The following is a 43,105-nucleotide window of genomic DNA, read 5'->3' as shown; positions in this document are numbered from 1 at the left end:
AGCGCCCACGGGGGCTCCGTCTCGCTCGCCAACAGCCCCTCGGGCGGCGCGGTGGCCACCATCGCGGTCCCCCTGTGAGGGCCTGACGACTCAGGCCCTTGATTCGCGATTTCGGGAATGACTCAATTGATTCGCAAAACCTCAGGCCGCTCCTTTAATCACTCCCTGGTTTCCGCCGGGGTTCGTAGCGGGTGGCGTGAAAAGGGGTGATTCAAAGGGTCGGAGAGATGCGTCTTAGCCGAGAATAAGGTTAGCCTTATCTTACTGCATGATTCGTGTGTTATAGTTAGATGTCTCTAACTATTTGGGGGCGATAGCAATGCGCGAATGCAAGGGCTTCTGGGACAAGAATGCCGGTCGGTACGACCGTTTCATGCGAAAGGACCGGGCGGCGTATGAGAAGATGTATGAGCTGATCAGGCCGGTGGTAAAAACAAAAACCGTACTGGAGGTTGCCACCGGCACGGGGCTTATCGCAAAGAGCATCGTAAATGCGGCGGCGCACATCGAGGCTACGGACGCTTCTGCAAAGATGATCCTTGAAGCAAAGCGGGACAATCAATCCGCAAAGCTGCACTTTTCCGTACAAGATATGTTCCGCCTGCCCTATGCACAGAAGTCCTTTGATGTGGTGATCGCGTCCAACGCGCTTCACATAGTGCCGCATCCGGAAAAGGCCCCGCAAGAAATCAGGCGGGTGCTGAAGGACGACGGCGTGCTCATCGCGCCAACCTTCACCCACGCGGGGAGCTCAGTTTCCGGCAAGGCAAAAGCCTATTTCATGAGTATGGCAGGATTCCCCCTCCACAGCAGGTGGACAAGCGAGGAATACCTACGTTTCCTGCGTCAAAACGGCTGGGCAGTGCAGAAAAGCGCGGTGCTGAAGGCCTCGTTCCCGTTGACCTATGCGGAATGCACGAAATCGGAGGGGCCAGATGTCGTTCTTTGAAAACACCCGCAAGCCCGTGGGCCTCGGCGGAAAACTTATGGTTGCCATGATGAATCTGGGGCACAGCCCTGTGGCGCGGTGGGGACTTCGATTTCTACGACTTGCGCCAAATGCCAAGGTGCTGGATTGCGGCTGCGGCGGCGGGGCGAACATAAAACGGCTGCTGAAAAAATGCCCGCATGGCGTCGTCAAGGGCATCGACTATTCGCCCGTCAGCGTGGAGAAGACTAGAAAGCTCAACCGAACCGCAATTCGGGAGGGGCGTTGCGCCGTTCTGCAAGGCAGTGTGGCGGATATGGCATTTGAGGATAGCTGCTTCGATGCAGTCACGGCCTTTGAGACCGTCTACTTTTGGCCTGATTTGCCCCGATGCTTCCGTGAGGTCTGGCGGACGCTGAAGCCAGGCGGGACAATTCTTATCTGCAACGAGAGCAATGGCGATACGGACAAGGACGAGAGGTGGACGCAGATCATCGGCGGCATGACCATCTACAAGGACATTGAATTAAAAGCTTGTCTGGAGCAGGCGGGTTTTCACGAGGTGCAGATACACAAAAAGAAAAAGTGGCTCTGCGTCACAGCGCGGAAGTAAGGGCATCAAGCACGGGTGTTTTTGCATCCATCCTGCACATGGCGATAGGCATGACGGTCATAGCGGCTGTGCTGGCGGCAATTATGACAGTTCTTATTCACTGAGGAAGAAACCTATGAAATGTAAAATTGAGAAAAACACCGTGCAGGAGACGCTGATCCTCCCGCTGTATTCCCGAAAGCTGTGTACGGAGCTGTACCCGAACCTTTACAGGGATGAAACAGCGGTTCGTCTGCTCGACCAGATCGACTACGACTTTTCAGAGGCAGAGAAAAACTCCCGCAGCCTGATGCAGCGTTTTGGTGCGCTGGAGGTGGCCATGCGGCAGGGTGATCTTGCTTTCGAGGTGCGGGATTACCTGAAAGGCCACCCCAATGCGGCGGTGGTCAATCTGGGCTGCGGGCTGGACAACACCGGCAGAACCTGCGACAACGGTAGATGCAAGATCTACAATCTGGACTTCCCGGATGTGATTGCCTTGCGGCAGCAGCTACTGCCCGCCGGGAATCGAGAACAAAATATCCCCTGTGACCTGAAAGACACCGCATGGTTTAGCAAAATCGATGCCTCCGGCGGGGTGGTGTTCTTTGCCTCCGGGGTGTTCTATTACTTTCTGACCCAGCAGGTCCGGGAACTGGTGCGGGAGATGGCGGACGCTTTCCCCGGCGGTGTGCTGGTCTTTGATGCTGCCAATCGGACGGCAGTAAAGATGATCGCAAAAACATGGCTTAAGACTGCAAAAATCAAGGATGTTGGGGCATATTTTGCGGTTTCGGATGCCGCCAAGGAAATCGGCGCGTGGGACAGCCGTCTGCAGGTCACAAGTCGCGGCTATATGCTGGGTTATAACGATTTGAGAGACCCTTCTGTCAGCGGCTTTTTCCGGTTTCTCGCAAGGGTCGGTGACAACGGGATGAAAATGCAAATCGTGAAAATAAGATTTTGAGAGGCAAAAATGCAAAAGACGAGCACTTCTTGCCGCTCAATTGGCAAGAAGCGCTCGTCTTTTCTTAACGCGTCGTATGGCGGAGAGAGCGCAAGTTACGCGAGCGCCCTTCTTGCCAGCTCGGCCGCGCCAAGGATTCCTTGGTCGCCGCCGCAGCCCGGAGCGCAGATGTAGCTCTCTATGTCCTTAAGCTCGGCGGTCTGGATGTAGCCACCCAGATATTCGAGGGTCTTCTTGCGGACGATGCCGTAGAGCTGCTCCTGGTGCATCACGCCGCCGCCGAGGACGATACGGCGAGGCGAGTACATGAGCACGAGGTTCGCGCACATCTGCCCCAGATAATCCCCCTCGAGCGCCCACACCTCAGCGTTGTCCGCGAGCTCGGCCGCGGGCTTTCCCCAGCGCGCGGCGATGGCGGGGCCGGAGGCGAGGCCCTCGAGACAGCTCGCGTGGCTCGGGCAGACGCAGCGTCCCTCCTCGGTGGGACGGGTCCTTACCAGCATGTGGCCGGCCTCGGGGTGCAGCATGCCGTGAAGGAGCCTGCCCGCGCACATGACGCCCGCGCCCACGCCGGTGCCGATGGTCACGTAGACGGCGTCCTCGAGCCCCTTGCAGCAGCCGAAGACCACTTCGCCGAGGCAGGCAACGTTCACGTCCGTGTCGTAGGTCACCGGAATCCCGAGGGCGTCGGCGAACGCGGCGCGAAGACCATAGCCTCGCCACGCGAGCTTGGGCGTCTGGAGGATGGAACCGTAGCGCTCATCGTTGGGGTCGACGCAGGTCGGGCCGAAGGCGCCGATGCCCAACGCGTTCACATCGCGGGCGGTGAACCACTCGACCATTTGTGGGACGGTCTCGGCGGGCGTAAGCGTCGGGGTCTCCATACGGTCGAGAACCTCGCCGTCGCCGGACACCACGGCACAGACCATCTTGGTCCCGCCGGCCTCGAGGGCGCCGAGCCTCATTTGCTTTTCGCTCATGTGATCCTCCTTACAAAGGGACGCCCGCAGTCATGGTCAACCGCGGGCGCCCATAACGTTGGCTTGTTTCGAGGCGACCCTACCTGGGCACGCGGTCCTGCCTTGCGGCAAACGGGGCGAGCACGGCGTGCGGCTCGCTTTGGTACCAGTAGGCGACGGTGGAGATGTCGTCCTCGCGCTCGTAGAGCTTGATGTCGTCGTTGCCGAGGTCCTGGAACGTCACGCGCAGGTCCTCCTTGAACGAGATCGGGTCGGGAAGGTGCCACCTGTAGAGGCCGTGCCTGGGCAGCGCGTCGTCGTTGGTCGCGAGCATCGGGTTCGGGTTCGGCTTGCCCGCGCTGAAGCGGTCGCGCGTGGCGTCGCGCGTCGAGCGGTACGGGTAGCCGGCGAACAGCGTGTTGAAGCACTGCGCCTCGGGCAGCGCGTGGGGCGGCCTGTCGAGGAAGGCCCAGGCACCGCCGAAGTAGTCCTCGGCTCCCGTCGAGGTGACCGTGGGGAACTCCTCGTCGCCGTCGAGGAAGAACTTCATCTCGCCCTCGCCCCACCAATAGCGCTCCAGGGCGCACAGGGCCATGTAGGTGCCGACGTAGTAGCCCTTACCGCGCACGCCGTCGAGCACGGTGTAGTCGACGCCCCTGCGGGTGCTGCGCTCGCGGTTAAAACGGGCGTGGAAGTACATGGCGTCGTCCGGCACGTCGGTGAGCGCGTAGTTGAACGTGTAGAAGATGTACTTAATGAACCCGGGGTGCTCGCTCGTAAGCGTGACCTTGGCGTGCTTCCTGAAAGGCATCTCGAAGTAGCAGTTCATGCCGCCCGTCGGGTTCACGCAGATGGGCATCGAGTTGACGATGGCGCGCTCACCGAAGCCGTTGCAGAAGAAGTCGCCGACAGGGCACTCGACCGAGGGGGTCTCCTCGTCGTCCCAGTAGAAGCGCAGCACGAGGTCGCGCATGACGAAGCTGCCGGCGGCGGTCTTGTCGGGGACGGTCATCCAGATGTGGCGGATGATGCCGGGGCCCTCGATGTCCGCGAGCGTGATGGTCTCGCCGGACTCAAGGGGCACGCAGCACGAGCCCTTGCGGCCGACGCCGAGGTGGCTGGCCGACATGGCGGCACGGCCCTTCTCGCCCGTGATGTTCTCGGGGGTGATGGCGCGGCTTTCCTCACCGCCGTGCATCCACACGTCCTTAAGGAACTCTCTCATCGTCGACCTCCTCTATTCGTCGTCTTCGCACTCGGCGGAACTGGCACCGTTCACGTAGACGATCTGCTGGCGCGCCTCGTCGACGAGGGCGTCGAAGTCGAGTTTCTCGTCGGGGCGCGCGAGCGCGACCGTCATGGCGAGCGGGAGGTTGACACCCGCGATCACGTGGATCCGGTCGGAGGCGAAGCGGGAGAAGCGCTGGTTCACGCTGCCGCCGAGCGCGTCGGTAAGGACGACGACCTCGTCAGTGCCCGAAAGCGCAGCCTCGACCGCCGCGTCGAGCCCCTCGCCGTTGTCGTTCACGTAGGCGCACACGGCGTTGACGGCGTCGCTCTTACCCGTAAGGAACTCGAGGGTGTCCTTGAAGCCCTGGGCGAGAAGGGAATGGCTCGCCACAACTATCTTTCTCATTGATTCACCAATCTCTTGGGTCGAAGCTAGGCGAGGATGCCGGCGGCGGAGGCGACCATCGCGAGGACGATCACCACGAGGATGAGGGCCGTCATGCTCGCGTTCTTCTTGGTAAGAAGGTAATACGCGCTTCCCGTGATGGCGGCGGGGATCATGGCAGGCAGGATCTTGTCGAGCAGCGGCTGAATCTCCATCGAAACGTCGCCGAAGCTGAAGCTAATCGGGCAGGTGACGCCGATGACCGAGGCGATGAGGCAGCCGACCACGGTGAGGCCGAGCACGGAGGCGGCGGCAGTGAGGTTGGGAAGCTTCTCGCTGAAGTCGGTGACGAGCTTCACGCCCTGCTTGTAGCCGAACTCGAGGGCGTGCATGCGGACCCAGAAGATGGCCAGGATGAGCGCGAACCAGATGCCGGCTCCCACGGGGTTGCCCTCGATGGCCATGTAGGCGGCGATGGAGCCCATGATGGTCGGGATCATGGTCATGAGCAGGGAGTCGCCGACGCCGGCGAGCGGTCCCATGGTGCCGATCTTCAGGTCTTGGACGGCGTCCGCCGCCGCTAGGCCGTCGCGTTCCTCCATGGCCACGCAGGCGCCAAGGATGATGGCGGCGAGCCAAGGCTGGGTATTGTAGTAGCGGAAGTGGTTGTTGAGCGCTTGCTTATAGTCCTCGTCGTTCGTGTAGATCTTCCTCAGGACCGGCGAGAGGGCGTAGGCGACTGAGGCGCCCTGCTGGGTCTGGTAGTTGAAGGTGCACACGCTCATGAGCCAGCGCCAGTTCGCGTTGCGCAGATCCTTCTTGGTGACCTTGTAGCCGGAGGGCTTGCCCTCGGCGACGGCGGTGATGTTCTCGTTTTCCATGGTTACTCATCCTCTCCGATGAAGGCGTCTGCGGAAGCGTGGGCGGCGAGCTCGGTGTCCCTCTCGGCACGCTGGTAGAACGCGATCGCGAGGGCAACGCCGACGATGGCGGCGCCGATGATGGGCACGTTCAGGAAGGCCGAGAGGAAGAAGCCGACGAGCAGGTACTGGAAGTACTTGCCGGTGGGCATGTAGCGGAGCAGCATGGCGATACCGATGGCCGGGAGCATCTTGCCGGCGAGGGTGAGGCCGGAGAGGAACCACTGAGGCATGACCTCGAGGAGCCAGTTGACGGCGGGCTGGCCGAGCGTCACGGAGACAAAGACGGGCAGGGCGGCGCACAGGCCGAAGAGCGCGGGGCAGACCCACAGGATGGCGTTCATCTGATTGAACTTACCCTCGTTGCAGAACTTCTGGGACTTCTCGACGACGAAGCCGTTGAGGATCTTGACGATGACGTCGAGCTGGATGCCGAGCATGCCGACCGGCAGGCCGATGGCGAGGCCCGTGTCCGCGCCCAGGGTCACGCCGTAGGCGGTGGCGATGATGGCCATCGTGCCGTAGTCGGGAATCGACGAGCCGCCGAAGCCCGCGACGCCGAGCTGCATGAGCTGGATGGTGCCGCCGATGACGAGGCCGGTCTGCCAGTCGCCCATGACGACGCCGGTGATAAGGCCCCAGAAGACGGCATAGTTGACGAAGATCATCGGGATGCCGTAGTAGTCCACGTGCTTGATGAAGGCCAGCAGGGTCAAAAGGACGACCTGCAGGATAGTGAAGTTGACCATGATCCCTCCTTAGATGAGGTCGGCGACGGAGACGGGCTTGTCGGCGGGCACGAACTGTGCCGTCACCTTGACGCCGCGGGCGATGAGCGCCTTGTAGCTCTGGACGTTCTCGGCGGAGGCATAGGCGCGCTGGGTGAGCTGGACGCCGCCCTCCTTGACGAGCGAGCCGCCGACGATCAGCGACGGGAGCTCGATGCCCGACTCGACCAGGTGAAGGATCGTCTCGGGCTCCTTGGCGATGACAAAGACCTTCTCGCGGTCGTACTTGCCCGCCGCGAAGTTCTTGAGCGCAGTCTGCTCGGAGATGATCGAGACGGCCATGCCCGCGGGGCGCGCCATCCTCATAGTGGACTTCAGGACCTCGTCGCCGGCGACCTTGTCGTCGATGACCATGACTCGGGTCGCGCCCGACACCGGGGCCCACTGCGTCACGATGATGCCGTGAAGCAGGCGATTGTCGATTCGTGCCATAACAACACTCATGTTTGCTCCTATCAAATGAAGTTTTACGTTCGGTACTGCCTCGGCGCTATCCGGATTCGCGCCGGGCAAGGGGTTATCGGATTATTGAGGACGCGCAGTCAGCTTGCGGCGGCGCGGGGAAGGTCACTCGTCGAGCAGGAGGTCCGAGGAGCCGAGGCGCTCTTCTCGCGCCGGGGCGGCGCTCACGCTTATGTAGTCGAAGACATATGCGATCTCGCTTACGGGAACCTCTACGCGATAGCGCGTCGAGATGCTCGAGAAGCTCTGCCTGAAGGACTCGATGAAATCGGCACGCTCCTCCTCGAAGCGGTCCTGGCCAACGTAGGTCTCAATGGGGTTTCTGGTAACAAGGCGCTCGACGAGACAGCAGAGGTGGACGTAGAGCCCAATGATGGCGTTGCTGCCGATCTTCTCGCCTGTCCTGCGCTGAAGCTCGTGCACGGCGCTCTCGATCTCGTGGAATAGCCGCTCCGGGTCGAGGATGGTGATGGAGCGGATGACGTTCTGCAGCGTCATGTTCGAGAGCAGCTTCTCGTGGAAAGAAGAGAGCTCGGAAGCGTCAAGCCACCTGCCGAACACGGCATCAACCTTAGAGGCGGACGCCGTCGACATGATGTCCTCGAGGGCGACGAAGGGGACGGAGGCGACCCCGGGGTCTCCCGTGCCGATGACGGCGCAGACGCGGTGCTCGGAGAAAACGGCGTCATTCGACCCGTTCGCGACGAGCTGCTTGAAGGGCCTCGTGAGCAGGCGCGCGCCTATGGTGCGCGGGAGGCTCTGCGAGACGAGCTGGCGTATCCTCTCCGCGGCGTCGACCCCGGACTCGGAGCAGAAGACGATGGCGTCCTCACGGTTGACGCGCTCGATCACCTTGCAGTGCGTCACGCACGCGGCGGTCGCATCGCCAAGAACCTCGGCGATGGACTTGCCGCCGAGCAGCCCGACCCCGATCTCGAGCGCAAGACCGGTAGAGACGTTGTTCACCACGCCGATAGTGGAGTCGGTAACGTTCTCGAGGGCCTTATAGGCCTCCTCCAAGGAGCCCATGTCGACGAGGAACACGACCCCGGTGCAGTAGGAATGGCGGTCGACGAGGCGCTGGAGCGGACCGACGATGTCCTTCAGCTGCTGGTCGTAGGGCATGTCGACAGCCTCGTACACATGCATGCCGAGCATACGGTTCGCCGCGTCGGCGATGCTCGTCGCCGTTGAGTAGCCGTGGGACAAGATGACGCAGAGCGTCCGAAGGGCCTTCGCATCGCGAGACTCCGATGCGACGCACAGCGTCAGAAGCGTCTTCGTGAAGTGATCGAGCGAGATTCCCAGCGCCCCTTCCACGTCTGCGGCGACCTGATCGGAGACGCTCGAGGCAAACGGTAATTCGGAGGTCACGGCACCGAGGAGATGGGAGATTTGCTCCGCACAGGCAGACTTTCGCTTAGCCAGGCCGATGCCCGGCCACAACTGCAGGCAAATCTCCTGGGCCAGTAGAAAAGCGACCTTCCTCGAAAGCTCGATGCCATAAGAAGAGCCTGCGTCGGCAAGGACCGCGCCCACGATGCGCTCGAAGGCGCGCGACCTCGAGGAGGTAACGCCGCGGCCGAAGATCAAGTGATCCTCAACGCCGCGCACAGCGGAGACAGCTTGCGAGACGAGCTCGGAGACAGAGAGCTCCCCGGCGCAGAATCGCTCATCGAGAGAGCACAGGGCATCGAGCGCCTGCTCGACCGGCCCTGTGCTCTCGGCGGCATCCAGGGACGCGTCGATCAGAACGCCATCATCGGGCTGTTGATCGATCTGCGCGGAGGAGAGGAGCCCGCTGGGAAGAAGATACGGGCGAACGACGACGTAGTCGCCCTCGCGATTGAGGAACGCTTTGGCGCAGCAGTTCGTCACGCAGGCGCGCAAGCCGGCGATGTTATCGGAAAAGTCCGCGTTCACGAGGCAACGGTATGCGCCGCGGCTAATCTTCACATCAGAACCGATTCGGCACCCCTCGCTGCGCAGGAAGCTCAAGATGAGATCCTCGCGCTCCTCGGGGGTCCGCTCCTTGAGTGAGGGGACGCGGGCACAGATGGGCATTTTGCTGTAGGCCGAGGAAACCTTCAGGTCATCGGCGGAAAGCGTCGTCGAAAGAACGAGGCGAGCGCGCGGCGCATCCTGGGAGGCATCGAGCCCGAGGGCCGTCGCAAGGCAGTGCTCCATCGCAGAGGGAGAGAGTGCCTCGATGCCGTTGACAAAAACCACACCCCCGCGCGATTTCGCGATCGACTCGTCAAGAAGCCCGTTGAACGAGGCGGCGTCCGGGACCCCGGCGCAGTCGATGCGCACATAGGAGGAGTCGCGGGGCAGCAAGCCCTGGTTCTTACCGTACTCGTACACAAGACGAGAAAGGAAAGACTTGCCGACACCCACGCCGCCGCTCAAGAGGATGGGCAGGCCGAACGGAGGGTACTGAACCGCAGCCTTGCACTGCTCGACAACGGAGCTGAGGCTCAGGTCAAAGCCCACGGCACGCGCGAAGTCACGGTGATCGGCGATTCCCGTCGCCTGGATGAGGTCGGCGAGCGAGGCGTACTCGCTTGCAGAGAGCTTTACCTGAAAACGCTTCTGGAACGCGCGGCGATGAAAATAACGGACAGGCCTGCCCGCCACCTTAACCACAAGGCCGGCGCGAACAAGGTCGTTGAGGTACTGGCTCGCCAGACTCCTGGAGATGATGAGCGTCTCGGCGATGTCGGAGGTGGACAGACGGGCAAGGTCGTCGAGCGAGACGGCAGAGGTGAGGGCCTCGAGATGCTCGAGAATCCTGTCCCTCATGTCGACGGGCTTCTTTGCCAAGCTGTCCTGTGCGGTCTTGTCCATGACTTCTTACCTCCTTGTACAAGGAGTATAAGGGGAACACAGAGAACGGAAGGAGGCGCGTGGGGGAATCAACAGCCCCGAGGAGAAGTTCACCACTTGGGGGGCAGAAAACAACGGCCATTGAACATTCAGGGCCGACGCTCAACACTTCGGCTCGACACTTCGCTTTGGAAAGGGCCCTGCACGATGGTGCAGCCCTCCATCTCGCAGCACAGGTCGCCGAAGGTCGCGAGGATGCGCTCCTTCTGTTCCGCGGGCGAGACGACTCGGTGGGCAAGGTCCTCTCAAAAGGGGTCGTCCGACGCCGCAAGACCTCGATGACCGACTACCGCCTCGAGCAAGTGGCGGATTACCTCTGTACTATCGAACTTGCCTTGGTCAAGTACGAGGCCAAGGAGGACGGTGAGACGTACAACAAGTTCTTCGGAGGTATAGGCTCTTTCAAAAGGAACTGGTTCAAGCAAGCCCGCAGCAAGCGGATATAGGTGGCCTCGCGGTTTCGCAAGGAACGGCCAGCTCTCCTCTGGCGAGGAACACCGGGCGACGTGCCTCGAGCAGCGGAAGCTGAAGCGCAAGCAGAAGCAGCGCGGGCAATGATCGGTGCGGATATGGGCCCAGACGTGAACAGTGCTACGTCCCCTGTTCACGGGGCGCGAAACCGCAAAGGTTGCACAGAGGTTGCAAAATAAGAAGCCCCCGACCTGTTTTCGCAGGTCAGAGGCTTGAAATCAACGAATATCGTTTACTCCCACTCGATAACGGGTGCCGCAGGTAAATGAGGCGCTCGTTTTGCCTCAGTCCGTTCTATCAGGCATTCTCCCATCGCCGTTTGATACTCATTTGGTCCTCACGCCGGCTAATCTGACCACAATTAGGGCAGGGCATACCCCTTCTTAAATCGCTCGTCAAAGGGACAGAAATCGCTATAGACATAGCCGTCAATAAGCGATGAACCGTTCGGTTGGCGTATCTCATGCCGCCGGAACTTCTCGACATAGCCATCGGACTTATCGTGCTCGAAATAGTCGAACTGATCAAGCCATTCGTCGTATTCATCGGCCCGCTTCACGCGCGTTTCATACCTCTTCGCCCATTCAAAAAGAAAAGAGTCGGGAACAGGCGCTCTCGCTAGAAGCGCCGGCCCCTCTTCCAGCTGAACCGGAATCAATCCATATGAAGCCGAGAGCTGAAATAGCGCATGAGCAGCTTGAACAGGACTACCGAAATCGGTAAATACAAGCGCTCCCCTCTTCACCTCAAGAGCGCTGGACAGTTTTTGAAGCGCCGCATATTTCGGCACCCTAGCCCCCTGCTCATACGAACGTAGCGTTGCGAGGGAGAGATCGGCCTCTCGGGCCAAATCCAGCTGGGTCTTTGCAGGGGTACACCGCGCCCTTAGCTCTGGCAGCTTCTTGGACTGCATCCTATTTTGCCAGGGCGTAATCGGCACCCAGGACTCTCGCGGATCATATTCATATCGAAGGGGAAACTGGGACGGATCAAAGTCTGCAGCGTAGTTGTCCTTCCATCTTTCATAGTCGTCTCGGTCGGAGTCGCTCTCGATCTGAGCATACTGAGCGGCCCACTTTTTTAGAAACGCCTTCATGAAGGGCGAGGTCGGCTTGAGCGCAGAATAGCGCTCGTTTGCAACAGGCTCGAATCCGTATGTCGCGGCGAATTGGAAAAAAGCCTGAGCAATCAGATCCGTATCACTGAAGTCGTAATAGTGCAGCGACTCGGCCCGTATTCCGAAAGCGTTCGCAAGTCTATCCAAATGCTCCTCCTTCGGGGCGGACTTCATCAGCTCGTAATTTCTTAAGGCCGATTCCGGGATTCCCGCTGCCTGCGCGGCCACCTTTCGAGTCCATTTTCGCGTCGAACGAAGACGAAGCAGCTTCTGAGACAGCTGCTGCCTTCCCCAGCGTTTACTCGTCTGTTCCCATTCCCTATCGACCACATATGACGACAAAGCTTCCGAAATTGCACCGACGCAGTCGACGGCAGTCATCCAAATACACCTCCAACAAATAGTTGCCTCAAGTGTACACGTGAAACCTTATGTGTGCAGAAAATGTATTAGATGCGACTTTCGCAGCAAGATTGAAGCCAATTTCTAATTTTTGTCGCACTTAATGCTTTTTTTGGACATAATCAGGACAAGGGGGCAACCGGTGCCCCACCCCGGAAAGGAGACTACATATGACACGTCAGCTTATCGGCGCGGAGGAGGTTGCCGAGATCACGGGCATGAGCAAGTCCTATTCGTTCAAGCTGATCAAGACTTTGAATGCAGAGCTTGCAGCTCAGGGGATCATGACCATCCCCGGGAAGGTCCAGCGCTCGTATTTCGAGGCACGCCTTCTCTCCGCCCCTTCTAAGCAGAAGGTGGCGATGACTAATGTCAGTTAGCCGCGACAAGAAGCGCGGGACCTGGACAGTCGAGGCTTGGTATCGCAACTCTATGGGCGAGCGTCATAAGAAGACGAAGCGCGGGTTCGCCTCCAAGAAGGAGGCTGTGGCTTGGGAGCGCGACTTCCTTGCCTCCTGCGACGAGCGTGTCGAGGTCACCGTCGAGGCCTTCGTCAAAACCATGTACGCACGTGACATCTACCCTCGACTGCGAGTCGGCACCAGGCTCACCAAGGATGCCATTATCGACAAGTACATCCTGCCCGTTTTTGGCCCCATGCGCCTTTGTGACGTCAAGGCTGCGGACGTGGTGCGTTGGGAGAATTGGCTCCTTGAGCAGAACCTGTCGCAGAGCTATCTCCACACCATCTGCAACCAGTTCTCAGCCATCTTCAACCACGCCGTCCGATTCTACCGCCTGCCCCAGAATCCCATGTTGGCGGCGGGAAAGGTCGGCTCCAAGCGCCCCGAGAAGGAGATGCTCTACTGGACCCCTGCCGAGTTCAAGCGCTTCTCCCAGGCCATCGAGGACAAGCCGCTCATCTACCTTGCATTCCTCACGCTCTACCTCTCGGGCTGTCGCGAGGGCGAGCTCCTCGCCCTCCGTCCGGAAGACATCGACTTCAATCTCAACGTTATCCGTATCCGTCATTCCTACGCCCGCATCAAGGGCGAGGACGTTATCGGTCCACCCAAGACGCGCGCCTCGAAGCGGGACATCGTCATGCCGAGCCTCCTTCGTGAGGAGCTGCGTGATTATCTGTCGACACATCCCGAGATCGCCCCTACCGACCGGCTCTTCCCCGTCACGAAGCACGCGTTGTCGCATGAGATGAAGAGGGGTTGCGAGCTCTCGGGCGTGAAGCGCATCCGCATCCACGACATCCGCCACTCGCACGTCAGTGCGCTCATCAACAGCGGCTACTCGCCCACGGCAATCGCCGACCGCATGGGTCACGAGACCGCCGAGGTCACGGAGATGTATTCGCATCTCTTCCCCTCGACCCAGCACGACCTCGTGGAGGCGCTGGACGAGGTGATGTCGGATGTCTAGGCCGATTGTGGACGCCAAGGGACGCCGTCGCTGCAAGACCATCGCCTTCCGCATGTCGCCCGCAGAGGCGGACCAGCTCGACCTCCGCGTCGCTTTGAGCGGTCTGTCGAAGCAGGACTTCATCGCGAGAAGCCTGCTGGAAGGCACTTTTACTGTGGTCGCAACCACCCGCATGCGCAAGGCGGTTAAGGAGCGCATGGGACCTGTCGTAGCGGAACTCCGGCGTATCCGGCGCGCAGGAGACATGAACGACGAGCTCGTCGAGTCGCTCGAGACGCTCGCCGCCTTTGCCGGATCGTTCGCGCCCGAGCGCTCCCCTGTGGAGCTTGAAGACGCCCTAATCGCAAACCTGGGTCTGGACGACGGCCTCCCCTACCAAAGCTCGGCCGTCGCCCAAAAACATGAGCCCACACGTAAGGAGGACTCTGTCGATGAATCTTAGCATGATGAATTCCGCCCGACGCCGCGCCGTCTTGCGCGACTACCGCCTCGACCACCCCTTGTCGGAGGAAGAGCTGGTCGAGCGCCTTATCGACACGGAGCTTCGCCTCCGCCGGCTCGAAGCACTCGCCTCCGCCAAGAACCACCCCATCAATGGCCCTCGCCGTCACCATTCTTGTGAGGCGATCTGATGGGCACGCAGAAGCACGACGACGCCCCCGAGCCGCAGTCCCCGGAGCGCCGCTCCCCGCCGACGGTCAACGAGATCGTCGAGGAGCTCAAGTCTCTTCCCCTGAACGTCGGCTACAACCGTCTCGCGAACGAGCTCTTCAAGACTGGGCCCCTGCCCTGGGATGCAGATTCGCAGGAACGCCGGTGGCGCGATAGCGACGACGCACGGCTCTTCGCCCTCCTCCAGCAGATCATCTCTCTCCAGAAGGAGAAGTTCATGCTGCTCGCGCTGACCATCGTCGGCGAGGACAACGCCTATGACCCGCTCGTTGCCATGCTCGATGCCCTCACCTGGGACGGCATCCCGCGCGTAGGGACGCTCCTCAATGTCTACCTTGGCGCGGAGAGGAACGCATACGTCTCGGAGGTCGAGCGCATCTTGTTCTGCGAGGGCATCGCCCGCGTCTACAGCCCGGGCTGCAAGGCCGATTACATGCCCATCCTGTGCGGTGCCGGAGGCATCGGCAAGTCCTCCTTCGCGAGGGGCCTCGCCATGCGCGACGAGTATTTCAGCGACTCCGTGATCAACCTCGGCGACGTCAAGCTCACGGGCGAGCAGAACCGGGGCAAGTGGATCATTGAGATTCCCGAGCTCAACGGCATGTCCGAGCGCTCTATCGAGAGCGTGAAGGCTGGGGTCACCCGTCAGGTCGATGAATTCCGAGGGGCCTATTGCCGCAGGACGGAGGCGTTTCCCCGGCGCGTGGTCTTCGTCGGCACCACGAACGAGGCCGACTTCATCCGCGAGCGGACGAGCGGCGCAAGGCGCTTCCTCCCGGTGCTCTGTGGCATCGAGCGCACGGAGAAGTCCGTCTTCGACGAGGGCTTTCCTACCGCCATCCGGCAGGCATGGGCAGAGGCCCGCACGTGGATGAAGACGGGCGACCCCCGTTTCTCGACCGTCCTCACGCCCGAGATGGAGGTCGAGGCGGCCGCACAGCGCGGACGTTTTGTCGAGGAGGACCCCTGCGTGCAGAAGGTCCTCGCGTATCTCCCCGGCAACACCGACCGTCCCATGTGCACGTTCGAAATCCTCGACAAGGCCCTCCACCTTGAGAAGACCAAGGCCAACTGCAAGATGGTCAGCCGGATCCTCTCGTCGCAGTGCCCCGGATGGGTTCCGGGCAACAAGCGCCTCTGCCCTCCATACGGCAAGCAGCGCTGTTGGGTGTTCCGGGAAACGGATTAGGGCCAATTGGGTGCCGCAGCATGTCGCAGTGGCACCCTGTCCACCGCCCTTCACCTGCAAGACTCGGCAGACGGTGCCGAAGGTGCCATGGGTTCCAAAACTCTTGGCCGCTCCTCGGCACCTTCGGCACCACGCAGTCTCTCCGCAGCTAGAACCATCGCTAACCAAGACATTCAAGCGAGTTGCCGGCACCCGTGCGGCACCGGCAGAAAGGAAACACACGATGAAACTGATCGAGAAAATGAAATCGCGCCTCGCCGACCTCCTCGGGACAATCCCCGAGCACAAGGGCGACGCCGTCGACTCCGTACTCTCCCATCTGCTGGAATCCGGTCCCGGCCTGAACTTCACGCGAGCAGCGCGGGTCAACGAGCGTCCGGGTTTCACGCGCGTCGTTCGCGCCGGAATCGCCTACTACGCGAAGCCGGAGTGCAAGGTCTTGAACCCGTTCAAGGAAGGCGGGAACGGCGTCTACTTCGTCAAGGGCTGCAACGACGACCCGACCGGCCTCTACTTCACCGACGCCTACCAAGTCGACGATGCGGAATACGTCGATGCCATCGCGGCCTATCTCTTCGCCTACGGAATCCCCCGCGACGATCTCGTCATGGTACCCATCACCTTCTGGCCCAAGACCTACGAGCGCACGCCCGAGAACATCGCCGCCCTCCGTGCCGTCGGCGCACCCCTCCCGAACGAAGGGATCTAAGATGACCACCGGCAAAGACAAGTCGAAAGTCATGAGCCTTCGCCTCCCCGACAAGACCTATCGCCGCCTCCACGCCTACGGGGTTTCCAAGGGGCTCAGCGGCAGCGCAGCCGCCCGCGAGCTCATCGCCGCTGGGCTCGCCTCCGACGGCCTGGCGCTCTACTCCACCGAGCTCGGAACCTATCTGCGCGGCGTCATGCAGCCGCTACTCGAGCAGCTCGACCACACGCTCGACGAACGCAACGCCGAGCAGGAGGACCGCATCGCGCGCGTCGTGCACCGTGCTACGCGCGCCTCTATCGTCGCGGCAATCGCGGCAGTCGAGGTCGAAAAGGGCACGTTCGAGGGCTTGGATGGCGTGAGCGCCTCGGACATCTACGCCGCTTACGACAAGCAAGCCGGCCTCATGCAGCGCGGCATGACGCTCTCTGAGGCGAGGGGGCGCCTTTCTGATGGCAAGTCGTAGCAGCCTCGTCGTGAACGCCCGCGTGCACCTCCCCGGGTCGCGCGGGCGTTCCGCCGTCATCACTAACAACATCGAATACGTCGCCACGCGCGAGGGAGCCGACAAGTCAGCCACCGTCGACGACCTCAGGCGCTCCGAGCTCGCTGAGAAGATGGGGCTCGTCGGCTACTACGCCGAGAGGCCCGGATCGACCGCGCTCTTCGACCAGAACGGGGCCGTCCCGCTCCGCACGGCCCGCAGGGAGCTCGAAAAGGCTGACGGCGCGATTGCTACCGTTGTGCTCAGCGTCCGCAGGGACGAGGCATGCGAGCTCGACCTCGCGTGCAAGGAGGACTGGCAGCGCTTCTGCCGCCGAAACCTCGCGCCGGCGCTTGCCGAGGCAATGGGCATCCCCGAGTCCAGCGTCCGTTGGGTAGCCGCCGAGCACGAGAACCACCCGAATTCCAAGCACGTGCACGTTATTGCGTGGTCGTCCGATGGCTCGTTCGATTCACTCATGGCCCGCAACAGGCTCGACCGGGCAAGAAACGCGCTCACCGACGCGGCCCTGGCCCCGGCGCTCGCGGCCGAGTATGAGGCCCGCGACCTCACGAGGTCGCGGGCGGTCGACGCCGTCCGCCATATCCCCGCCGACGAGATTGGCGTCGCTCTGCCTGCGGACGGCCGAATCTCCTACGCGCACCTCCGCCGCTGGCACCCAGATGTCGCCAAGGCTGTCGATGTCGCAATCGCGGAAGCGGGGTCGAGGCATCCTGAAATCAAAGGGGCGAGCGCCGCCTACAGCAAGTCCGTGGAGCGCTGCGCCGACCTCAAGGGTCTTGAAGGCGTTGCGCGGGACCGCTACGTGAACGACGCCATGCGCGAGCTACGCGCGCGCCAGGGCAACGCCCTGCTGAGGGTCATCGCACCCGACCGGGCGACGGCCCCCGAAAGGGAACTGATGAGGTCCGCAAGGCCGGACGACGGGCCCGCGGCGGAGCGCAAGCGAATGAAGCCGCTCGTCGGCGAGGTCCGCGCCTGCGTCGTCGGTAAAGACCTGGAGAGAGCACGTGAAGCCGTGCGCAAGCGCAGGCCTATCCCAGAGAGGTGCCTCCGATCATGCCCGTCCTACGCGCTTTCTATGGCAAAAGCCCCGGTTGCCGCGAGCAGAGCCATTACCAAAGCGCTCGCGTTCGCAACGGAGAACCCCAGAAGAAAGAAGGACCTGTCAGATGAGGTCGGCCAGAAAGCCGAGCGCGCGCTCGCAAGGGCGCTCGCAGCCGCTGTATCGGCCGCGATTAGGGGCGATGCGGCGGGCATCGTGCTCGACTCAGCGAAAACAATAGTGAAGGGAATGATTCTATGAGCAAGCAGAAGAGCTTCAACGTCGACGAGGGCGCGCATTTCAAGCGCTGTGTCGCTGCCGGCACGGCCGTTGGGACCGCGATCGCGCTCGCCCTGCTGCCGGCGGTATGGCGCTGGCTGAAAGCACGGGTCATCGGCATCGCCGCAACGCTCACAAGCTTCGGGACGGCCGTAGCGCCCGAACCCCCCGGTACCATGTTCCAAAACCCGCTCGAAGCCCTGCCGGAGCTGATCCAGGACGATACTTTCCTCGTGGGATGCGCGGCAACCCTCACTGTCTCAATGGCTGCCGGCATCTGGAGCCACCTCGACTGGTCGCGCTGGCTCCACGACGGGACCTGGGTCGGTGGGCGCCGCGCGCCCGGCGCGCCCATCCACGGCGACGCGAGGCTCATCTCGGCGCACGGCGAGCTTAAGTGCCAGAGCGAGTCGTGGCAGGAGGGCGGCAAGCCCTCGGGCGGCACTTTGGTCGTGGGCGAGATCGGGAGGAGCGTCAGGCTCATCGACTCGGTCCACGCCTGCATCCTCGCCGAAAGCGGCGAGGGCAAGAGCCGCCGCGTCGCCATTTTATCAGCCATGGCTAACTTCGAGCAAGGCCGTTCCCTCATCATCAACGACATCAAGGGCGAGCTCAGAGCCTTCCTTGAGCCTGCGTTCGAGAAGGCGGGCACTCACCGCATCGTCGACGTGATGTTCGACGCGCCCGCATCCTCGGTTCGGTTCGATCCGCTCGAGAGGGCAAAGGAGGCCTTTAGGGCGGAGGGGGCCGGCGGCTGCGCGCGAGAACTGCGCGAGCTCGCGCGCTGCATCGTGCCCGCGCCGTCGAAAGGCCAGCCGTTCTTCTACGACGGCGCTCGGAACCTCTTCGTCGGTATCTCCCTCGCCCTCATCGAGGACGCGTCCATCCCGGAAGACGAGAAGACCGTCATGTCCGTCGCGGCCGCAATCTCGCCGTCGGGCGATCAAGGCCCGCTTGACCGCATCGCCGCCCTGGCGGCGTCTTTGCCCGCCGGAGACCCCGCCCTCCCCTTCCTCGGCGGACTCAACGGTGAGCACGGAGGCGGGCCCGGCATCGTCTCGACTCTGAGCAACTGCCTCACCGAATACGTCGACGGCAACGTTGCCCGGATGCTTCACGACGACGAGTGCGGCCTCGGGGACATCGGCGAGGAGCCCACAGCGGTCTTCATCTCATCGTCCTCGGCAACGGGCAACTACAAGAGACTCGTCCAGACGTTCGTTTCCCAAGCGCTCTCGGCGCTGCGCTCCTGCGCTGCGGGCCATGCCGGGCGCTGCCCCGTCGAGACCGTCCTCCTCCTCGATGAGGCGGCATCCCTCGGCCGCAACGAGAGGATTGTCCAGGACCTGGGAGAGATGCGCTCGGAAGGCGGCCATGTTTTCTGGTTCTGTCAGTCGCTCCTCCAGCTCCAGTCCGTCTCCGGCTACAGCCGAGAAGAAGCCGAGACGATACTCGACCTCCTCAAGGACAAGGTCGTTCTCTCCTGCTCCAACCTCGACACGGCGCGCAAGCTCTCGGAATCGATGGGCTCCTACACCGCGATCGCGCAGTCCACGAGTAGAACGAAGGGAACGAACACCGGGTCAACCGGCATGAGCGAGGGGCTCGTCCGCAGGCCGCTCATCACGCCCGACGAGCTCCAGCGTTGGACTGGCCGCGAGACGGGAGCCCTCGTGATCCACGACGGCGTACCTATGGCCTTCCCCAGCAGGGACGTCACCGAGACCTTCGTCGGGCCCATGCTCGGGATGACGTCCCCCGAGGCCGAACGGGCACTTATGGAGCAATCGACCGCTCGCCGCGAGATCAGGAACGAGACGGTACCGAAGATTTGGCAGGGCCCGACCGACCCCGGCGGCGCGGCGATAGCACCAACGAAGCCGAAAACGGTGGCAGGATACGTTCCCGAGGGCTTCTAGCCGCGTAATCGCCCATATCCAGCGGAAACGCCTCGATCAACTACGCGCCCGCACCCGCGTACTACACGCGGGTGCGGGTGTTTTTCGTTTTAGGTGCAGGCATCTACCTGCGCTTTCGAACTCGGCGCGCCGAGTTGCGCCGTTTGCCTCCGGCGAAACGTAGTGGAGCCTTATCCTGCACCGCCGCTTCGTGGCGGAAAACCGAATCCAAAATGACGCGTAGCATTCGAACCACAGCGCCGAAAAAATGACGTCAGAAGCCGGCAGCCGAACTATCCATCGAACAGGTCTGAATCGAAAAACTCTCTCAGGGAAACGCCGAGCCCGCCTGCGATGCGCTCGATATTCTCGATTGAGACGTTGCGCTTGCCGGTCTCGACTTCGGCGAAGTAGGTGCGCGACATCTCGATGGAGTACGCGAAGGCCTCCTGGCTCAGGCCGAGCCCGGCCCTTAGCTCCTTGATGCGGAGCCCCACGCGCATCTTGGGGTCCAGCTGAGTCATCGACACCTCCCATCCTTCGGTGTCAATGATTCAAGCCAACCCTATATAAGTCACACCTATATAAGTGACAATTTGAAATACAATGCAAATATTGAAGTATCGCAATCAGGAAGGAGCCATGGTGGTTACGGAGATTCCGAAGGTGACGGACGATATGGTCTCCGGGGATGCAGTGGAAAAGGAAGAGGGGAAACCTTTCGTGCTCTTCGGGCGCGAGTTTTCCCGTAAGCAGGTCTGCGCGGCTGGTGCGGGAATCCTCTGTGCGGCGCTTCTCGTCGGCGGCGGGGCTTACGCCATCTCACAGGCCAGTTGGACGGGAGATTCCAATGCTCCTGCGGTGTCCCAGTCAAAGGACGATGAGAAGCAGGACATGGTACTTACCCTTGAGGTAAAGGCTGACGGCTGGGATGCGGACACTTCCACGCCAGTCATCGCCCATATAGAGGATGCGGACGGGAAGGTGGACTTCTACACCGCCATCGCCGCGAACAAGCAGGTGACCGTAGAGGTCGGCAAGTCCGGCACCTACAGCGTCACCCTCATCCCGCCGGTGAACGCGGACGGCTCTACCTATAAGGCAGCGTCCAGTAAGGTCAAGGCCGGGAAAGATGACAAGAAAACGAACGGTACCGTCATCACGCTCGAAAAGGTGGATGCGGACAAGGTGACGAAGGATGACCTGACCGCCATCGCCAAGGACGTTGCAGCAGCCGTGAAGAAGGGCGATTCCACCCTGACCGGAGACAAGGGCGCGGCGGTCGCGAAGAAGTTCGAGGACAACATCAAGAAGAACCCGAACGCCGACGCGGATGCCGTCGAGAAGGAGACTGGGAAGGCCGAGGAGACCGCCAAGGAGGACAAGTCCGATGCAAAGACACCGGAGACCTCCGACAACAAGAAGAACGATTCCGGTTCCAAGAACGACAGCGGAAACAACGGTTCTGGAAATAAGTCGGACAGCAAGCCGAGCGGAGGTAGCGGAAACTCCGGCTCCGGTTCCAGTTCGGGCGGCTCATCAAAGAAGGATGACACCACGGCGCACCAGCACAATTGGGTTGCCCAGACCAAGACTGTCCATCACGACGCGCAGTACAAGACCGTCCATCACGACGCGCAGTACAAGACCGTTCACCACGATGCGGTTGTGAAGTATGTCAGCATTTGCAATAACTGCGGTGCAGATATTACCGGAAACGAAGCTGCTCATTTTAAGAACTCGTTGCTTAATGGTGGTAACTGTGGTTCTTGTCACGAAGAGTCTCGTACCGTGCAAGCGGCTTATGACGAACAGGTAAAGGTTTCCGATGCCTACGACGAACAGGTTCAGGTAAGTGCGGCTTGGGACGAAACCGTGACCACCGGGTACAAGTGCTCTTCCTGCGGAGCCACGAAATAGCGTCCGTAGCCGGATTCCGGGTCAGAGCGTGTATATGCCAGACAGGAGTCCATCGACGACAAACGCATAAATCCCAAAACTCGTCACGCACCCTCGAGTTTCCTTAAGCAAGGTTCCAAGGGGCAGCAGCCCCTTGGCGCGCAGGGGTGCGGGGATGGCGCGAGGCATCCCCGGAATAGCTGGCGCGGTCACGCCGATGGCATGCCCGCGCTCTCTGGATGCGCCTCACCCCTCTCCGGCGACGTACATGGTCCGCCCATTCTCGCAGTCGATGCTTTCCACGTCGCCGCGCCCGATGCGGACGGCGGCCCATCCGCCCTCATCCCCCACCAGGGCATCGGCCTCGCCGCACGCCTCCGAGACGAGACGCTCGAGCCCGGGCGACCCTTCCGGCGCGACACCCACCTCATACGCCCCTCCCTCGAGGTCCGTCTCGTACTCAACGACGACCGTCAACTCGTTTGCCTCGCCCGAAACCTCGCTAGGGCAACCTACGACACCGTACTCGAACATCCCCATGGAGCTACCTCCTCCTGACGGCGCTGAGCGGCTTCGGGGAGAAGTGTTCGTCGCGCTCGACGACGGCGAACCCCATCGAGCGATTCAACTCGACCATCTCCTTGATGCTGAAGTAGCCGAGCTCGTCGTCGTAGCCCTCGACGAGGCCGAACGCCTCGTCCGTTCCGTCGAACTCGAGCAGCCACCAGTCCCATCCGCTCACGCACGAGAAGTAGTGGGCGTAGACCGTGGGGTCCTCCGCCCCGTCCTGCCCGTAGAGCCTCGGCACCGTCTTGGCGATTTCCTCGGTCATCAGCTGCTGCATGTCTTCCTCCGTTCCGGGCACGCTGCCCTCAACATCTCGCCCCTGCGGGCAAAGCCGAATGGCGACGCCGCGCGTCGTCGTCGGCTTTGCTCCCTGCAAAGCCGCACCGGAGCGAAGACGGGTCAAGGGAGTCCATGACGACCTCCACCAACCGGAGCGGAGCGGAGGTTTGTGCGGGGTCTCATGGGCCCCTTGACGCGGCGTAGCGGAGGTGCCACCCACGTAACGGATACGAGGTCATGACCGGCGAATGCCACCGAAATGCTTGAAATCATTGGTCAAGACTGAAGAGAGGCGGCCGCCCCTAACGGACGGCCGCCTTAGCGAGCCTTACTAATTCGGTTCTTGTATATGATCCGAGACGCCCGCCAGGCAAATCCCGACAATCCTAGTGATAGTCGTTTGCGAAGGAGCCGTAGAAGAGCGCCTTACAGTCGACATCGCTGTAGCCCATCACGGCATCCTGCACATCGGATCGCAAGAGGTTGAGCACCTTGTACACGCCCTCGCCCATATCCCCGACGAAGAGTACCTGCTTGAACACATCGGGATAATCGCGCAGATAGGTCACATAGCCCCTAAGCTTTGCTAGCGTGTCGCCGAGGAACTCGCCATGAGGGTCAACGATGGACGGCCTGATGACGCCCGCTGCATCCTTCACGAAGAAGAGGAAGTCTGGATGCAGGGCCTTGCGTCCCACCGAAGACATGTACGGAATCGAAAACGCCTTAGCAGACATGCTGCCCGACGGATTGCGATAGAAGGCAACCGTGCGATTCTTTGCCAATTCGTTCCTAACGATATAGTCTTCCGCCGGGTTCAGGTCGAGCGGGCAGAGGCCGTCCTCTTTCTGCACGATATGGCACGGATATTTAGCGAAGTCGTCCGACGTGCTGGTAGACGTGGGCCACTCTATCTTTGTGAGGCGCTTGCCCTCAGTTTCACGGGCCAGCTCGTCGTAACGCTGCTTTGCCGAGTCGTTAAGGTAGTCATAATCGCCAGATCCATCGACCTTATCGAAGTATTCCTTTCGGCATTGAGCCGCCCAGCCCTCGAGCGCATCAACGATGGCCTGTGTGCGCACCGCTGCGGCAAGGCGCAAGTCGCACTCGGGGCGCCCAAGCTCCTTGAAGTTGGCGCGACGATACTCATTCGCAAACTCCTTAGTGAAATGCATGTCGGCGTCGCGGGCGGCCTTTCTGAGGCCCTCGGCGTCCGTGCGGGCCTCCTCCTGCTCCTGGTCCTCGGTCTCGTTGAGCTTGTCGAGCGTGATCTTGACGGTCTCGGCAACCTCTACGTCGTGTTTGGCTTCGCGGTACTCGTCCTCGTTAGCAACGATGTATCCCTTGAGCTTCTGGACGAACTGTTTTTTCACGTCGGCCGCGGCATTGACATCGAGGCCGGTCTCGACAAGCAGAGTCGCCGTCTTAACCAGGCTCTGGAATTCGTTTCTGGCCTTCTTCGGAATGCGCTGGACGGGTATGGAATCGAAGGCTGTGCGGATGCCCTGCCACTCCTGATGCGTGAAAGACTGCTCGCGTTTGGTGGGCGGCTTGGGCTTTGCCATGGGCACGGGTTTTACGACCGAGACGGGCTGGGTCGGCTCGGTCTGTGTGAAACTTGGCTCAGGTGTCGCAGGTTGCTGCGGGGCAGGCGCTGCAACGTAGTTGCCCGTTGCGGGCTGAGGCGCCGGCTCCGCTTCTGGCGCCGGAACGTCGACGGGCCTGACCGCCGAGGCAAGCGAGGGCTGCGTTCCCTGCATGTCCAACGGCTCTTGAATCGCGATGCCGGCAAGTGGCGCCTGGTAGCCGGGTTGTGCCCGCCGCGCCGCCTCAATGGCCTTCTCGTTCTCCTCGTACGCCTTGAGCTCCTGTTGGTAGTCGGCTTCGGACTTGGGCGCAGCCGCCGTGATAGTCACGGGGTTGAGAACGATGTTCTGCTTGCCGATGGAGCTCTCGCCCATGTCGTCCTTGCGGCCCATGAGGTAGTCGACCACGTCCTGAGTGCTCTCGGGATTGAACTGGGGCAGGTAGCAGGCGACGGAGTTCAAAAGATCATCGGATTCGATGCGCCGCGCGAGCGGGGTGCGTACCATACGTCCCACGAGCTGTGCGATATAGGTCGAGTCCGAACGCCTGCGCTGCGAGAAGATGACCTCCGCTCGCGGGCAGTCCCATCCGTTGGAGACAGCCTCCTTGGCGAAGAGCACGCGAATGCGCGAGGTGTCCTGAACGAACTCGGGCTCGACATAGGGGATGAGGTATTTTCCCGCCGCGATGTCCTTATGCTCGCCGAAGACGTTGGCGAACGACATCGCCTCGGAAAGGCCGGGGACCAGGCCCGTGATCTGGTCGCACATCTCAGCCAGGGCCGAGCTGCTCACGTTGTCCGCCGCTTGGATGAGCAGCAGCGGGTTGACGGGGCTCTCGCCCTCGCGGGCACAGTACTCGCCCCACTCGCGGCAGGCCAGGGCATAGCGCTCGCACGCCATAGTGAGGTACTGGTGCTCGACTGGGTCGTCCTTCTCTGGCACGCGCAACTCGATGATGTCCTTGAGCAGACCTGACTCCTGGACCTCGCGAGGGGTCACAGCGACCTTTGGCATACGCACGCGATCGGCGCGCTGGTCCATGGCCGCCTCGAACCTCTGCGGCGTGGCAGAGACCCCGACGACGATGGGCATCGCTGCACGGCCGTCGAGCCCATCAATGAGGCTGGCGTAGATAGTCACCGTGCCGCGCTCGCTCGAGGCATTGGCGCCCAAGCCGCGGTGCGCCTCGTCGATGAACAGATAGAGGTTACGCTCCGGGTCCCTGATGGTGCGGTCAAGGATGTCCCAGAACACGCGGCCGGAGTTGGCCTCACTACCCTTTGTGAGCAGGCCGTTCTTACTGAGTAGGTCCTTGCTGAGGAAATAGACGTGGCGCGGCTCGAGAATGTCGTGCGCGGCTCCGAAGTCGTTGGTAATTGTGACCAGGTGGCGCCTGTCGAGGATGCTGTCTGCCAGCTTGTCCGCCACGTTTGAGAAACGCACGCCCGTCTGCTCGTTCAGGCTCGGGGAATCCGAGAGCCAAAGAACGACGGCATTCTCGTCAGGCATGAGGCTCAGATCGTCGTCTCCGAAGAAGAGCGCTTCGATCGTCGCTGCGCACATGACCGTTTTGCCCGACCCCGTGGGAGATGCGAGGCATATCGAGGACAGCTCGCCGTCCTGCTCGTAGCGTCGGCGCATCGACTGCAACTTGTTCGCCAGGGTCGCGACCGCACCGGCTTGGAAATCCTTAAGTTCGACTCTCATGTTTACCTCACCGCATCCTCGGCGGCAATCTTGAACGATTGCAGGTAGTTCTCGTACAGGCGGACGACGTCGAGCCCAGGCAGTTGTGCCTTGACGGAGGCGTATCGAGCCGTGTCGTCCGTGATCACATAGGCGCACCCTATGCTGGCATTCTGCTTGACGGCGTCTATGAAAGCGCCGACCGAAGCAAAGTCGAAGAGGACGGCGTAGGCGTCGGCCATGGCAAAGCCCGGCTGCTCGTGCTTGATGATGCTGCCACGCGAACCAGCGCGCAGCCAGAGCAGGGGCGCGATCTCCTCGAAGGCCACGCCCAGCTCGACGGCGTCCGGGTCTTCGTAGGTGAGGTCAAAGAAGACGGCGTTTTCCTCGAAGCCGTCGGCCATGGGGAACTCGTCGGTGAACTTGTAGTCACCCTTGATGGAATCGCCCTCGGGCGTCTTGCCCGTGATGGCCGCCGTGACGCGTGGTTTGGTAACGTACTGGCAGATGCCCAGCGCCTCCCATTCGGGGTCGCCCTGGCGAAGACCGCGCTTGGTGAGCTTTTTGGATTCGTCCTCGGAGACCTCGTTATTCGTTACGCTGATGGAGCGCCTGCGCCCGCCGTCCTGATGGTTCAAGCGCATGACGGCATGTGCCGTGGTGCCCGATCCTGAGAAGAAATCGACTACAAGGGCGTCGGGCTTGTCGGCAACAACGGAAGCGATTGAGAGCTCGGTCGCATAAAGGGACTTTGGAAATGTGAAGCGCCTATCGCCGATGAACTTTTTGATATATCGGCTCCCGTATTCACCGGCAGAGAACTGCGTGCCACTCCAAACAGTTGTTGGAATGGCAGAGCGCTCTCCCTGCTCTTCGAGAAGCAAGGACCCATCCTCAGCCTTGCCGATGAGTTTAATTTCTCCATTCTTGAGACGCTCCTCTTGGGAATCTCCTAGGTAAAGGAGGGAGTACCGATCACTCTTTTTGTTGTACTCACCTACTTTTGCGCACCCGCGATCAAGCTTGGCCTGTAGAGCATTCTGGGAAATCCTCCAAGTCGCCTCTCGGCCATCGGTCCTAATAGGCCAAACTGCCCTGAGACCCGTTTTTGTCGGTATCTTTGTCCAGTCTTGTTCAAGGGGGAGAGAAGCGCCGAGCTCCTTAATGGTCGCGGTCTCCTCATCGATATAGATGGGATAGAAGAGGTTCGGCCTTGCGGTGCGAGCGGCATTGGGACCGCCCCTCAGCAGCCACTCCCAACGTACTTTACGTTGGGAGCGGCTGCTCGACGCGTCATCAGCCACTTTTTCCTCAAGTTCTCCGAACTCAACGGAATAGAGTCTGCGGTCCACTTGGCACGGCGCGGCGGTGCCAAAAAAGCAAAAGACAGCGTACTCGTCAGCTCTCTTGAACTGGTTGCCGCGGGCAACCCCGTTCTTGTTTATGGTGATTGAAACCGTCTGGATACCGGTCGCGTTGGGAAAAACGCTCTCTAAAAGAAGCTCAAGCCTTGCGTACTCCTTCTCGTCGATCGTCACGATGAGTACGGAATCGTTGGGATTGAGCAGCTGCTTGGCGAGCTTGAGGCGGCGCTCCATGAAGGCGAGCCACTTGGAGTGGCGATAGGCGTCGGAGCCGTCGACGTAATCGTTGTTGTATTTCCAGTCGCGGGCACCGGTGTTATAGGGTGGGTCAATATATATGCAGTCCACTTTGCCTGCATAGGCAAAGGCCAAGGTTTCAAGAGCATGGTAGTTTTCGCCGTTAATGACTACTTGATAGGGCTTATCGCCAGCGCGCTCGACACGCCCAGTCTCTTTGAGGCCAGCATAAATCGGCTGGTCATATTCAGCAACAGGCACGACATCGTTGACGGCAACGGAGCGGGGCTCACATTCGTTTTCGTCATATGAGGGCGATTGATATGGCTTTAGATCAGCAACCCCCCCCCGAACGGCATTTACCAACCATAGCAGTTGGGAGCTAGAGTCCTCTTTTTTACCACGCTCGGGAAGCACCTGTACGACATCGCCCTCCATGATAGGTTTGCCATAAAGGCGAAGTCGCTCTGGACGGTTGTGTTCGAACACAAGCCCAAACTGGCGCTGCGCCGCAAAGGCGCGGATGTCGGCAGCGAGCTGACGATCGCCCAACTTGACAGCGCGATCAACAAGGTTCTGAACGACCGCTTGCGCCGTCTGAGACATCACTTCTCCCCCTTGCACTTCTCGTCAATCCATTCGCGCAGGACTTTAGCCACCGTCTTATCCTGGCGCGCGGCATAGGACTTAAGAGCCCGCTTATCCTCGCGGGTTATCGAGAGCGTGAACTTATCTAGCTCCCTTTCGGCATGAACAGCCTGATCTTCCTCCATGATCGCCCCTCCGAATTGACCTGTTCTACGTTCCTTAATTGACCGAAATCATTTTACTTCAGAATACGTAATTACGTAATTACGTATGCCAATTTGAGCCATGCATCACTCAATCACTAGTCAGTATTCGTTGACGAATCGTTGGGGATAACGAATATATCGAGGTAGACAGTCGTTTTTTCCGTCTGTGAGTACCAGCAAATCGATACTCAAAACGTCGTGAGTACATTTTGAGTACCAGTCCGAGCGGCCTCTTGCGGGCGGACGCGATCTGCCGGTCAGCATTAATTGAAATAAATTGATGGCGTTACTTCGGTAATTGAAAACACTTTAAAAAATACCAGCAAACAATAATCCCAGCTAAACAGCTTGAGAGATTGCGTGGCTGGTTTGCATGTACCACATACACCACAATGCACAAGCATCCATGGCACGCAAATAAAAAACGAGGGAGGCCGCATCCGACCTCCCTCGCAAAGAGCTATTTACTATTCCCACTCGATGGTCGCGGGCGGCTTGGACGTGATGTCGTAGCACACGCGGTTGGCGCCGGGAACCTCGGCCACGATGCGGCCGGAAATGCGGGCCAGCACGTCGTAGGGCAGCTTGGCCCAGTCGGCGGTCATGGCATCGCTGGACTCGACGGCACGCAGGATGATCGGGCGCTGATAGGTGCGCTCGTCGCCCATAACACCGACGGACTTGATGTCGGGCAGGACCGCGAAATACTGCCAGCAGCTGTGCTCGGAGTTGCGCTCGCCAGTCTGCTCAAACAGACGCTGGTTGTAGGCGTCGAGCTCCTCGCGCACGATAGCGTCAGCGTTCTTGAGGATCTCGAGCTTCTCCTTGTCGACCGCGCCGATGATGCGGATGGCAAGACCCGGGCCCGGGAAAGGCTGGCGGAACACGATGTGACCCGGCAGTCCGAGCGCCAGACCAAGCGCGCGGACCTCGTCCTTAAAGAAGTGGTCGAGCGGCTCAATAAGGTCGAAGTGCACGCCCTCGGGGAACGGGATCAGGTTGTGATGGCTCTTGATGGTGGCCGCCTTGCCGCCCGTCTTGCGAGCGCCGGACTCGATGATGTCGGGGTAGATGGTGCCCTGAGCCAGATACTTGACCGGCTTGCCATCGGTCTCGAGCTGCTGCGCCACGGCGAAGAACTCTTTCCAGAACTGCGTACCGATGATGCGGCGCTTCTCCTCGGGCTCGGTCACGCCGGCCAGAAGCTCGGCATAACGGTCCTCGGCGTGGACGTGGATAAAGTCGACGTCAAACTGCTTGGTGAAGACCTCCTCCACTTGCTCGGGCTCGCCCTTGCGCAGCAGGCCGTGGTTGATGAACACGCAGGTCATCTGCTTGCCCACGGCGCGAGCGCCCAGCGCAGCCACGACGGAGGAGTCGACGCCACCGGACAGGGCCAGAATCACGCGGTCGTCGCCGACCTTCTCGCGGAACTCGGCCGTCATGGTCTCGACCAGGTTGTCCATGCTCCAGTTGGGCTCCAGGCCGCAGATCTCAAACAGGAAATTACTCAGCAGCTGCTGACCGTACTCGGAGTGCTTAACCTCGGGGTGGAACTGCGTGGTGAAAATCTTGCGCTCGACGCACTCCATGGCAGCAACCGGGCACACGTCAGTGCTGGCGGTAACGGTAAAGCCCTCGGGCACCTCGGAAACGGCGTCGCGGTGGCTCATCCACACGGTCTGCTCCATAGGCGTGGAGTTAAAGAGCTTGGCGCCGGCCGTGCGCATGATGGTGGCGCGGCCGTACTCGCCCACCTCGGAGTGGCCGACCTTGCCGCCGAGCGTCACGGCCGTGATCTGATGGCCGTAGCAAAAGCCCAGGACGGGAAGGCCCAGGTCAAAGATGGCAGGATCGATGGACGGAGCGTCCTCGGCATACACGGAAGCCGGGCCGCCGGAAAGGATGAGCGCAGAGGCGTTCATCTCGCGAATCTCGTCGGCCGAGATGTCGCAGGGGACGATCTCGGAATACACGTTGAGGTCGCGGACGCGACGGGCAATGAGCTGACCGTACTGCGCACCAAAGTCGAGTACGAGGACCTTTGCGGAAGCCTTTTGATCCATGGTTCCCCCTCTTGTTGGCGGGGAGCCGGTGCCCACCCGCGTGAATGAACGAAAATAGCCTTCATAGTGTACACGTTATATGGGGCTTCTCGCCCCTCGCAGCCATCAGCGCACGGCAAACGCACGACCTAGGCCCCTATTTGACGGCAATTGAAGTGTTACCGAACGTTACAGATGATGTAATACGTTTGAACATTGGACGCCCTGTGCCACAATACTGCCGAACGACTCCGCCCTTGCGGCGGCAAATACGATAGGAATACCAGCATGAAGCGCATCCTTCTCATCGCCACGGGCGGCACCATCGCATCGACCGAGGACGGCAACGGCCTCTCCCCCGCCCTGACCGGTGAGGAGCTCGCCCAGAGCGTCCCCGAGATCTCGGACCTCTGCGAGCTCGACGTGGTGCAGCCCATGAACATCGACAGCACCAATATGCGCCCGAGCGACTGGATGCGTATCCGCGACGTCATCGTCGAGGGCTATGCCGACCACGACGGCTTTGTGGTCCTGCACGGCACGGACACCATGAGCTACACCGCGGCAGCGCTTTCCTACCTGATTCAGGACAGCCCCAAGCCCATCGTGCTCACCGGCTCGCAAAAGCCCATGGGCAATCCCTTTACCGACGCCAAGCTCAATCTGTATCAGAGCCTGCTCTATGCGCTCGACGAGCATTCGCACGACGTCTCGATCGTGTTTGGCGGCGTCGCCATTGCCGGCACGCGCGCCCGCAAGCAGCGCACCATGAGCTTTAACGCGTTCATTAGCGTCAACTATCCGCCCATCGCCTATATCCGCAACGACCGCATCGTGCGCAACGGGCTCCACGGCACGCATCAGGGCGAAAACCCGGTGCGTTTCTACGACAGCATCGACCCGCGCGTGTTTGTCCTTAAGCTGACGCCCGGCGTGAACCCGGGTATCCTGGACGCCCTAGCCGATAGCTACGATGCTGTAATTCTTGAGACCTTTGGCATTGGCGGTATTCCCGAGTTTGGCGAGTCGGGCGAGTTGTTCCAAGAGGCAATTTTCCGCTGGGTCGATTCGGGTCGCACCGTCGTTATGACCACGCAGGTCCCCGAAGAGGGCCTCGATCTGGGCGTTTATGAGGTCGGCCGCGCTTACGCCGATCATCCGGGCATTCTGCGCGGCGATGATATGACCACCGAGACGCTTGTGGCCAAAACCATGTGGGCGCTCGGCCAGTCACGCGATGCGGCAGAGATTCAGCGCCTGTTCTACAGCCAAGTCAACCACGATCGCATCCCGATGGAGTAATTCAGTTGTCGACGGGTATCCCCTATTCGATACCCTCGAGAAGCTCTGACACCGTCATGCCGAGTGCGGGCGCGATCTTAAATAGAACCTTGAGCGTGAAATTTGCCGTCCCATCTTCGATTCGGTCGAGGTAGGGTCGGCTGATTCCTGTCGCCACACAAAAATCAACCTTGGAGATACCAAGGTCCCTGCGTGTCTCTTCGACCCGCCTGCCAAGAATCTGTTTCGCACGTTCGTCCATGCAGCCGAGTTTGAAATGGAGCCGAACATAAACGTAAACTATAGTTTACGTTTTCCCGAATACACAGGAGTTTTCTATGTCGGGTTCTTCGGTCCGCATGTACCGAGCCACGCTTCGCACAAACAGCGCGCCGCCCAAGCTCGTCGTCGTTGAAGCTGAATGCCTTTCGCCCGATGAGCGCACAGCATTTGCATTGCTATCAAGTCGCGTCGCCGCCGTTCTGGTCCCTTGCCCGGCGCGAGGTGAACTTGCCATCCGATGCCAAACGCACGGCTGCTCGCTCAATCAGGCTGCCGTGATCGCAACCAGCCAACGCGGTCTGCCCCTTCTCCTGGAAGCCGGTATCGCACTCGCCCTTCGCGGCGCCGGATACGAAAACGAGGCCGCCGCCGACATGGTCTTTAAACCACGATCGAGCGGCGGCCTCGCAGCAGCCATTGAATATGCGTGCAGGCTCGTTGCCTAAAAGGACAAGCTAGAAACCAAAGCCAAAGCCCGTTCCAGTAATCGCCGAGTACATAAAGTAAACGTTGATCACGTTGAGGAACACACCCGTGATGCAACCGTTGCGCAGGTAGCGCTCACACACGATGCGCGCCATGGCGGCGGAGTCATCATTATTTTTTGCCTGGCGTCCCGCCGTAAAGTACGTCGCCACGCTCAGCAGCAGATTGAGTACCGGCAGCGCCAACAGCTCGTAGCTCTTGCCCCAGCGCGTCACCTCGCCGGCGGCGTTAAACTTCGTTGCCACCTCGGGGCCAATGTTGGGGATAACACACGCTGCAACCACCAGCGGGATCACCGCAAGTACGAGCAGCGCAATACCCATGTACCCAGCTTTTTTGCCGTATTTAAACATATGCGTCGCCCTTACACGTTAAAGCGGAAGTGCACGACGTCGCCATCGGCCATGACATAGTCCTTGCCCTCAATACGCAGCTTGCCGGCGGCCTTGGCGCCCTGCTCGCCGCCGAGCTCGATGTAGTCGTCGTAGCCAATGACCTCGGCCTTAATAAAGCCGCGCTCAAAGTCGGTATGGATAACACCGGCGGCCTGCGGAGCGGTCGCGCCCTGGCGAACCGTCCAGGCCTTGACCTCCATCTCGCCGGCCGTAAAGAACGACTGCAGACCGAGCAGCTTATAGGCCGCCTGCGCGAGCACGTCCAGACCAGGCTGCTCCAGGCCCAGGCTCTCCAGGTAGTCGGCGGCGTCCTCGGGGTCGAGCTCGGAAAGCTCGGCTTCGATCTTGGCACAGATGGGCAGCGGCTTGACACCATCGATGGGCGCCAGGTCCTCGTTGAGCATGTCCTCGTCCACGTTGGCCACATACAGGATGGGCTTCATGGTGAGCAGGAACAGGCCCTTGGCGGCAGCACGCTCCTCGTCGGTCATCTCCATGGATGCGGCGCGCTTGCCCTCGTTGAGCCAGGCAAGCAGACGCTTGGCGACCTCGAACTTGGGCATGAGCTCCTTGTCGCGCTTGGCCTCCTTCTCGAGCTTGGGCAGCTGTTTTTCGAGCGTGCCCATGTCGGCCAGGATGAGCTCGGTCATGATGGTATCGGCGTCACCGGCGGGGTCGACGAACTCGCCCGTGCGGCCCACCTCACGCATGACGTTAGGATCCTTAAAGTAGCGCACGACCTCGCAGATGGCATCGGTCTCGCGGATGTTGGCCAGGAACTGGTTGCCCAGGCCCTCGCCCTCGTTGGCGCCCTTCACCAGGCCTGCGATGTCGACGAACTCGACCGTCGCCGGCACAATGCGGCCCGGGTTGACAATGTCGGCGAGCTTTTGCAGGCGGCTATCGGGCACGTCAACGATACCCACGTTGGGGTCGATCGTGGCAAACGGGTAGTTGGCGGCAAGGCCGGTCTTTTTGGTAAGCGCGGTGAACAGCGTCGACTTGCCCACGTTGGGCAGGCCCACGATACCGATGGAAAGGGACACGACAGCTCCTTTTGGTACAGGTACTTCAAACTTCATAAGTATAGCGCCGCCGCAGCATCCGGGCGAATCCGGACACCACGGCGGCGCAAATGAAGCAGAGATAGAGCTCGCTGACTAGTCCGCGAGCTTCTCCACCTGATCGAGCATCTTGTCAAGCTTGGCCTTTGCCTCGGCCTTGGCCTTCTGGGCCTCTTCGTGGGCCTTGGCCTTCTGAGCGGCCTTTTCCTCGGCCTCGGGGTCGACAACGACCAGATTGGACGCATCGTGCTCGACCAGCTTGAGCGCATGCTCGGGGCACACCTTGACGCAGGCTCCGCAACCTAGGCAATACGTGGACTCCAACGCAAAGCGGCCGCTTCCCACCAGATCACAGGCAAACGTGGGACACACGTTGACGCACTCGCCGCACGACGTACACTTTTCAAAATCGCACTCCGGCGTGCTCACCTGCATATTCTGGGCAAGCTCGGGATGGTTCTGCAGTGTCGAGAGCACCAGCTGCCGCCCGTGCGTGAGCGAACGTCGACGCTTGGTCGTCGTGGTGCCGCACATGGTGTTGAGCGTACGCTCGAGCTGGGTAATCTGATGGCGATGAGCCTTGAGCTTTTGCGTCACCGAGGCCAGCGCCGCCGTCGCCGGATTGAGCTTGGTCACCGTTAGGCCCGTGGTGCGGGCAATCTTTTCCATGTACTCCTTGCGCTCGTACTCGCGGCGCTTATGGCATTTGAGGCTCTTGGGGTCGACCTCCAGGCCCATGCCCGTACCCGCCCACTCCTCGGCGGTAGCAATGGCCTCGCCCAGAATGTCCTCGCCACCGGTGTTGCGGCACTTATCGCACACGCCCAACGGCAGGTAAACGCTCACGTTGGGATAGTCGGCCAGTACCGAGAACCAGGTCTCGGCCGTAATATCGCCCACGCAGGCAACGACGACCTCGTTTTCACGCGGCATGCGCTTGAGGGCGCGCGTGCAGGTGACGTAGGCGGTCTCGTGGCTCGTAGCAGCAGAGACGATATCGTCATACAGGTTTTTGGGCGCCAGGCGCGGCGAGATGATCGCCTCGGTCGGACAGGCAGCGGCGCACAGGCCGCACTTGCGACAGGAGTCGAGGATCTCGATGGCGTCTTCCTCGACCTCGATAGCGTTGACCGGGCACACGTCCATGCACGCGGTGCAGCCGCTCTTTTCGTTTTTGCAGGTCAGGCACGGAATGGTGTTGCCGCGCGGACGCTCTTTATAGTCGGCAGGATTCCACTGCGGCGCCGATGGATCGAGTGCATCGGTCACACCGCCAAGCGGGTTTTTAAGAAAGTCGAAACCCTTGCTGATCTCGATAATATCATCAAACAGATCGTGTTCCTGCGCCATGCGCGGCCCCTCCCTGAGCAGTGCAAACAAGCAAGAGATAATGATACGCCATCGGCCCACGCCTCGGGCAAATTACACGCGGTGCACCTTTGAGGCAGATAGCCCATGGCCTATCGCCGCCCCGATTGCACAAGGTCAATCAAGCGCCAAACTATGCCTCGCACATGAGCTGCACGAGTTTTTGTTTGGTCACCTTGGCCTGTTCGTTAGCCATATTGCGCTCGTTTCTAAAGACCGCATTTGCAACACCCTGCAGATCGGCATCGGAAATCTCGCCAAGACCCAGCTCCTCGAGCGTCGTCGGCAGACCAACGCGCTGGCAAAACTCGAGCACCTGATTAAGCTCGGGCGCACGCTCCAGGCGCAGCTGCACCACCAGACCAAATGCCACGGCCTCGCCATGCATGGCCTTGCACTCGGGCAGGATCGTCAGACCATTGGCAATGGCATGCGCCAACGCCAAGCCACCGCTCTCAAAGCCGACGCCCGAGAGCAGAATATTGCACTCGATCAGACGCTCAACCGCCGGCGATATACGTCCCTTTTTGAGATCGCGTTTTGCAGCGACGCCGCACTCCATAAGCATGTCATAGCAGGCACGAGCCGCAACCAAGGCCAAGTGTCCCGGCGCGCCACCGTGCTCGTTGGTGCCGTGCGCCGCGGCGCACGAACGCGCCTCGAAGTACGTTGCCAGCGCATCGCCCATACCAGCGACCGTCATACGCAGCGGGGCCGCCGCGACCACGTTGGTATCGACCACGACTAGGTCTGGATTCTTCTCGAGCATCAGATAGCGGTCGAACGACCCATCCTCGTGATACAGCACCGAAATCGCGCTGCACGGACCGTCCATCGACGCCGCCGTGGGGCATACGCACAACGGCAACTCGGCATAAAACGCAACGGCCTTGGCGATATCGAGCATTTTGCCGCCGCCAATACCCACTACCATGTCGCAATACTCGGCCTGGGCTTCCTTAGCCATTTCGACAACGGCCTCTTCCGTACACGGACCGTCATAAATCTTAAAGAACGGCTCGCTTAGATCGTCGTCCAGAAATCCATCGACGATCTGCCTGCACAGCCGATCCTCGGTGCCCTGGTCAAACAAGACATAGGCAGCGCAGCCCAACCATGACAAATACCTGCCCTGACGCGAGAGTTCGCCCGGCCCCTGAACATACCGGCCGGGACCGCCATAAACCATGGGAAGCGCCATGCGAGAATCCGCCCTTCATCAAACAACGATTGGTGCAAAGTAACCTGTCCCCCTGCACCAACTTGTGCATTGGGGACAGGCTACTTTGCACCATAGCAAAAAAGGGCCCCGCGCACAGAGCGCGAGACCCTTTGCAAGACAGTGAGAACCGATTAGAAATCGATGTCGGTGTCGTAGTAGCAGGCCTTGAGGATCTTCTCGAAGTCGGCAGCCTTGGTCTCACGCGGGTTCTCGGGCGTGCAGGCGTCCTGCTCGGCGTTCGCGGCGATCTCGGGCAGCTTGGCGAGGAACTCCTCCTCGGAAACCATCTGCGGGTTCTCGGCGTCGACCTTCACGCCACCATTCGCGTAATCCTTGATGGACTGCGGAATGTTGAGCTGGTCGTTGAGGTCGCGGATCTTCTGGACGAGCGCAGCGATGAGCTCCTCGTTGGTCTCGCCGGGAAGGTGCAGGATCTCCTTGGCCACGTAAGCGTAACGCTCGGCAGCACGGGGATCCTTGGAGTTCCACTGGATGACCTTGCCCAGGTACATGGCGTTAGCGGCACCGTGGATGATGTGGCCGTTCTCGAAGGCAGCACCGGTCTTGTGAGCCATGGAGTGAACGATGCCGAGCAGGCCCGAGGAGAAGGCGATACCGGCGATGCACTGAGCCTCGTGCATGTGCTGACGGGCCTCATGGTCGCCAGCATAGGACTTGGGCAGCCACTCGACGATCTCGCGGATGCCGTGCAGAGCGTTGGCGTCGGTGAACATAGAGGCGCAGGTGGAAACGTAGGCCTCCATGCAGTGGGTCAGAGCATCCATGCCGGTGTGAGCGCACAGCTTGGCGGGCATGGTGTAGGTGAGCTCGGGGTCGACGATGGCGACATCAGGGGTGATGTTGAAGTCGGCCAGCGGGTACTTGATGCCCTTTTCGTAATCCGTGATGACGGAGAATGCGGTGACCTCGGTAGCAGTGCCGGAGGTAGAGGAAATGGCGCAGAAGTGAGCCTTCTGACGCAGCTCGGGGAAGCTGAACGGCTGGATAATGTTGTCGAAGGACTCCTCGGGATACTCGTAGAAGACCCACATGGCCTTAGCAGCATCGATGGGCGAACCGCCGCCGATAGCAACGATCCAGTCGGGCTCGAAGTCGCGCATAGCGGCTGCGCCCTTCATGACGGTCTCGATGGAGGGATCGGACTCGACGCCCTCGAACAGCTTGACCTCCATGCCGGCCTCTTTGAGGTCGGCCTCAACGTCCTGCAGGAACCCGCCGCGGCGCATAGAGCTGCCGCCAGAAACGATGATGGCCTTCTTACCCTTGAGGTTCTTCACCTCGTGGCGAGCGCCCTCACCAAAGTACAGATCGCGAGGATTGGTAAAACGTCCCATACTGTGCCTCCTAAACAAGCCCCTCTTAGACTTGCGTATATAACGGAGCACCCAATTGGCTCCGTTAGGACCGGTTTGCGCGTTGCCGGCGATGACAATGCGCGATGTCTAAACGTCTCAACGCTCAGACAAACACTATTTTACCGTTCTGGTTGGTCAGTTATTCACCTAAAGCCGCCAATGATGAAACGTTTTTTCTATCCCTGAAGACCCTTGTGCGGCATTCATACTCCCAAGCTGGGCAAACGTTTTATCAAGGTTGACTACATATCCCGGGCAGGACCGTGCCCCTCCAAAATATGCACCGTTCGCCGCCAAAAATCGACCGTTTGCGGCACCGTGATACCACTCGGTCGTCCAAGGTGCCGACATTTGTGCGACATCCGTCTTCGTGGTGCAAAGGTGCAAGTCCAAGTGCGGCACCCCCGGTGTGCCACATGCGGGTAAACTAGAACCTTATATAGAGATATTTGAACCCTAACCGCAGCAAAGGAGGCTCCATGGCATTCGATCCCATTCAAGAGGATTGCCATCGCCTCGTTCTTGAGGCCTTGCGCCGCGACAATATCCCACTCACCGACGGTGCTGCCGTAGAGCGTCTGATGGAACAATTCACCCGCAACCCCGCACCGCTCATCGTGCACGACCGCGACCGCGCCGGGCACCTCATTGCCAAGGTGGTCGAGGCTGTCGACTACCGCATTCCCTTTATCCCTGACGATACCCAGGCAGAGCAAGAAGAGGCAGCTGCCGAAAACATGCTCCGCGAGGCAGCCGCACTCGACCCGGCCAACTGGGATGCCCAGCGCATGCTGACGGCGCTCACCGCCGAATCCAACGAGGAATACGTGCAGTATCTGGTGTCCAAGTGCGACGAGGTGGAGCACGATCTGGCGCTCAAGACCGCCTCGGCGCAGGACCCCTACGAGCGTGAGGCCGCAGGCGACCTTACGCGCCGCCCCTATCTGCGCTGGCTTGCCGCCTTGGCATCGCGCGCCCTCATTAGCGGCCGCTATCGCATGTCGCTCGAAGCCGCGAATCGCAGCTTGGACTTTGCGCCCAACGACCCCGCTGGTGTCCGCCACACCGCGATGCTCGCCATGGCAAAGCTCGAATACCCCGCCGAGGAGCTCAAGCGCTTTCGCTCCGCACACTCCGTCCCCTATCTCGCCAACACGCCGCTGCGCCGTCGTCCCAAGGATGCGGAGCGCGACTTGGACCCGTGGACGCTCATCGCGCTGATGAGCGCTGCCTGGCGCGAGCTGGACTACGAGGGCGCCGAGCACTATTTGCGCATCCTCGCACGCTCGTGCCCGCACGCGGCCGAGGCGCTCTACTTCCAAACCGAGTTTCCCGATGGCGTCTATGCCCGCGTCAACGTGGGTGTGGGCTCCACCGACGAGCTCGTCCTTGCGCTGTCCGAGGCGACGCCGGTACTGCAGGAGGGCCTGGGCGCCCCCGACAACGCCAGCTTTGCCGCCTGGGTCGCCACCAACGATATCGTGCGTTCCCAGATCGACGAGCGCATCCTGCGCGCGGCCGAGCAGGGGCTTCCATTTAAGGGAGGGGACCTCTAATGGATCCGAGCGTCTACATCCCCGCCTACCTGGAGCGAACCTATCTGGCGTCGCACCCCGAGCTCACCGATGCAGCACGCGAACTTGTCCATAACGACGTGGGTGTCAACCCTCAAAAGTATGCGCAGTCCGAGCATGCCCAGGCACTGCTGTCCTACGCCGGTGTTCATCGCCACCTGCTCGACGAGCTCCATCGCATCGAGGACATGGGCAGCGACGAGGAGTTTGAGCAGACGCGCAACCGCCTGTTCGACGATATGCGTGATGAGCTGCTCAAGATCGTCCGCATCGATGCGCATGTCCTCGACGCGCAGCTGCTCGCCATCATTTTGGCGGACACGCCCGTCGACGCCTGCCTGGGCGACCTGATGAAGCTCGAGGCGACCACGGCCGATTACCTGCAGCAAAGCGTGCCCGGGTTCGACATGGAGGCCCCGCACTACTGGGCCAACAAGGTTTTGACGGACGGCGCGACAGCGGCCGATCTCACCGTAAGCGAGCCGGCTCTTATCGGGTGGCTTCACACACTCGAGGCCATCTCGCAGCTGTGCATGGCGAGCGCTCGCTACCGTGCTGCCGCCAACTACGCCCGCCGCGTCCTTAAAGCAGAAGGCTATCCCACCCGAGCCGCAGGCACCGTGTTGCTCGCCCTTGCTCGCTTGGAAGACGAGGACGGCTTTTTTGCCCTAGCCCACCAGCTCGAGGAGCAGATGGGAGCCGATGCCCTCGAGAACTCCCCCTGGTACCTACTCGCCCGCACGATTCTGCTGTTCAAAACAAACAAGATGCGCCCGGCGACACGCGCGCTGCGCGAGTTTGCCAACCGTTGCGAGGGCGGTGCGTTCTTCTTGCTGAACCCCATGTACCAGACGCCGTACCTTCCCTGCCGGCCCGAGCCGCGCGATCCCTGGGATCTTTCGCACCAGGCCGTTTGGGAAGCGGACGGTATTATCTCGGACACTCCCGACTTTGCCCCCTGGGCCAATGCCTGTGAAGACGTGTCACAGCTTGCCCAGGAATTTGCGCGCCGCTACGGTTTTTAGTGACGCACTCGACCCGACCATGTCGTTTACGTTAGGAACGGTTTCATGAACCTCCGCTCATCTCTCGCCTGTACCTCGAGCGATATCGCTCGCTGGGGGCTGCGCTCTGTCCTCAAACGCCAGGGCGGCGTACTCCCCGGCCGCATCGCCATGAAGATCGACCCCGAGTTACTGAGCGACCTCGCTGGCCTTGTCGACCGCAGCGTGGTGATTACGGGTACTAATGGCAAGACCACCACCTCCAACCTCATCGCCGACGCCGTTGCCGCCAGCGGCGCCACCGTGGTATGCAACCGCGCCGGCAACAATATGGAGCCTGGTGTGGTGGGTGCTCTGCTCGAGGCCCGCGACGGCCTTAAGCGAGCCGGTGGCAAGCGCGTGGGCGTTTTTGAGTGCGATGAGCTCTACACCGTGCGCGTCCTGCCCAAGCTCAAGCCGACGTACTTCGTGCTGCTCAACCTGTTCCGCGACCAGCTGGATCGCTATGGCGAGATCGATCACACCCAGGAGGTCATCGCCCATGCGTTGGAGCTCTCTCCGGCAACAACGCTCATCTACAACGCAGACGACCCGCTGTGTGCCGCGATCGCCGCGCGCGTTCCCAACGCGAGTATTGCCTTTGGCATCGATGGCGCCACCAACACCGAGTCCGACCGTATTAGCGACTCGCGCTTTTGCTCGCAGTGCAACGCCCCGTTGGAGTACGACTATGTGCAGTATGGTCAACTCGGCGCCTACCATTGCCCCTCGTGCGGTTGGGCCCGCCCTGCGCTTGTCCGTCGCGTGACGGGCGTGGAGCTCGGCTGCGACGGCTACGGCTTTGACCTGGTCTTTGGATCTGCGCCCGACGCGGCTGCCGCACACATCGCCACACGCTACAACGGCCTGTACATGGTCTATAACGTTGCCGCCGCCTTCTTTGCCGCACATGAGTTAGGCGTGGATGCGGCGCACCTGCAGCCCACGCTCGATGCCTATGTGCCCGCCGGTGGTCGTATGGGGCGCTGGGATATCGCCGACCGCACTGTCGAGGCCAACCTGGCTAAGAATCCCGTGGGCTTCGATCGCCAGATCCAGTCCATTAAGACGGCGGGCGGCAGGCTCTGTGCTTTCTTCCTCAACGACAACGACGCCGACGGACACGATGTATCGTGGATCTACGACGTCGACTTTGAGCGCATCGCCGACACGCCGGGTCTTGTCGCCTTTGCCGGAGGCACGCGCGCGCACGACATGCAGGTGCGTCTCAAGTACGCCGGCATCGATGCCGCGATTATCTCGGACGTCGCGCAGGCAATTGGCGCCGTGGCAGACGAGGCCGCCAATGACACCTTCTACGCCGTCGCCAACTACACGGCCTTCCCGCCGCTGGTCAAGGAGCTCGACGGGCTGAAAGGCGCCACCGCCGACGCTGTTGCCGGGCGCGCCGTAGCCCGTGCCGACGGCAGCGCTCTTCCTGTCGGCATCGCGCCAGTCGAGCTTTCGCGCCCGCTGCGCATCGTCTACCTGTATCCCGATGCCCTTAACCTCTACGGCGACGGCGGCAATGTTATCGCGCTCGAGCGCCGCTGCGTCTGGCGCGGCATTCCCGTGCGCGTGGACGAGGTCCGTATGGGCGAAACGCTTGATTTGACCGATGCCGATATCGTCATGATGGGTGGCGGCTCCGACCGCGACCAGCTAGCCGTGGCACACGAGCTGCTCGCCCAAAAAGACAAGGTCGCGGCCTATGTTGAGGATAGCGGCTCGCTGCTTGCCATCTGTGGCAGCTATCAGCTGCTCGGCCGTTCGTACTATATGGGCGAAAATCGCATCGAGGGCCTGGGCGTCATTGCCGCCGAAACCGTACGTGGCTCCGATCGCCTGATCGGCAACGTAGCCGTCAAAACCGATCTGGCACCTGAGCCCTTTGTGGGATTCGAGAACCATGGCGGCCGCACGCTTTTGGACGCCGATGCCACGCCGCTCGGAACGTCCGTCGTCACGGGCACCGGCAACAACGGCGACGATGGCTTTGAGGGTCTGATCTACAAGGGCGTCATCGGCACGTACCTGCACGGGCCGGCGCTGCCCAAAAACCCCGAACTCGCCGACTGGCTGATCGCCCATGCCCTCGAGCACCGTGGCGATGCACAGGCCGCCGCCCTGCTGCCGCTCAAGCCCCTCGACGACACCTACGAGCACGCCGCCCACGACGCCGCCATGAAGCTCCTCCCCTAGCACCTCACCACCACAAAGGGGACAGGCACCTTTGTGGTGGTTTTTCAGTTTGCCAACGATATGTGAACGGCTAAAAAAGTCTGCTATACTCTTTCCCGCTGTCCCCATCGTCTAGCGGCCAAGGACGCCACCCTTTCAAGGTGGATATCGCGGGTTCGAATCCCGCTGGGGGCACCATTTAAATTAAGAAGCCCGTTACCCCCGCGGTGACGGGCTTTTTGCTACCGATATGCCGGGATTCGAACCCGACAGGGTGCGGAGCTGAGGAAACGCGCAAGCGTTTTCCAGCGCAGCACGCAAGGAGCGAAGCGACGAAGCGGAAGCGGGCGGCGCCAGCCGCACGCGGATATCCCGCTGGGGGCACCATTTAAACTGAGAAGCCCGTTGCTCTCGCTGAACTGCCTCCCATTTCTTGGACATGAGAAATGGGAGGCTTTTGGAGTGGGAAGGATAAACTGGACTTTCTTTTAAGGATCCTCAAGCGTATTGCCGCTCGTATTCCACTGGAGACATG

Annotated in this window: 40 protein-coding genes and 1 tRNA gene; 20 read left to right on the top strand and 21 right to left on the bottom strand. The window is 60.9% G+C overall.

Annotation, left to right across the window (positions count from 1 at the left end; translation table 11 throughout):
• Positions 1 to 319: 319 nt before the first annotated feature.
• The 3 genes from I2F59_RS06940 to I2F59_RS06930 all read left to right on the top strand — a co-directional run bounded on the left by I2F59_RS06940 (position 320) and on the right by I2F59_RS06930 (position 2,487).
• Positions 320 to 949 carry a class I SAM-dependent methyltransferase gene (locus tag I2F59_RS06940; RefSeq protein WP_195503671.1) on the top strand — a complete coding sequence of 210 codons (630 nt, stop codon included), beginning with the start codon at positions 320 to 322 and terminating at the stop codon, positions 947 to 949.
• Positions 936 to 1,541 carry a class I SAM-dependent methyltransferase gene (locus I2F59_RS06935; RefSeq protein WP_195503670.1) on the top strand — a complete coding sequence of 202 codons (606 nt, stop codon included), beginning with the start codon at positions 936 to 938 and terminating at the stop codon, positions 1,539 to 1,541. Before I2F59_RS06940 ends, I2F59_RS06935 begins: the two co-directional genes overlap by 14 nt.
• 115 nt (positions 1,542 to 1,656) lie before the next feature.
• A complete protein-coding gene (locus I2F59_RS06930) occupies positions 1,657 to 2,487 on the top strand; it encodes a class I SAM-dependent methyltransferase (RefSeq protein WP_055287008.1) in 831 nt (276 codons plus the stop codon).
• A gap of 95 nt (positions 2,488 to 2,582) precedes the next feature.
• Here I2F59_RS06930 and I2F59_RS06925 read toward each other — a convergent pair whose 3' ends face one another.
• From I2F59_RS06925 to I2F59_RS06895, 7 genes are all read right to left on the bottom strand, one after another.
• A complete protein-coding gene (locus tag I2F59_RS06925; RefSeq protein ID WP_216595133.1) occupies positions 2,583 to 3,467 on the bottom strand; it encodes an ROK family protein in 885 nt (294 codons plus the stop codon).
• A gap of 79 nt (positions 3,468 to 3,546) precedes the next feature.
• A complete protein-coding gene (locus I2F59_RS06920; protein WP_172676343.1) occupies positions 3,547 to 4,671 on the bottom strand; it encodes a glycoside hydrolase family 172 protein in 1,125 nt (374 codons plus the stop codon).
• 12 nt (positions 4,672 to 4,683) lie between these two features.
• Positions 4,684 to 5,082, bottom strand: a complete 399-nt coding sequence (locus I2F59_RS06915) for a PTS sugar transporter subunit IIA (protein ID WP_055287011.1) — start codon at positions 5,080 to 5,082, stop codon at positions 4,684 to 4,686.
• A gap of 26 nt (positions 5,083 to 5,108) precedes the next feature.
• A complete protein-coding gene (locus I2F59_RS06910; protein ID WP_117680463.1) occupies positions 5,109 to 5,942 on the bottom strand; it encodes a PTS system mannose/fructose/sorbose family transporter subunit IID in 834 nt (277 codons plus the stop codon).
• 2 nt (positions 5,943 to 5,944) lie between these two features.
• Positions 5,945 to 6,730 (bottom strand): PTS mannose/fructose/sorbose/N-acetylgalactosamine transporter subunit IIC, encoded by a 786-nt coding sequence (locus I2F59_RS06905; protein ID WP_055287014.1) that lies wholly within the window; start codon positions 6,728 to 6,730, stop codon positions 5,945 to 5,947.
• Between the two features lie 9 nt (positions 6,731 to 6,739).
• The gene (locus I2F59_RS06900; RefSeq protein ID WP_055287016.1) at positions 6,740 to 7,213 is read right to left on the bottom strand and encodes a PTS system mannose/fructose/N-acetylgalactosamine-transporter subunit IIB; all 474 of its coding nucleotides are present in this window, start codon (positions 7,211 to 7,213) and stop codon (positions 6,740 to 6,742) included.
• A 123-nt stretch (positions 7,214 to 7,336) separates the two neighbouring features.
• Positions 7,337 to 10,078, bottom strand: a complete 2,742-nt coding sequence (locus I2F59_RS06895; protein ID WP_055287017.1) for a PRD domain-containing protein — start codon at positions 10,076 to 10,078, stop codon at positions 7,337 to 7,339.
• A gap of 59 nt (positions 10,079 to 10,137) precedes the next feature.
• Here I2F59_RS06895 and I2F59_RS06890 point away from each other — a divergent pair, with 59 nt between their 5' ends.
• Positions 10,138 to 10,563, top strand: a complete 426-nt coding sequence (locus I2F59_RS06890) for a hypothetical protein (protein WP_195503669.1) — start codon at positions 10,138 to 10,140, stop codon at positions 10,561 to 10,563.
• Positions 10,564 to 10,949: 386 nt separating this feature from the next.
• On the opposite strand, the gene I2F59_RS06885 is transcribed toward I2F59_RS06890, so the two are convergent.
• Entirely contained in the window at positions 10,950 to 12,086 is a 1,137-nt protein-coding gene (locus I2F59_RS06885) for a helix-turn-helix domain-containing protein (RefSeq protein ID WP_195503668.1), read from the bottom strand.
• A gap of 191 nt (positions 12,087 to 12,277) precedes the next feature.
• On the opposite strand from I2F59_RS06885, the gene I2F59_RS06880 reads away from it, so the two are divergent.
• The 9 genes from I2F59_RS06880 to I2F59_RS06840 all read left to right on the top strand — a co-directional run bounded on the left by I2F59_RS06880 (position 12,278) and on the right by I2F59_RS06840 (position 19,859).
• Positions 12,278 to 12,487 carry a hypothetical protein gene (locus I2F59_RS06880; protein ID WP_195503667.1) on the top strand — a complete coding sequence of 70 codons (210 nt, stop codon included), beginning with the start codon at positions 12,278 to 12,280 and terminating at the stop codon, positions 12,485 to 12,487.
• Entirely contained in the window at positions 12,477 to 13,541 is a 1,065-nt protein-coding gene (locus I2F59_RS06875) for a site-specific integrase (protein ID WP_195503666.1), read from the top strand. Before I2F59_RS06880 ends, I2F59_RS06875 begins: the two co-directional genes overlap by 11 nt.
• Positions 13,534 to 13,983, top strand: a complete 450-nt coding sequence (locus I2F59_RS06870; protein WP_117745735.1) for a plasmid mobilization protein — start codon at positions 13,534 to 13,536, stop codon at positions 13,981 to 13,983. Before I2F59_RS06875 ends, I2F59_RS06870 begins: the two co-directional genes overlap by 8 nt.
• A complete protein-coding gene (locus I2F59_RS06865; RefSeq protein ID WP_147330584.1) occupies positions 13,973 to 14,173 on the top strand; it encodes a hypothetical protein in 201 nt (66 codons plus the stop codon). Before I2F59_RS06870 ends, I2F59_RS06865 begins: the two co-directional genes overlap by 11 nt.
• Positions 14,173 to 15,402, top strand: a complete 1,230-nt coding sequence (locus tag I2F59_RS06860; RefSeq protein WP_195503665.1) for a VapE domain-containing protein — start codon at positions 14,173 to 14,175, stop codon at positions 15,400 to 15,402. The genes I2F59_RS06865 and I2F59_RS06860 overlap by 1 nt, the downstream gene beginning before the upstream one ends.
• Positions 15,403 to 15,625: 223 nt before the next feature.
• Entirely contained in the window at positions 15,626 to 16,111 is a 486-nt protein-coding gene (locus tag I2F59_RS06855) for a hypothetical protein (RefSeq protein ID WP_195503664.1), read from the top strand.
• 1 nt (position 16,112) lies between these two features.
• Positions 16,113 to 16,577 carry a hypothetical protein gene (locus I2F59_RS06850; RefSeq protein WP_195503663.1) on the top strand — a complete coding sequence of 155 codons (465 nt, stop codon included), beginning with the start codon at positions 16,113 to 16,115 and terminating at the stop codon, positions 16,575 to 16,577.
• Positions 16,564 to 17,922 carry a hypothetical protein gene (locus tag I2F59_RS06845; protein WP_195503662.1) on the top strand — a complete coding sequence of 453 codons (1,359 nt, stop codon included), beginning with the start codon at positions 16,564 to 16,566 and terminating at the stop codon, positions 17,920 to 17,922. The genes I2F59_RS06850 and I2F59_RS06845 overlap by 14 nt, the downstream gene beginning before the upstream one ends.
• Complete coding sequence (locus I2F59_RS06840; protein ID WP_195503661.1) at positions 17,919 to 19,859, top strand: type IV secretory system conjugative DNA transfer family protein; 1,941 nt, start codon at positions 17,919 to 17,921, stop codon at positions 19,857 to 19,859. Before I2F59_RS06845 ends, I2F59_RS06840 begins: the two co-directional genes overlap by 4 nt.
• Before the next feature lie 272 nt (positions 19,860 to 20,131).
• Here I2F59_RS06840 and I2F59_RS06835 read toward each other — a convergent pair whose 3' ends face one another.
• The gene (locus I2F59_RS06835; RefSeq protein WP_195503672.1) at positions 20,132 to 20,362 is read right to left on the bottom strand and encodes a helix-turn-helix domain-containing protein; all 231 of its coding nucleotides are present in this window, start codon (positions 20,360 to 20,362) and stop codon (positions 20,132 to 20,134) included.
• Between the two features lie 121 nt (positions 20,363 to 20,483).
• Here I2F59_RS06835 and I2F59_RS06830 point away from each other — a divergent pair, with 121 nt between their 5' ends.
• Positions 20,484 to 21,758, top strand: a complete 1,275-nt coding sequence (locus I2F59_RS06830) for a hypothetical protein (protein ID WP_229065379.1) — start codon at positions 20,484 to 20,486, stop codon at positions 21,756 to 21,758.
• Between the two features lie 225 nt (positions 21,759 to 21,983).
• Here I2F59_RS06830 and I2F59_RS06825 read toward each other — a convergent pair whose 3' ends face one another.
• The 6 genes from I2F59_RS06825 to guaA form a co-directional block, all read right to left on the bottom strand.
• A complete protein-coding gene (locus tag I2F59_RS06825; RefSeq protein WP_195503659.1) occupies positions 21,984 to 22,277 on the bottom strand; it encodes a hypothetical protein in 294 nt (97 codons plus the stop codon).
• Between the two features lie 4 nt (positions 22,278 to 22,281).
• The gene (locus tag I2F59_RS06820) at positions 22,282 to 22,581 is read right to left on the bottom strand and encodes a DUF2958 domain-containing protein (protein ID WP_195503658.1); all 300 of its coding nucleotides are present in this window, start codon (positions 22,579 to 22,581) and stop codon (positions 22,282 to 22,284) included.
• 388 nt (positions 22,582 to 22,969) lie between these two features.
• Entirely contained in the window at positions 22,970 to 25,879 is a 2,910-nt protein-coding gene (locus I2F59_RS06815) for a DEAD/DEAH box helicase family protein (protein ID WP_195503657.1), read from the bottom strand.
• A gap of 2 nt (positions 25,880 to 25,881) precedes the next feature.
• Positions 25,882 to 28,065: a site-specific DNA-methyltransferase gene (locus I2F59_RS06810; protein ID WP_195503656.1), complete on the bottom strand. Its 2,184-nt coding sequence runs from the start codon at positions 28,063 to 28,065 to the stop codon at positions 25,882 to 25,884.
• On the bottom strand, positions 28,065 to 28,232 hold the full coding sequence (locus I2F59_RS06805) for a hypothetical protein (RefSeq protein WP_158553195.1): 168 nt from the start codon (positions 28,230 to 28,232) through the stop codon (positions 28,065 to 28,067). The genes I2F59_RS06810 and I2F59_RS06805 overlap by 1 nt, the downstream gene beginning before the upstream one ends.
• Before the next feature lie 488 nt (positions 28,233 to 28,720).
• A complete protein-coding gene (gene guaA, locus I2F59_RS06800) occupies positions 28,721 to 30,319 on the bottom strand; it encodes a glutamine-hydrolyzing GMP synthase (RefSeq protein WP_195503655.1) in 1,599 nt (532 codons plus the stop codon).
• A gap of 267 nt (positions 30,320 to 30,586) precedes the next feature.
• Between guaA and I2F59_RS06795 the strand changes: the two genes are divergently transcribed.
• A complete protein-coding gene (locus I2F59_RS06795; RefSeq protein ID WP_195503654.1) occupies positions 30,587 to 31,600 on the top strand; it encodes an asparaginase in 1,014 nt (337 codons plus the stop codon).
• 22 nt (positions 31,601 to 31,622) lie between these two features.
• Here I2F59_RS06795 and I2F59_RS10075 read toward each other — a convergent pair whose 3' ends face one another.
• The gene (locus I2F59_RS10075) at positions 31,623 to 31,841 is read right to left on the bottom strand and encodes a helix-turn-helix domain-containing protein (RefSeq protein WP_035136926.1); all 219 of its coding nucleotides are present in this window, start codon (positions 31,839 to 31,841) and stop codon (positions 31,623 to 31,625) included.
• Between the two features lie 76 nt (positions 31,842 to 31,917).
• On the opposite strand from I2F59_RS10075, the gene I2F59_RS06785 reads away from it, so the two are divergent.
• Complete coding sequence (locus tag I2F59_RS06785) at positions 31,918 to 32,307, top strand: hypothetical protein (protein ID WP_195503653.1); 390 nt, start codon at positions 31,918 to 31,920, stop codon at positions 32,305 to 32,307.
• A gap of 9 nt (positions 32,308 to 32,316) precedes the next feature.
• Here the strand turns inward: I2F59_RS06785 and I2F59_RS06780 are convergent, their stop codons facing one another.
• From I2F59_RS06780 to I2F59_RS06760, 5 genes are all read right to left on the bottom strand, one after another.
• Positions 32,317 to 32,700: a DUF1648 domain-containing protein gene (locus I2F59_RS06780; protein WP_089572786.1), complete on the bottom strand. Its 384-nt coding sequence runs from the start codon at positions 32,698 to 32,700 to the stop codon at positions 32,317 to 32,319.
• Between the two features lie 11 nt (positions 32,701 to 32,711).
• A complete protein-coding gene (gene ychF, locus I2F59_RS06775) occupies positions 32,712 to 33,788 on the bottom strand; it encodes a redox-regulated ATPase YchF (RefSeq protein ID WP_055309950.1) in 1,077 nt (358 codons plus the stop codon).
• 114 nt (positions 33,789 to 33,902) lie between these two features.
• Entirely contained in the window at positions 33,903 to 35,156 is a 1,254-nt protein-coding gene (locus I2F59_RS06770; protein ID WP_195503652.1) for a 4Fe-4S binding protein, read from the bottom strand.
• 151 nt (positions 35,157 to 35,307) lie between these two features.
• On the bottom strand, positions 35,308 to 36,375 hold the full coding sequence (locus I2F59_RS06765; protein ID WP_195503651.1) for a glycerol dehydrogenase: 1,068 nt from the start codon (positions 36,373 to 36,375) through the stop codon (positions 35,308 to 35,310).
• A gap of 152 nt (positions 36,376 to 36,527) precedes the next feature.
• A complete protein-coding gene (locus tag I2F59_RS06760; protein ID WP_022093871.1) occupies positions 36,528 to 37,751 on the bottom strand; it encodes an iron-containing alcohol dehydrogenase in 1,224 nt (407 codons plus the stop codon).
• Between the two features lie 500 nt (positions 37,752 to 38,251).
• Here I2F59_RS06760 and I2F59_RS06755 point away from each other — a divergent pair, with 500 nt between their 5' ends.
• From I2F59_RS06755 to I2F59_RS06740, 4 genes are all read left to right on the top strand, one after another.
• Positions 38,252 to 39,328: a tetratricopeptide repeat protein gene (locus I2F59_RS06755; protein ID WP_195503650.1), complete on the top strand. Its 1,077-nt coding sequence runs from the start codon at positions 38,252 to 38,254 to the stop codon at positions 39,326 to 39,328.
• A complete protein-coding gene (locus tag I2F59_RS06750; protein WP_195503649.1) occupies positions 39,328 to 40,371 on the top strand; it encodes a hypothetical protein in 1,044 nt (347 codons plus the stop codon). The genes I2F59_RS06755 and I2F59_RS06750 overlap by 1 nt, the downstream gene beginning before the upstream one ends.
• Positions 40,372 to 40,416: 45 nt before the next feature.
• Positions 40,417 to 42,591 carry a MurT ligase domain-containing protein gene (locus I2F59_RS06745; RefSeq protein WP_195503648.1) on the top strand — a complete coding sequence of 725 codons (2,175 nt, stop codon included), beginning with the start codon at positions 40,417 to 40,419 and terminating at the stop codon, positions 42,589 to 42,591.
• Positions 42,592 to 42,691: 100 nt separating this feature from the next.
• Positions 42,692 to 42,768: transfer RNA gene (locus I2F59_RS06740), tRNA-Glu, on the top strand.
• Positions 42,769 to 43,105: the final 337 nt, after the last annotated feature.

Origin of the sequence: Collinsella aerofaciens (genome assembly GCF_015556945.1) — a bacterium.
Taxonomy (GTDB): Bacteria; Actinomycetota; Coriobacteriia; order Coriobacteriales; family Coriobacteriaceae; genus Collinsella; species Collinsella aerofaciens_AO.
The sequence above is the reverse complement of the archived record's forward strand: the minus strand, read 5'-3'. Positions and strand labels throughout refer to the sequence as shown.

Bases quoted from the DNA above. Each gene is read 5' to 3' on its own strand.
- I2F59_RS06840 (WP_195503661.1), top strand. From the start codon at position 17,919: ATGAGCAAGCAGAAGAGCTTCAACGTCGACGAGGGCGCGCATTTCAAG.
- I2F59_RS06900 (WP_055287016.1), bottom strand. From the start codon at position 7,213: ATGAGTGTTGTTATGGCACGAATCGACAATCGCCTGCTTCACGGCATC.
- I2F59_RS06850 (WP_195503663.1), top strand. From the start codon at position 16,113: ATGACCACCGGCAAAGACAAGTCGAAAGTCATGAGCCTTCGCCTCCCC.
- guaA (WP_195503655.1), bottom strand. From the start codon at position 30,319: ATGGATCAAAAGGCTTCCGCAAAGGTCCTCGTACTCGACTTTGGTGCG.
- I2F59_RS06810 (WP_195503656.1), bottom strand. From the start codon at position 28,065: ATGTCTCAGACGGCGCAAGCGGTCGTTCAGAACCTTGTTGATCGCGCT.
- I2F59_RS06770 (WP_195503652.1), bottom strand. From the start codon at position 35,156: ATGGCGCAGGAACACGATCTGTTTGATGATATTATCGAGATCAGCAAG.
- I2F59_RS06905 (WP_055287014.1), bottom strand. From the start codon at position 6,730: ATGGTCAACTTCACTATCCTGCAGGTCGTCCTTTTGACCCTGCTGGCC.
- I2F59_RS06885 (WP_195503668.1), bottom strand. From the start codon at position 12,086: ATGACTGCCGTCGACTGCGTCGGTGCAATTTCGGAAGCTTTGTCGTCA.
- I2F59_RS06825 (WP_195503659.1), bottom strand. From the start codon at position 22,277: ATGGGGATGTTCGAGTACGGTGTCGTAGGTTGCCCTAGCGAGGTTTCG.
- I2F59_RS06845 (WP_195503662.1), top strand. From the start codon at position 16,564: ATGGCAAGTCGTAGCAGCCTCGTCGTGAACGCCCGCGTGCACCTCCCC.
- I2F59_RS06930 (WP_055287008.1), top strand. From the start codon at position 1,657: ATGAAATGTAAAATTGAGAAAAACACCGTGCAGGAGACGCTGATCCTC.
- I2F59_RS06750 (WP_195503649.1), top strand. From the start codon at position 39,328: ATGGATCCGAGCGTCTACATCCCCGCCTACCTGGAGCGAACCTATCTG.
- I2F59_RS06875 (WP_195503666.1), top strand. From the start codon at position 12,477: ATGTCAGTTAGCCGCGACAAGAAGCGCGGGACCTGGACAGTCGAGGCT.
- I2F59_RS06895 (WP_055287017.1), bottom strand. From the start codon at position 10,078: ATGGACAAGACCGCACAGGACAGCTTGGCAAAGAAGCCCGTCGACATG.
- I2F59_RS06940 (WP_195503671.1), top strand. From the start codon at position 320: ATGCGCGAATGCAAGGGCTTCTGGGACAAGAATGCCGGTCGGTACGAC.
- I2F59_RS06910 (WP_117680463.1), bottom strand. From the start codon at position 5,942: ATGGAAAACGAGAACATCACCGCCGTCGCCGAGGGCAAGCCCTCCGGC.
- I2F59_RS10075 (WP_035136926.1), bottom strand. From the start codon at position 31,841: ATGGACGAACGTGCGAAACAGATTCTTGGCAGGCGGGTCGAAGAGACA.
- I2F59_RS06935 (WP_195503670.1), top strand. From the start codon at position 936: ATGTCGTTCTTTGAAAACACCCGCAAGCCCGTGGGCCTCGGCGGAAAA.
- I2F59_RS06820 (WP_195503658.1), bottom strand. From the start codon at position 22,581: ATGCAGCAGCTGATGACCGAGGAAATCGCCAAGACGGTGCCGAGGCTC.
- I2F59_RS06755 (WP_195503650.1), top strand. From the start codon at position 38,252: ATGGCATTCGATCCCATTCAAGAGGATTGCCATCGCCTCGTTCTTGAG.
- I2F59_RS06785 (WP_195503653.1), top strand. From the start codon at position 31,918: ATGTCGGGTTCTTCGGTCCGCATGTACCGAGCCACGCTTCGCACAAAC.
- I2F59_RS06870 (WP_117745735.1), top strand. From the start codon at position 13,534: ATGTCTAGGCCGATTGTGGACGCCAAGGGACGCCGTCGCTGCAAGACC.
- I2F59_RS06780 (WP_089572786.1), bottom strand. From the start codon at position 32,700: ATGTTTAAATACGGCAAAAAAGCTGGGTACATGGGTATTGCGCTGCTC.
- I2F59_RS06880 (WP_195503667.1), top strand. From the start codon at position 12,278: ATGACACGTCAGCTTATCGGCGCGGAGGAGGTTGCCGAGATCACGGGC.
- I2F59_RS06745 (WP_195503648.1), top strand. From the start codon at position 40,417: ATGAACCTCCGCTCATCTCTCGCCTGTACCTCGAGCGATATCGCTCGC.
- I2F59_RS06855 (WP_195503664.1), top strand. From the start codon at position 15,626: ATGAAACTGATCGAGAAAATGAAATCGCGCCTCGCCGACCTCCTCGGG.
- I2F59_RS06765 (WP_195503651.1), bottom strand. From the start codon at position 36,375: ATGGCGCTTCCCATGGTTTATGGCGGTCCCGGCCGGTATGTTCAGGGG.
- I2F59_RS06760 (WP_022093871.1), bottom strand. From the start codon at position 37,751: ATGGGACGTTTTACCAATCCTCGCGATCTGTACTTTGGTGAGGGCGCT.
- I2F59_RS06925 (WP_216595133.1), bottom strand. From the start codon at position 3,467: ATGAGCGAAAAGCAAATGAGGCTCGGCGCCCTCGAGGCCGGCGGGACC.
- I2F59_RS06835 (WP_195503672.1), bottom strand. From the start codon at position 20,362: ATGACTCAGCTGGACCCCAAGATGCGCGTGGGGCTCCGCATCAAGGAG.
- I2F59_RS06860 (WP_195503665.1), top strand. From the start codon at position 14,173: ATGGGCACGCAGAAGCACGACGACGCCCCCGAGCCGCAGTCCCCGGAG.
- I2F59_RS06920 (WP_172676343.1), bottom strand. From the start codon at position 4,671: ATGAGAGAGTTCCTTAAGGACGTGTGGATGCACGGCGGTGAGGAAAGC.
- I2F59_RS06865 (WP_147330584.1), top strand. From the start codon at position 13,973: ATGAATCTTAGCATGATGAATTCCGCCCGACGCCGCGCCGTCTTGCGC.
- I2F59_RS06805 (WP_158553195.1), bottom strand. From the start codon at position 28,232: ATGGAGGAAGATCAGGCTGTTCATGCCGAAAGGGAGCTAGATAAGTTC.
- I2F59_RS06795 (WP_195503654.1), top strand. From the start codon at position 30,587: ATGAAGCGCATCCTTCTCATCGCCACGGGCGGCACCATCGCATCGACC.
- I2F59_RS06915 (WP_055287011.1), bottom strand. From the start codon at position 5,082: ATGAGAAAGATAGTTGTGGCGAGCCATTCCCTTCTCGCCCAGGGCTTC.
- I2F59_RS06815 (WP_195503657.1), bottom strand. From the start codon at position 25,879: ATGAGAGTCGAACTTAAGGATTTCCAAGCCGGTGCGGTCGCGACCCTG.